At 64.4% G+C, this 53,428-nt stretch carries 65 protein-coding genes and 4 tRNA genes (1 of these 69 only partly in view); 8 read left to right on the top strand and 61 right to left on the bottom strand.

Annotation, left to right across the window (positions count from 1 at the left end; all coding sequences use genetic code 11):
• Positions 1-21 precede the first annotated feature (21 nt).
• The 34 genes from rplQ to rpsL all read right to left on the bottom strand — a co-directional run bounded on the left by rplQ (position 22) and on the right by rpsL (position 20,166).
• Positions 22-411, bottom strand: coding sequence for a 50S ribosomal protein L17 (gene rplQ / locus AC2EBS_RS12145; protein WP_484728673.1), 390 nt, complete (start codon positions 409-411; stop codon positions 22-24).
• A 97-nt stretch (positions 412-508) separates the two neighbouring features.
• Positions 509-1,498: a DNA-directed RNA polymerase subunit alpha gene (locus AC2EBS_RS12140; protein WP_285235121.1), complete on the bottom strand. Its 990-nt coding sequence runs from the start codon at positions 1,496-1,498 to the stop codon at positions 509-511.
• A gap of 149 nt (positions 1,499-1,647) precedes the next feature.
• On the bottom strand, positions 1,648-2,271 hold the full coding sequence (gene rpsD, locus AC2EBS_RS12135; RefSeq protein WP_484728672.1) for a 30S ribosomal protein S4: 624 nt from the start codon (positions 2,269-2,271) through the stop codon (positions 1,648-1,650).
• A gap of 188 nt (positions 2,272-2,459) precedes the next feature.
• The gene (gene rpsK, locus AC2EBS_RS12130) at positions 2,460-2,864 is read right to left on the bottom strand and encodes a 30S ribosomal protein S11 (RefSeq protein WP_195795824.1); all 405 of its coding nucleotides are present in this window, start codon (positions 2,862-2,864) and stop codon (positions 2,460-2,462) included.
• 29 nt (positions 2,865-2,893) lie between these two features.
• Entirely contained in the window at positions 2,894-3,259 is a 366-nt protein-coding gene (gene rpsM / locus AC2EBS_RS12125; RefSeq protein WP_484728671.1) for a 30S ribosomal protein S13, read from the bottom strand.
• Between the two features lie 39 nt (positions 3,260-3,298).
• Positions 3,299-3,412: a 50S ribosomal protein L36 gene (gene rpmJ, locus AC2EBS_RS12120; RefSeq protein WP_182665043.1), complete on the bottom strand. Its 114-nt coding sequence runs from the start codon at positions 3,410-3,412 to the stop codon at positions 3,299-3,301.
• A 60-nt stretch (positions 3,413-3,472) separates the two neighbouring features.
• On the bottom strand, positions 3,473-3,691 hold the full coding sequence (gene infA, locus AC2EBS_RS12115) for a translation initiation factor IF-1 (RefSeq protein WP_009855680.1): 219 nt from the start codon (positions 3,689-3,691) through the stop codon (positions 3,473-3,475).
• A gap of 48 nt (positions 3,692-3,739) precedes the next feature.
• Positions 3,740-5,050 carry a preprotein translocase subunit SecY gene (gene secY, locus AC2EBS_RS12110; RefSeq protein ID WP_484728670.1) on the bottom strand — a complete coding sequence of 437 codons (1,311 nt, stop codon included), beginning with the start codon at positions 5,048-5,050 and terminating at the stop codon, positions 3,740-3,742.
• A gap of 20 nt (positions 5,051-5,070) precedes the next feature.
• A complete protein-coding gene (rplO, locus tag AC2EBS_RS12105) occupies positions 5,071-5,502 on the bottom strand; it encodes a 50S ribosomal protein L15 (protein WP_484728669.1) in 432 nt (143 codons plus the stop codon).
• 27 nt (positions 5,503-5,529) lie between these two features.
• The gene (gene rpmD, locus AC2EBS_RS12100) at positions 5,530-5,712 is read right to left on the bottom strand and encodes a 50S ribosomal protein L30 (protein ID WP_484728668.1); all 183 of its coding nucleotides are present in this window, start codon (positions 5,710-5,712) and stop codon (positions 5,530-5,532) included.
• Between the two features lie 19 nt (positions 5,713-5,731).
• Entirely contained in the window at positions 5,732-6,250 is a 519-nt protein-coding gene (gene rpsE, locus AC2EBS_RS12095; protein WP_484728667.1) for a 30S ribosomal protein S5, read from the bottom strand.
• 18 nt (positions 6,251-6,268) lie between these two features.
• A complete protein-coding gene (rplR, locus tag AC2EBS_RS12090; protein ID WP_484728666.1) occupies positions 6,269-6,634 on the bottom strand; it encodes a 50S ribosomal protein L18 in 366 nt (121 codons plus the stop codon).
• 11 nt (positions 6,635-6,645) lie between these two features.
• Positions 6,646-7,179 carry a 50S ribosomal protein L6 gene (gene rplF / locus AC2EBS_RS12085; RefSeq protein ID WP_484728665.1) on the bottom strand — a complete coding sequence of 178 codons (534 nt, stop codon included), beginning with the start codon at positions 7,177-7,179 and terminating at the stop codon, positions 6,646-6,648.
• Positions 7,180-7,198: 19 nt separating this feature from the next.
• A complete protein-coding gene (gene rpsH, locus AC2EBS_RS12080) occupies positions 7,199-7,594 on the bottom strand; it encodes a 30S ribosomal protein S8 (protein WP_484728664.1) in 396 nt (131 codons plus the stop codon).
• Positions 7,595-7,617: 23 nt separating this feature from the next.
• Positions 7,618-7,923, bottom strand: a complete 306-nt coding sequence (gene rpsN, locus AC2EBS_RS12075; RefSeq protein WP_397534350.1) for a 30S ribosomal protein S14 — start codon at positions 7,921-7,923, stop codon at positions 7,618-7,620.
• 8 nt (positions 7,924-7,931) lie between these two features.
• Positions 7,932-8,471, bottom strand: coding sequence for a 50S ribosomal protein L5 (rplE, locus tag AC2EBS_RS12070; protein ID WP_484728663.1), 540 nt, complete (start codon positions 8,469-8,471; stop codon positions 7,932-7,934).
• A 10-nt stretch (positions 8,472-8,481) separates the two neighbouring features.
• Complete coding sequence (gene rplX, locus AC2EBS_RS12065; protein WP_484728662.1) at positions 8,482-8,799, bottom strand: 50S ribosomal protein L24; 318 nt, start codon at positions 8,797-8,799, stop codon at positions 8,482-8,484.
• Between the two features lie 26 nt (positions 8,800-8,825).
• On the bottom strand, positions 8,826-9,194 hold the full coding sequence (rplN, locus tag AC2EBS_RS12060) for a 50S ribosomal protein L14 (RefSeq protein WP_173805738.1): 369 nt from the start codon (positions 9,192-9,194) through the stop codon (positions 8,826-8,828).
• A 235-nt stretch (positions 9,195-9,429) separates the two neighbouring features.
• Positions 9,430-9,942 carry a redoxin family protein gene (locus AC2EBS_RS12055; protein WP_484728661.1) on the bottom strand — a complete coding sequence of 171 codons (513 nt, stop codon included), beginning with the start codon at positions 9,940-9,942 and terminating at the stop codon, positions 9,430-9,432.
• A 172-nt stretch (positions 9,943-10,114) separates the two neighbouring features.
• Positions 10,115-10,384: a 30S ribosomal protein S17 gene (rpsQ, locus tag AC2EBS_RS12050; RefSeq protein ID WP_397534346.1), complete on the bottom strand. Its 270-nt coding sequence runs from the start codon at positions 10,382-10,384 to the stop codon at positions 10,115-10,117.
• Positions 10,381-10,581: a 50S ribosomal protein L29 gene (gene rpmC, locus AC2EBS_RS12045; RefSeq protein WP_484728660.1), complete on the bottom strand. Its 201-nt coding sequence runs from the start codon at positions 10,579-10,581 to the stop codon at positions 10,381-10,383. Before rpmC ends, rpsQ begins: the two co-directional genes overlap by 4 nt.
• Before the next feature lie 12 nt (positions 10,582-10,593).
• Positions 10,594-11,013, bottom strand: coding sequence for a 50S ribosomal protein L16 (gene rplP / locus AC2EBS_RS12040; protein WP_484728659.1), 420 nt, complete (start codon positions 11,011-11,013; stop codon positions 10,594-10,596).
• A 2-nt stretch (positions 11,014-11,015) separates the two neighbouring features.
• Positions 11,016-11,873, bottom strand: a complete 858-nt coding sequence (gene rpsC, locus AC2EBS_RS12035) for a 30S ribosomal protein S3 (protein ID WP_484728658.1) — start codon at positions 11,871-11,873, stop codon at positions 11,016-11,018.
• A gap of 16 nt (positions 11,874-11,889) precedes the next feature.
• Entirely contained in the window at positions 11,890-12,219 is a 330-nt protein-coding gene (gene rplV, locus AC2EBS_RS12030; RefSeq protein ID WP_484728657.1) for a 50S ribosomal protein L22, read from the bottom strand.
• An 11-nt stretch (positions 12,220-12,230) separates the two neighbouring features.
• Positions 12,231-12,509: a 30S ribosomal protein S19 gene (rpsS, locus tag AC2EBS_RS12025; protein ID WP_484728656.1), complete on the bottom strand. Its 279-nt coding sequence runs from the start codon at positions 12,507-12,509 to the stop codon at positions 12,231-12,233.
• Positions 12,510-12,521: 12 nt separating this feature from the next.
• On the bottom strand, positions 12,522-13,346 hold the full coding sequence (gene rplB / locus AC2EBS_RS12020) for a 50S ribosomal protein L2 (RefSeq protein WP_484728655.1): 825 nt from the start codon (positions 13,344-13,346) through the stop codon (positions 12,522-12,524).
• Positions 13,347-13,661: a 50S ribosomal protein L23 gene (gene rplW, locus AC2EBS_RS12015; protein ID WP_484728654.1), complete on the bottom strand. Its 315-nt coding sequence runs from the start codon at positions 13,659-13,661 to the stop codon at positions 13,347-13,349.
• Positions 13,658-14,278 carry a 50S ribosomal protein L4 gene (gene rplD / locus AC2EBS_RS12010; RefSeq protein WP_484728653.1) on the bottom strand — a complete coding sequence of 207 codons (621 nt, stop codon included), beginning with the start codon at positions 14,276-14,278 and terminating at the stop codon, positions 13,658-13,660. Before rplD ends, rplW begins: the two co-directional genes overlap by 4 nt.
• On the bottom strand, positions 14,278-14,949 hold the full coding sequence (rplC, locus tag AC2EBS_RS12005; RefSeq protein ID WP_484728652.1) for a 50S ribosomal protein L3: 672 nt from the start codon (positions 14,947-14,949) through the stop codon (positions 14,278-14,280). Before rplC ends, rplD begins: the two co-directional genes overlap by 1 nt.
• Positions 14,950-15,213: 264 nt before the next feature.
• Entirely contained in the window at positions 15,214-15,525 is a 312-nt protein-coding gene (rpsJ, locus tag AC2EBS_RS12000) for a 30S ribosomal protein S10 (RefSeq protein WP_056194266.1), read from the bottom strand.
• A gap of 88 nt (positions 15,526-15,613) precedes the next feature.
• On the bottom strand, positions 15,614-16,804 hold the full coding sequence (gene tuf, locus AC2EBS_RS11995; RefSeq protein WP_484728639.1) for an elongation factor Tu: 1,191 nt from the start codon (positions 16,802-16,804) through the stop codon (positions 15,614-15,616).
• A 175-nt stretch (positions 16,805-16,979) separates the two neighbouring features.
• Positions 16,980-19,082, bottom strand: a complete 2,103-nt coding sequence (gene fusA / locus AC2EBS_RS11990; RefSeq protein WP_484728651.1) for an elongation factor G — start codon at positions 19,080-19,082, stop codon at positions 16,980-16,982.
• A gap of 69 nt (positions 19,083-19,151) precedes the next feature.
• Complete coding sequence (gene rpsG, locus AC2EBS_RS11985) at positions 19,152-19,622, bottom strand: 30S ribosomal protein S7 (protein ID WP_484728650.1); 471 nt, start codon at positions 19,620-19,622, stop codon at positions 19,152-19,154.
• Positions 19,623-19,788: 166 nt separating this feature from the next.
• Entirely contained in the window at positions 19,789-20,166 is a 378-nt protein-coding gene (gene rpsL, locus AC2EBS_RS11980; protein WP_484728649.1) for a 30S ribosomal protein S12, read from the bottom strand.
• Between the two features lie 249 nt (positions 20,167-20,415).
• Between rpsL and AC2EBS_RS11975 the strand changes: the two genes are divergently transcribed.
• On the top strand, positions 20,416-20,850 hold the full coding sequence (locus AC2EBS_RS11975; protein WP_484728648.1) for a PIN domain-containing protein: 435 nt from the start codon (positions 20,416-20,418) through the stop codon (positions 20,848-20,850).
• Between the two features lie 98 nt (positions 20,851-20,948).
• On the opposite strand, the gene rpoC is transcribed toward AC2EBS_RS11975, so the two are convergent.
• From rpoC to trpE, 20 genes are all read right to left on the bottom strand, one after another.
• A complete protein-coding gene (gene rpoC / locus AC2EBS_RS11970) occupies positions 20,949-25,163 on the bottom strand; it encodes a DNA-directed RNA polymerase subunit beta' (RefSeq protein ID WP_484728647.1) in 4,215 nt (1,404 codons plus the stop codon).
• A gap of 21 nt (positions 25,164-25,184) precedes the next feature.
• Entirely contained in the window at positions 25,185-29,306 is a 4,122-nt protein-coding gene (gene rpoB / locus AC2EBS_RS11965; protein WP_484728646.1) for a DNA-directed RNA polymerase subunit beta, read from the bottom strand.
• Positions 29,307-29,642: 336 nt separating this feature from the next.
• Positions 29,643-30,023 (bottom strand): 50S ribosomal protein L7/L12, encoded by a 381-nt coding sequence (gene rplL, locus AC2EBS_RS11960; protein WP_484728645.1) that lies wholly within the window; start codon positions 30,021-30,023, stop codon positions 29,643-29,645.
• Between the two features lie 54 nt (positions 30,024-30,077).
• Entirely contained in the window at positions 30,078-30,584 is a 507-nt protein-coding gene (gene rplJ, locus AC2EBS_RS11955) for a 50S ribosomal protein L10 (RefSeq protein WP_484728644.1), read from the bottom strand.
• 282 nt (positions 30,585-30,866) lie between these two features.
• Entirely contained in the window at positions 30,867-31,574 is a 708-nt protein-coding gene (rplA, locus tag AC2EBS_RS11950; RefSeq protein ID WP_484728643.1) for a 50S ribosomal protein L1, read from the bottom strand.
• Between the two features lies 1 nt (position 31,575).
• A complete protein-coding gene (gene rplK, locus AC2EBS_RS11945) occupies positions 31,576-32,007 on the bottom strand; it encodes a 50S ribosomal protein L11 (RefSeq protein ID WP_484728642.1) in 432 nt (143 codons plus the stop codon).
• A gap of 154 nt (positions 32,008-32,161) precedes the next feature.
• Positions 32,162-32,746, bottom strand: a complete 585-nt coding sequence (gene nusG / locus AC2EBS_RS11940) for a transcription termination/antitermination protein NusG (RefSeq protein ID WP_484728641.1) — start codon at positions 32,744-32,746, stop codon at positions 32,162-32,164.
• Between the two features lie 25 nt (positions 32,747-32,771).
• Positions 32,772-33,155 carry a preprotein translocase subunit SecE gene (secE, locus tag AC2EBS_RS11935; RefSeq protein ID WP_484728640.1) on the bottom strand — a complete coding sequence of 128 codons (384 nt, stop codon included), beginning with the start codon at positions 33,153-33,155 and terminating at the stop codon, positions 32,772-32,774.
• Positions 33,156-33,293: 138 nt separating this feature from the next.
• A tRNA-Trp gene (locus AC2EBS_RS11930) sits at positions 33,294-33,369 on the bottom strand.
• Positions 33,370-33,387: 18 nt separating this feature from the next.
• Entirely contained in the window at positions 33,388-34,578 is a 1,191-nt protein-coding gene (gene tuf / locus AC2EBS_RS11925; protein WP_484728639.1) for an elongation factor Tu, read from the bottom strand.
• 45 nt (positions 34,579-34,623) lie between these two features.
• Positions 34,624-34,698 (bottom strand) — tRNA-Thr (locus AC2EBS_RS11920).
• A 75-nt stretch (positions 34,699-34,773) separates the two neighbouring features.
• Positions 34,774-34,847, bottom strand: a tRNA-Gly gene (locus AC2EBS_RS11915).
• A gap of 72 nt (positions 34,848-34,919) precedes the next feature.
• Positions 34,920-35,005 (bottom strand) — tRNA-Tyr (locus AC2EBS_RS11910).
• A 65-nt stretch (positions 35,006-35,070) separates the two neighbouring features.
• Positions 35,071-35,982, bottom strand: a complete 912-nt coding sequence (locus AC2EBS_RS11905; protein ID WP_484728638.1) for a glucosamine kinase nucleotide-binding domain-containing protein — start codon at positions 35,980-35,982, stop codon at positions 35,071-35,073.
• 18 nt (positions 35,983-36,000) lie between these two features.
• Positions 36,001-36,762 (bottom strand): uracil-DNA glycosylase, encoded by a 762-nt coding sequence (locus AC2EBS_RS11900; protein WP_484728637.1) that lies wholly within the window; start codon positions 36,760-36,762, stop codon positions 36,001-36,003.
• Positions 36,762-37,550 carry an indole-3-glycerol phosphate synthase TrpC gene (trpC, locus tag AC2EBS_RS11895; protein ID WP_484728636.1) on the bottom strand — a complete coding sequence of 263 codons (789 nt, stop codon included), beginning with the start codon at positions 37,548-37,550 and terminating at the stop codon, positions 36,762-36,764. Before trpC ends, AC2EBS_RS11900 begins: the two co-directional genes overlap by 1 nt.
• Before the next feature lie 14 nt (positions 37,551-37,564).
• Positions 37,565-38,602, bottom strand: a complete 1,038-nt coding sequence (gene trpD / locus AC2EBS_RS11890; RefSeq protein WP_484728635.1) for an anthranilate phosphoribosyltransferase — start codon at positions 38,600-38,602, stop codon at positions 37,565-37,567.
• A gap of 4 nt (positions 38,603-38,606) precedes the next feature.
• On the bottom strand, positions 38,607-39,647 hold the full coding sequence (gene ltaE, locus AC2EBS_RS11885) for a low-specificity L-threonine aldolase (RefSeq protein WP_484728634.1): 1,041 nt from the start codon (positions 39,645-39,647) through the stop codon (positions 38,607-38,609).
• A gap of 37 nt (positions 39,648-39,684) precedes the next feature.
• Positions 39,685-40,269, bottom strand: a complete 585-nt coding sequence (locus AC2EBS_RS11880; protein WP_484728633.1) for an anthranilate synthase component II — start codon at positions 40,267-40,269, stop codon at positions 39,685-39,687.
• Positions 40,270-41,766 carry an anthranilate synthase component I gene (gene trpE, locus AC2EBS_RS11875; RefSeq protein WP_484728632.1) on the bottom strand — a complete coding sequence of 499 codons (1,497 nt, stop codon included), beginning with the start codon at positions 41,764-41,766 and terminating at the stop codon, positions 40,270-40,272.
• 453 nt (positions 41,767-42,219) lie between these two features.
• Here trpE and AC2EBS_RS11870 point away from each other — a divergent pair, with 453 nt between their 5' ends.
• On the top strand, positions 42,220-42,876 hold the full coding sequence (locus tag AC2EBS_RS11870) for a chalcone isomerase family protein (RefSeq protein ID WP_484728631.1): 657 nt from the start codon (positions 42,220-42,222) through the stop codon (positions 42,874-42,876).
• Positions 42,877-42,886: 10 nt separating this feature from the next.
• On the opposite strand, the gene gph is transcribed toward AC2EBS_RS11870, so the two are convergent.
• A complete protein-coding gene (gene gph, locus AC2EBS_RS11865) occupies positions 42,887-43,591 on the bottom strand; it encodes a phosphoglycolate phosphatase (protein ID WP_484728630.1) in 705 nt (234 codons plus the stop codon).
• A 74-nt stretch (positions 43,592-43,665) separates the two neighbouring features.
• Positions 43,666-43,800 (bottom strand): hypothetical protein, encoded by a 135-nt coding sequence (locus tag AC2EBS_RS11860; RefSeq protein WP_484728629.1) that lies wholly within the window; start codon positions 43,798-43,800, stop codon positions 43,666-43,668.
• 77 nt (positions 43,801-43,877) lie between these two features.
• Here AC2EBS_RS11860 and AC2EBS_RS11855 point away from each other — a divergent pair, with 77 nt between their 5' ends.
• The 4 genes from AC2EBS_RS11855 to AC2EBS_RS11840 are packed head-to-tail and all read left to right on the top strand — an operon-like array spanning position 43,878 to position 47,807.
• Positions 43,878-44,939, top strand: coding sequence for a M14 family zinc carboxypeptidase (locus AC2EBS_RS11855; RefSeq protein WP_484728628.1), 1,062 nt, complete (start codon positions 43,878-43,880; stop codon positions 44,937-44,939).
• A complete protein-coding gene (locus AC2EBS_RS11850; protein ID WP_484728627.1) occupies positions 44,939-45,745 on the top strand; it encodes an alpha/beta fold hydrolase in 807 nt (268 codons plus the stop codon). Before AC2EBS_RS11855 ends, AC2EBS_RS11850 begins: the two co-directional genes overlap by 1 nt.
• An 11-nt stretch (positions 45,746-45,756) precedes the next feature.
• Entirely contained in the window at positions 45,757-46,872 is a 1,116-nt protein-coding gene (locus AC2EBS_RS11845; RefSeq protein ID WP_484728626.1) for a carbohydrate kinase, read from the top strand.
• Positions 46,869-47,807, top strand: a complete 939-nt coding sequence (locus AC2EBS_RS11840) for a pseudouridine-5'-phosphate glycosidase (protein ID WP_484728625.1) — start codon at positions 46,869-46,871, stop codon at positions 47,805-47,807. Before AC2EBS_RS11845 ends, AC2EBS_RS11840 begins: the two co-directional genes overlap by 4 nt.
• Here AC2EBS_RS11840 and AC2EBS_RS11835 read toward each other — a convergent pair.
• The 5 genes from AC2EBS_RS11835 to AC2EBS_RS11815 form a co-directional block, all read right to left on the bottom strand.
• Positions 47,787-49,241 carry a diguanylate cyclase gene (locus AC2EBS_RS11835; protein ID WP_484728624.1) on the bottom strand — a complete coding sequence of 485 codons (1,455 nt, stop codon included), beginning with the start codon at positions 49,239-49,241 and terminating at the stop codon, positions 47,787-47,789. The genes AC2EBS_RS11840 and AC2EBS_RS11835 overlap by 21 nt on opposite strands.
• A 38-nt stretch (positions 49,242-49,279) precedes the next feature.
• Positions 49,280-49,891: a LysE family translocator gene (locus AC2EBS_RS11830; RefSeq protein ID WP_484728623.1), complete on the bottom strand. Its 612-nt coding sequence runs from the start codon at positions 49,889-49,891 to the stop codon at positions 49,280-49,282.
• Positions 49,892-49,906: 15 nt separating this feature from the next.
• Positions 49,907-50,395 carry a low molecular weight protein-tyrosine-phosphatase gene (locus AC2EBS_RS11825; protein WP_484728622.1) on the bottom strand — a complete coding sequence of 163 codons (489 nt, stop codon included), beginning with the start codon at positions 50,393-50,395 and terminating at the stop codon, positions 49,907-49,909.
• A gap of 15 nt (positions 50,396-50,410) precedes the next feature.
• Complete coding sequence (gene rpe, locus AC2EBS_RS11820) at positions 50,411-51,094, bottom strand: ribulose-phosphate 3-epimerase (RefSeq protein ID WP_484728621.1); 684 nt, start codon at positions 51,092-51,094, stop codon at positions 50,411-50,413.
• 89 nt (positions 51,095-51,183) lie between these two features.
• The gene (locus tag AC2EBS_RS11815; RefSeq protein ID WP_484728620.1) at positions 51,184-51,801 is read right to left on the bottom strand and encodes a TetR/AcrR family transcriptional regulator; all 618 of its coding nucleotides are present in this window, start codon (positions 51,799-51,801) and stop codon (positions 51,184-51,186) included.
• 157 nt (positions 51,802-51,958) lie between these two features.
• Here AC2EBS_RS11815 and AC2EBS_RS11810 point away from each other — a divergent pair, with 157 nt between their 5' ends.
• Both AC2EBS_RS11810 and AC2EBS_RS11805 read left to right on the top strand, forming a co-directional pair.
• Entirely contained in the window at positions 51,959-52,876 is a 918-nt protein-coding gene (locus AC2EBS_RS11810; RefSeq protein WP_484728619.1) for a fasciclin domain-containing protein, read from the top strand.
• A 67-nt stretch (positions 52,877-52,943) separates the two neighbouring features.
• Positions 52,944-53,428: the 5' portion of a fasciclin domain-containing protein gene (locus tag AC2EBS_RS11805; protein ID WP_484728618.1), read on the top strand. 436 nt of this gene lie beyond the right edge of the window; only the first 485 of its 921 coding nucleotides appear in the window; the start codon lies at positions 52,944-52,946; its stop codon lies beyond the right edge, outside the window.

The following is a 53,428-nucleotide window of genomic DNA, read 5'->3' as shown; positions in this document are numbered from 1 at the left end:
CACTGCCAAGCACAGAAGTGCTTACTCAGCTGCGGCCTCTGCGGGAGCCGCTTCAGCGCGATCGACCAACTCGACGTAGGCCATGGGTGCGTTGTCGCCGACTCGGAAACCCATCTTCAGGATACGCGTGTAACCACCCGGACGAGCCTTGAAGCGCGGGCCCAGCTCGTTGAAGAGCTTGCTCACGATATCGCGGTCGCGCAGACGATCGAACGCCAGACGACGGTTTGCCAGGGTCGGCTCCTTGGCCAGCGTGATCAGCGGCTCGACAACGCGGCGCAGTTCCTTGGCCTTGGGCAGGGTGGTCTTGATGGCTTCGTGCTGAAGCAGCGAGACGCACATATTGCGCAGCATCGCTTGACGATGTTCGCTGGTGCGATTCAGCTTGCGGAGGCCGTTACGGTGACGCATGGTGCTTTTCCTTTCCTTCTCTGTAATACCAGCAGCCGTGTCAGGTACTGCCGGGGCACCGGGCGGGGACTCTCAGTGCCCGCCCACTCTCTTGAAATTAACGCTTGTCCAGACCTTGCGGCGGCCAGTTCTCCAGGCGCGCGCCCAGAGTCAGACCACGCGAAGCCAGCACTTCCTTGATTTCGTTGAGCGACTTGCGACCCAGGTTCGGGGTCTTCAGCAGCTCAGTCTCGGTACGCTGGATCAGGTCGCCGATGTAATAGATGTTCTCGGCCTTCAGGCAGTTGGCCGAACGCACAGTCAGCTCGAGCTCGTCGACCGGACGCAGCAGGATCGGATCGAAGCTGCTGGAGCGCTGGGCCGGCTGATCGAAGGCATCGACCAGATCGGTACCCTGCAGCTGTGCGAACACAGCCAGTTGCTCGACCAGGATCTTGGCCGATGCACGGATCGCTTCCTCGGGCGAGATGGCGCCGTTGGTCTCGATCTCCATCACCAGCTTGTCCAGGTCGGTACGCTGCTCGACGCGCGCGTTCTCGACCGCGTAGCTGACGCGACGCACCGGGGAGAACGAGGCATCCAGAACGATGCGGCCGATGCTCTTGGTCGGCTCGTCGCCGTAGCGACGCATCGTGCCGGGCACATAGCCGCGGCCCTTCTCAACCTTGATCTGCATGTCCAGCTTGCCGCCTTGCGACAGATGGGCGATCACATGGTCAGGGTTGATGATTTCGACATCGTGCGGCGTCTGGATGTCGGCGGCGGTCACGGGGCCTTCGCCTTCCTTGCGCAGTACGAGGGTCACTTCCTCGCGGTTGTGCAGACGGAACACCACGCCCTTGAGGTTGAGCATGATGTGCACGACGTCTTCCTGCACGCCGTCGATGGCGGAGTACTCGTGGAGCACGCCCGCGATAGTCACTTCAGTCGGCGCATAACCCACCATCGAGGACAGCAGCACACGGCGCAGGGCGTTGCCCAGGGTGTGGCCATAGCCGCGTTCGAACGGCTCCAGAGTGACCTTGGCGCGGTGACCGCCCAGAGGTTCCACATTGATGGACTTGGGTTTGAGCAGATTGGTTTGCATGAGGTCTTTCTTTCAATACCCTCGGTTCGTTACACCGATAAGGCTGAGGGACCAACCGGACGCGGCCCAGCGACCGAACGTCCGGACGAGGCACCGGCCGGCCCGGTTCGAGCAATGCTCGTCCCCGTGGCCGGTCCGACGATCTTCTATTAGCGCGAGTACAGCTCGACGATCAGCGACTCGTTAATCTCGGCGCCGAACTCGTCGCGATCGGGCGTCTTCTTGAACACGCCTTCCAGCTTGCTACCGTCGACCTGAACCCAGGCGGGCATGCCGACGGACTCGGCCAGCTTGAACGCGTCGATGACGCGCAGCTGCTTCTTGGCCTTCTCGCGGACGGCAACGACGTCACCGGCCTTGACCAGGTACGACGCGATGTTCACCACTTCGCCATTGACGGTGATGCCCTTATGCGACACGAGCTGACGAGCTTCCGCGCGGGTCGAACCGAAGCCCATGCGGTACACCACGTTGTCCAAGCGCGATTCGAGCAGCTGCAGCAGGTTCACGCCGGTCGAGCCCTTGCGACGCTCGGCCTCGGCAAAGTAGCGGCGGAACTGGCGCTCGAGCACGCCGTACATGCGCTTGACCTTCTGCTTCTCACGCAGCTGCAGACCGAAGTCGGAAGTGCGCTGACCCGAGGTGCGACCATGCTGACCGGGCTTCGAGTCGAACTTTGCCTTGTCGCTGATGGCGCGGCGAGCGCTCTTCAGGAACAGGTCGGTGCCTTCACGGCGGGAAAGTTTGGCCTTCGGGCCGAGGTAACGTGCCACTTTGCGTGTCCTTCTTCAATCTGACGCACGGCGAGTAGCTCATGCGCGAGTCAGTCCTTGCTTTTTCTGGGATCAGACGGTGGTCTTAATAAGCCTTGCGGCTTTAACGAAACGGCCGGCGAGGCACTTGCGTGCCTCGCCGGCGTTGAAACTTCAGCGCGAGATTATCGCAGCAAAGCCAGCAGGCCTTAGATGCGACGACGCTTCTGCGGGCGGCAGCCGTTGTGCGGGACCGGCGTCACGTCGGAGATGGACGTGATGCGGATGCCCAGGGCAGCCAGCGCGCGGACCGACGACTCGCGACCAGGGCCAGGGCCCTTGATCTTCACGTCCAGGTTCTTGATGCCCTGCTCTTGAGCAGCACGGCCGGCCACTTCAGCTGCCACCTGGGCTGCGAAAGGCGTCGACTTGCGCGAGCCCTTGAAACCCTGGCCACCCGACGAAGCCCACGAAAGAGCGCCGCCCTGGCGGTCGGTGATGGTGATGATCGTGTTGTTGAACGAAGCGTGAACGTGCGCGACGCCGTCAGCAACGTTCTTGCGAACCTTCTTGCGAACGCGTTGTGCGGCCGAATTGTTGGGTGCTTTTGCCATGGTGACCTTCTTTCAATACCTGCCGCAAATCACTTCTTGCCGGTCGCCGCCGACTTGCGCGGACCCTTGCGAGTGCGGGCATTCGTGCGAGTACGCTGGCCGCGCAGCGGCAGACCACGACGATGACGGAAGCCACGATAGCAGCCCAGGTCCATCAAGCGCTTGATGTTGATGGACATCTCGCGGCGCAGATCGCCTTCGATGGTCAGGCGGCCGACTTCTTCCCGGAGCTTCTCCAGGTCACCGTCGGTCAGATCCTTCACCTTCTTGTCGAAAGGAATGCCGCAAGCGGTACAGATCTTCTGGGCGGTCGTACGACCAATACCGTAGATCGAAGTCAGACCGATCTCGGTGTGCTTTTGCGGCGGAATATTGATACCAGCAATACGTGCCATGTGCGTCCTCTAATTCGCTCGGTGTCGTGTGCGCGGCTATCAGCCCTGGCGCTGCTTGTGGCGCGGATCGGTGCAGATCACACGCACCACGCCATGACGACGGATGATCTTGCAATTGCGGCACATCTTCTTCACGGATGCCGAAACTTTCATGGTCTGCTCCTTGACCTACTCACTAAATGCTCTGATTGCGCGTCCGGGGAAACACTCAGCTCACTTCGCCCGGAACACGATGCGAGCACGACTCAAATCGTAGGGCGTCAGTTCCACCGTCACCTTATCTCCCGGGAGGATGCGGATGTAGTGCATGCGCATCTTTCCAGAGATATGGCCGAGAACCACGTGCCCGTTCTCCAACTTCACACGAAACGTCGCATTGGGTAGGTTCTCCAGAATCTCACCCTGCATCTGAATGACATCGTCTTTCGCCATGCCTGCTGCGTGCTGTGTGTTGGTTGAATCTCTTGATTACTCTCTTCTTCAGCCTGCCTTGAAGTTGGCCTTCTTGAGCAGCGACTCGTACTGCTGGCTCATCACATAGGACTGCACCTGTGCCCAGAAGTCCATCGTCACAACGACGATGATGAGCAGCGAGGTTCCGCCAAAGTAGAACGGAACGTTGTACTTCAGAACCAGGAACTCCGGCAGCAAACAGACCGCAGTGATGTACACAGCGCCGACCAAGGTCAGTCGACCAAGGATCCTGTCAATGTGCTTGGCAGTCTGGTCACCCGGACGAATACCCGGGATGAAAGCGCCGCTCTTCTTCAGGTTGTCTGCGGTCTCTCGGCTGTTGAACACCAGGGCCGTATAGAAGAAACAGAAGAAGACAATTGCCGCCGCATAAAGCAGCACGTAGATGGGCTGCCCGGGCCGCAATGCATCGGCAATATCCTTCAGCCAGCGCAAGCCATCTCCAGTCGCAAACCAGCTGACGATCGTAGTCGGCAGCAAGATGATCGACGAAGCAAAGATCGGCGGGATCACCCCGGACATGTTCAGCTTCAACGGCAGGTGAGACGACTGACCGCCGTACACCTTGTTGCCGACCTGACGCTTCGCATAGTTCACCAGGATCTTGCGCTGGCCACGCTCGACAAACACGACAGCGTAGGTCACCAGCACCACCAAGGCAACGATGAACAGCGAGGCAATGATGCTCATCGCTCCCGTCCGGACCAACTCCATCAGCCCACCGATCGCACCGGGCAAACCGGCAGCGATACCTGCAAAGATCAGGATCGAGATGCCATTGCCAAGGCCTCGCTCTGTGATCTGTTCGCCGAGCCACATCAGGAACATCGTTCCGGCAACCAGGCTAGAAACCGCGGTCAGGCGGAATCCGAATCCCGGGCTGATCACCAGTCCAGGCGAACTCTCAAGCGCAAGCGCAATGCTCAGCGACTGAAAGAGCGCCAAGCCCAAGGTGCCATATCGCGTGTACTGGGTGATCTTGCGTCGGCCAGCCTCGCCCTCTTTCTTCAGCGCCTCCAGGCTCGGCACCACATACGTCATCAACTGCATGACGATCGAGGCCGAGATGTAGGGCATGATGCCCAGCGCAAAGATGGTGAAGCGCGACAAGGCCCCACCCGAGAACATGTTGAACAGGCTCAGGATGCCACCCTGCTGACCCTTGAAGAGCTGTTCGAGCTGGGCCGGATCAATGCCCGGCACGGGAATGTGAGCCCCGATGCGGTACACGACCAGAGCCAGCAGGAGAAACACAAGACGGCGACGCAAGTCGCCGAACTTGCCGCTCTTGGCCAGCTGGTTTGCAGTAGTTGCCACGCGTGCGTTCCCGAAAGCGATCAGGCGACAGTGCCGCCGGCAGCTTCGATCGCGGCCTTGGCACCAGCCGTCACGCCCATTCCCTTGAGCGTAACCTTGCGGCTGATTTCACCCGACTTGATGACCTTCACCGATTTGGTCAGCTCAGGCACCAGGCCAACAGCCTTCAGGGTCAGCAGATCGATCTCGTCACCGACCAACGCCTGAAGATCGCTCAGTGTGACTTCGGCATTGAAAGGACGGGCCAGCGACTTGAAGCCACGCTTGGGCAGACGGCGCTGCAGCGGCATCTGACCGCCCTCGAAGCCGACCTTGTGGTAACCGCCGGCACGGGACTTCTGGCCCTTGTGGCCGCGACCGGCCGTCTTGCCCAGACCCGAGCCAATGCCACGGCCAACGCGGCGCTTGGCATGCTTGGCGCCAGCTGCGGGCTTGATGGTATTGAGTTGCATGTTCTCTTCCTCTGTTCGTGCGACGCTTTACAGCACCTGCACGAGGTAGGCGATCTTGTTGATCATGCCGCGGACTGCCGGCGTGTCTTCCAGGGTGCGGGTGCTATTGAGCTTGCGCAGGCCCAGACCGACCACCGTCGCGCGGTGCGAAGCGCGGCAGCCGATGGGGCTGCGAACCAGCTTGACCGTCAGAGTTTTCTTGTCAGACATTTGTCTCTCCGTTGCGCGGTCAGTTGAAGAGGTCTTCAACCGTCTTGCCGCGCTTGGCAGCGACTTCCGCAGCGGTGGTGGAGCGCTTGAGCGCGTCCAGCGTGGCGCGGACCATGTTGTACGGGTTGGTCGAACCGTGGCTCTTGCTCACGATGTCGGTCACGCCCATCACCTCGAAGACGGCACGCATCGGGCCGCCAGCGATCACGCCGGTACCGGTCGGTGCCGGTGCCAGCATGACACGCGAAGCGCCGTGCTCACCGACCACGTTGTGGTGGACGGTACCGTTCTTCAGATTGACCTTGAACATGTTGCGGCGGGCCGATTCCATGGCCTTCTGCACCGCAACCGGCACTTCCTTGGCCTTGCCCTTGCCCATGCCGATGCGGCCATCGCCGTCACCAACCACGGTCAGCGCAGCGAAGCTCAGCGTACGGCCGCCCTTCACCACCTTGGTCACGCGGTTCACCGCGATCATCTTCTCGCGCAGGCCGTCGTCGTTGCCTTCAGCCTGAGCGCGGGGTTGAAACTTTGCCATTTCGAGATCCTTAATGCGTCAGAACTGCAGACCAGCTTCGCGCGCGGCTTCCGCCAGCGCCTTGACACGGCCGTGGTACGCAAAACCAGCGCGATCGAAAGCGACCTTCTCGACGCCAGCGGCCTTCGCCTTCTCGGCGATGCGCTTGCCGATCAGCGTGGCAGCAGCGACGTTGCCACCCTTGCCAGAGGCGCCCAGCTGAGCACGGACTTCCTTCTCGGCGGTCGAAGCGCTGGCCAGTACACGGCCACCGTCCTCGGAGATCACGCTGGCGTAAATGTGCAGGTTGGAGCGAAACACCGTCAGGCGCGCGACGCGCTGCACGGCGATGCGTGCACGAGTCTGACGCGAGCGGCGCAGGCGCTGTTCTTTCTTCGTCATCATGGCGCAGCTCCTTACTTCTTCTTGGTCTCTTTGAGGGAGACCTTTTCTTCGGCGTAGCGGATGCCCTTGCCCTTGTACGGCTCAGGCGGACGGATCGCGCGAACCTCAGCAGCGATCTGGCCGACCACTTGGCGATCCGCACCCTTGATCACGATCTCGGTTTGGGTCGGGCACTCGACCTTGATGCCGGCGGGCATGTCCTTCACCACGGGGTGAGAGAAACCGATCTGCAGGTTCAGCTTCTGACCCTGGGCCTGGGCACGGAAGCCCACACCAACCAAGTTCAGCTTCTTCTCGAAGCCCTTGCTGACGCCGTTGACCATATTGGCCACCAGAGCGCGCATCGTGCCGCTCATCGCATCTGCATCGGCCGAATCGTTTACCGGAACGAAGGTCAGCTTGCCGCCTTCGTTCTTGACGGTAACCAGAGGATTGGCCGCACGGACCAGCGCACCCTGGGCACCCTTGACGCTGATTTGCTCAGCGGAGATCGTCACGTCCACACCTTGCGGGACGGCGACCGGCATTTTTCCAACGCGGGACATTGTCTGCCTCTCCTTGCGATTAGGCGACGTAGCAAAGCACTTCGCCGCCGATACCGGCTTGACGCGCCTTGCGGTCGGTCATCACACCTTTCGGCGTCGTGACGATCGCCACACCCAGGCCGTTCATAACCTGCGGGATGTCGTGGCGGCCCTTGTAGATACGCAGACCAGGACGGCTGACGCGCTCGATGCGCTCAATGACCGGACGACCAGCGTAGTACTTCAATGCGATCTCCAGCTCCGGACGCGCAGCGTCGCCGCGAATCGCGAAACCGTCGATATAGCCCTCATCCTTGAGGACCTTGGCGATCGCAACCTTCAGCTTGGACGAAGGCATCACGACGCTGGCCTTCTCAACGCTCTGGGCGTTGCGAATGCGAGTCAGCATATCGGCGATAGGATCACTCATGCTCATACGAAATCTCCTAAACCTGCCGATTACCAGCTGGCCTTGACGACACCAGGGATGTCGCCCTTGAAGGCCAGTTCACGGATCTTGTTACGGGCCAGGCCGAACTTGCGGAACGTGCCGCGCGGGCGACCGGTCAACTCGCAACGGTTGCGCAGACGGGTCGGGTAGGCGTTGCGAGGCAGCTTCTGCAGCTCCAGACGAGCCAGATAACGCTCTTCGTCCGACTTCTTCGAGTCGTCGATGATGGCCTTCAGCTCGGCGTACTTCTTCGCGTACTTGGCGACCAGTTGTTCGCGCTTCAGCTCACGCTGCTTGATCGAGAGTTTTGCCACGAGTCACCTCAGTTCTTGAAGGGGAACTTGAATGCAGCCAACAGGGCCTTGCACTCGTCGTCCGACTTGGCGGTGGTCGTGATGCTGATGTTCAGACCACGCAGCGCATCGACCTTGTCGTACTCGATTTCCGGGAAGATGATCTGCTCTTTGACGCCAATGTTGTAGTTGCCACGGCCATCGAACGAGCGACCCGAGATCCCGCGGAAGTCGCGCACGCGCGGCAGCGCGATGGTCACGAAGCGATCGAGGAATTCGTACATCTGCACGCCGCGCAGGGTGACCATGCAGCCGATAGGCACGCCGTCACGAATCTTGAAGCCGGCAATGGCCTTCTTCGACTTGGTCACCACAGGCTTCTGGCCAGCAATCTTGGTCAGATCGCCCACTGCATGCTCCATGACCTTCTTGTCGGCGACCGCCTCGCTCACGCCCATATTCAGCGTGATCTTCGTGATGCGCGGCACTTCCATGACGGACTTGTAGCCGAACTTCTCGACGAGGCCAGGCACAACCTTCTCGCGATAAAACGCTTGCAAACGAGCCATGTCGTACCTCTTAAGCCTTGATCTCTTCGCCGGTCGACTTGAACACGCGCACCTTCTTGCCGTCCGCGAGCACCTTGACGCCCACACGATCAGCCTTGCCGGCAGCGGCGTTGAAGATCGCCACGTTAGATTGATGAATCGGCATCGTCTTGTCGACCACGCCACCAGTCGTGCCCTTCAGAGGGTTCGGCTTCACGTGCTTCTTCACCACGTTCACGCCTTCGACGACGATGTGATCGGCGTCGACGCGCTGCGTCACCGTGCCGCGCTTGCCCTTGTCGCGACCGGTCAGCACGATGACCTCGTCGCCTTTGCGAATCTTGTTCATGGCAGTACCTTTGACTGTGACGAGGCTCAAAGCACCTCAGGCGCCAGCGACACGATCTTCATGAAGCGCTCGGTACGCAGTTCGCGCGTCACCGGACCGAAGATGCGGGTGCCGATAGGCTCCAGCTTGGCATTGAGCAGCACGGCGGCATTGCCGTCGAACTTAACCAGGGAACCGTCCTGGCGACGCACACCCTTGGCGGTGCGGACGACCACAGCGTTATAGACCTCGCCCTTCTTGACGCGGCCACGCGGAGCAGCTTCCTTGATGCTGACCTTGATGACATCACCAATGCCGGCATAGCGACGCTTGGAACCACCAAGCACCTTGATGCACATGACGGACTTGGCGCCAGTGTTGTCCGCGACATCGAGTCGCGATTGCATTTGAATCATGTCTGTCCCCAACTTTTCCCGCACAAGCTCTCGCGACCATCGCGACAACCTCTGCGGTCAGTCTTGGGCCCGTAGACCGAATCTTGACCCGAAGGCCTCAACCCGGCATTTGAGGGCGAATCCGAACCCGCAACCTGCTGATAAGCAGGCACAGCTTTCGGCGAAGCTTGCAATTATGCTTGCGCAGGCAGCCGCTGTCAAGCGGCCGCTTACGCAAACCAACGAGATAGATTAATCAGCCAGCAGCCTTGACCTGCGCCAGCATGGTGTCGGCGTCGCTGAGCTCGAACTTGCCGGGCCCCTCGACATTAAGCTGCTTAACGACGCCATCCTTGACCAGCATCGAGTAGCGCTGGGAGCGCAAGCCCATACCTCGGGAGCTCAGGTCCAGCGTCAATCCCGTCGCCTTGGCAAAGTCCGCACTGCCATCCGCCATCATGCGGACCTTGCCGGCAGTCTTCAGCTCTCGGCCCCACGCCCCCATCACGAAGGCATCGTTGACGGAGACGCACCAGATCTCATCGACCCCAGCAGCACGCAGCGCTTCGGCCTTCTCAACATAGCCCGGCACATGCTTGGCAGAGCATGTGGGCGTGTAAGCACCTGGCAAACCGAAGATCACAACGGTCTTCCCGGCGGTCGCACCAAGCACATCAAAGGTATTCGGACCAATGCTGCAACCATTGCCCTCGACCTCGACGAATTCCTGCAGCGAACCTGCAGGCAAGCGATCTCCCACTTTCAACATGATGAGCTCCTCGTTTAGCGATTGATGACGACCACTGCCTCAGGCGCATCAGTGCAGCACCGATCGTGGCGACTAAAGAAAAACGGTCGGCCGCCAGTATCCCAGCGATCCGACCGTCAGTACGCTAGCGAGGCAATGCCCTGCTTGCGCGGCGGTTACTTGCCCCGATGGATCAGACGACTTGCGCCTTCTCGACCAGACGCGTCACCACCCAATTCTTCGTCTTCGACAGAGGACGGCCTTCGGCGATCTCGACCACGTCACCCATCTTGTACTCGCCCTTCTCGTCATGGGCATGGTACTTACGGGAACGGGCGACGATCTTGCCGTACAGCTCATGCTTGGCGCGACGCTCGACCAGAACGGTCACGGTCTTGGCGCGCTTGTCGCTGACGACACGACCGACCAGGGTGCGCGTGTTCTTCTCTTGAGCTTGCGTCATTTCGCGGCTCCCTTCTTCTTCTCGGCCAAGACCGTCTTCACGCGAGCGATGTCGCGACGGGTCTTGCCCAGGACCGAGTGATTGGTCAGCTGCTGGGTAGCTTTTTGCATGCGCAGGCCAAAGTGGGCCTTGAGCAGGTCCGTCACTTCCTTCTCGAGGGCAGCGACGTCCTTGCCACGCAGTTCGGATGCTTTCATGGTGTTCTCCAATCAGGCGGCGGTACCCATGCGCGCCACGAAGGTGCAACGCAGCGGCAGCTTTGCAGCAGCCAGCGTGAACGCTTCGCGAGCCAGGGCTTCCGGCACACCGTTGATCTCGTAGAGCACCTTGCCAGGCTGGATTTCAGCCACGTAGTACTCCGGGTTGCCCTTGCCGTTACCCATACGGACTTCGGCAGGCTTCTGGGAGATCGGCTTGTCCGGGAAGATGCGGATGAAGATACGACCGCCGCGCTTGATATGGCGCGAGATCGCACGACGGGCAGCTTCGATTTGGCGAGCCGTCAGGCGGCCGCGCTCGGTGGCCTTCAGGCCAAAGTCGCCGAACGAAACGGCAGCACCGCGGGTCGCTACACCGGTGTTACGACCCTTTTGCTCCTTGCGGTACTTGCGACGAGCAGGTTGCAGCATGCTTATTCTCCTTTGGCCTCACCGGCAGCGGGGGCCTTGCGGACCACGCGCTTAGCGGAGGGCTTGGCTGCGTCGCCAGCAGCGACGTCAGCGGGCTTATCTGCACCATCACGCGGGCCACGGTCGCTACCGGGGCGGCCACGGCCACCCGGAGCGCCCGGACGGGCGTTGCGGCGAGGACGGCGGTCGTCTTCGGCACCAGCCGGCGTGTTGATCACCGGAGCCTCGCCATTGGCCAGGCGGTCACCACGGTAGACCCACACCTTCACGCCGATGACGCCGTAGGTCGTCTTGGCTTCGGAGAAGCCATAGTCGATGTCGGCCTTCAGCGTGTGCAGCGGCACACGGCCTTCGCGGTACCACTCGGTACGGGCGATTTCGATACCGTTCAGACGGCCTGCGGACATGATCTTGATGCCCTGGGCGCCCAGACGCATCGCGTTCTGCATGGCGCGCTTCATGGCGCGGCGGAACATGATGCGCTTCTCGAGCTGCTGGGTGATCGAGTCGGCGATCAACTGAGCATCGATTTCGGGCTTACGCACTTCCTCGATGTTCACGGCCACCGGCACACCCAGACGCTTGGTCAGTTCGGCCTTCAGGTTCTCGATGTCCTCGCCCTTCTTGCCGATCACGACGCCCGGACGAGCCGAGAAGATCGTGATGCGGGCGTTCTTGGCAGGACGCTCGATCAGGATGCGCGAGACTGCAGCGTTCTTCAGCTTGGCCTTCAGGTAGTCGCGAACCTTCAGATCCTCGGCCAGCATCGTGGCGAAGTTCTGGTTGTTCGCGTACCAGCGCGAAGCCCAGTTACGGGTGACAGGCAGACGGAAGCCGGTCGGATGAATTTTCTGTCCCATAGTCTTCCTTCAGCCTTCAGTTGCCGACCGACACGAAGATGTGGCACGTGGGCTTGCTAATGCGGTTGCCGCGGCCCTTGGCGCGCGCAGAGAAACGCTTCAGCGTGGCGCCTTGCTCCACATAGATCGAGGTGACTTTCAGCTCATCGATATCAGCGCCGTCGTTGTGTTCGGCGTTGGCGATGGCGCTTTCCAGCGCCTTCTTGATGATGAGGGCCGCCTTCTTCTGGGTGAACTCCAGGATGTTGAGCGCCTGGTCCACCTTCTTGCCGCGGATCAGGTCAGCCACCAGCCGACCCTTGTCGGCCGACAGGCGGACACCGCGAACGATTGCACGGGTTTCCATCGTCTCAGTCCTTATTTCTTCCCAGCCTTCTTGTCAGCCGGGTGGCCTTTGAAGGTACGGGTCAGCGCGAATTCGCCCAGCTTGTGACCGACCATTTGGTCAGACACATAGACCGGCACGTGTTGCTTGCCGTTATGGACAGCGATCGTCAGACCGATGAACTCGGGCAGGATCGTCGAACGGCGCGACCAGGTCTTGATGGGCTTCTTGTCCTTGTTGGCAACGGCCTTGTCGACCTTCGCCATCAGGTGGTGATCCACGAAGGGACCCTTTTTGAGGGAACGAGCCATTTGGTCTACCCCTTACTTCTTGCGACGCGAGACGATGAACGTCTGCGTGCGCTTATTGTTGCGAGTGCGGTAGCCCTTCGTGAGGGTGTTCCACGGCGACACAGGCGCCTGGCCCTCACCGGTGCGACCTTCACCACCACCGTGCGGGTGATCCACCGGGTTCATCGCCGTACCGCGAACGGTCGGACGGATACCCTTCCAACGGATCGCACCGGCCTTGCCGTACTGGCGCAGGCTGTGCTCTTCGTTGCTGACCTCGCCGATCGTGGCGCGGCAGTCGATGTGGATCTTGCGGACTTCACCCGAGCGCAGGCGAACCTGAGCGTAGGTACCTTCGCGGGCCATCAGTACGACCGAGGTACCAGCCGAGCGAGCGATCTGCGCACCCTTGCCGGGCAGCATCTCGACGCAGTGGATGGTCGAACCCACCGGGATATTGCGGATCGGCAGCGCGTTACCGGCCTTGATCGGCGCCTCGGCGCCGCTCACGATGGTGGAACCCACTTCCAGGCCGCGCGGAGCGATGATGTAACGACGCTCGCCGTCGGCATAGCACACCAGAGCGATGTGGGCCGTACGGTTGGGGTCGTACTCGATGCGCTCGACCTTGGCCGGAATGCCATCCTTGTTGCGACGGAAGTCGACCACGCGGTAGTGGTGCTTGTGACCACCGCCCTTGTGGCGCATCGTGATGTGACCGTTGTTGTTACGGCCCGACTTCTGCTTTTGCGGCTCCAGCAGGGAGGCCTCGGGGGCGCCCTTGTGCAGGTGCTTGTGCACCACCTTCACCACGGCACGGCGGCCAGGCGAGGTCGGCTTTACTTTGACGATGGCCATTTACGCAGCCTCCCCGGAGAAGTTGAGCTCTTGGCCCGGCTTCAGCGACACATACGCCTTCTTGACGTGGTCGCGGCGGCCGATGGAACGGCCGAAGCGCTTGACCTTGCCCTTGACGTTCACGACGGACACCGACTCGACCTCGACCTTGAACATCGCCTCGACGGCGGCCTTGATCTCGGGCTTGGTGGCGTCGCGCAACACCTTGAACAGCACTTGGTTGTGCTTCTCGGCGACCAGCGTAGCCTTCTCGGACACGATGGGAGCCAGCAGCACCTGGGCCAGACGGCCTTCTGCAAACTTCGGGGCGCTCATGCCAGCATCTCCTTGAGTTGCTCCATCGCCGCCTTGGTCACCAGCACCTTCTTGTAGAAGACGAGGGACAGCGGATCGGCGTAGCGGGGCTCGACCACCAGCACGTTGGCCAGGTTGCGCGAGGCCAGGGCGAGGTTGTCGCTGACTTCGTCGGCGATCAGCATCACGCTGTCCAGGCCCATGGCCTTGAACTTGGCAGCCAGCAGCTTGGTCTTGGGCGCTTCCAGGTTGATCGAGTCAACCACCGCCAGACGACCTTCGCGAGCCAGCTGCGAGAGGATCGCGGCCATGCCGGCGCGATACATCTTCTTGTTCAGCTTGTGCGAGAAGTTCTCGTCAGGCATGTTCGGGAAGATCCGACCGCCCCCGCGCCACAGCGGCGACGAGGTCATACCGGCACGTGCGCGGCCGGTACCCTTCTGACGGAAAGGCTTCTTGGTCGAGTGCTTGACCTGTTCGCGGTCCTTCTGAGCGCGCGTGCCTTGACGGGCGTTGGCCTGATAGGCCACGACGACCTGGTGCACCAGCGCTTCGTTGTAGTCGCGAGCGAAGACGGTATCAGGCGCGTCCACCTTGGCGGTGGCCTGACCCTGTTCATTCAGGAGCTCGAGCTGCATCAGTTGGCTCCTTTCTTGATCTTGACCTTGACGGCAGGCCGCACGACCACATGGCCGTTCTTGGCGCCCGGCACAGCGCCGCGGACCAGCAGCAGTTGACGAGCTTCGTCAACGCGCACGATGTCCAGGTTCTGCACGCTCACGGTCACGTCGCCCAGGTGGCCCGACATCTTCTTGCCAGGGAAAACACGACCCGGGTCCTGCGCCATCGAGATCGAGCCGGGCACATTGTGCGAGCGGCTGTTACCGTGGGAGGCGCGCTGCGAACCGAAGTTGTGACGCTTGATGGTGCCGGTGAAGCCCTTGCCGATCGAAGTACCCTGCACATCGACCAGCTGGCCAGCCGCGAACAAGGTCACCGGCAGCTGTGCGCCAGCCTTGTACTCGGCAGCGATTTCAGCGCTGACACGGAATTCCTTGAGGATTTCGCCAGCTTCGACGCCCGCCTTGGCGAGGTGGCCAGCTTCCGGCTTGGTGACGCGCGAAGCCTTGCGCGCACCGAACGCCACTTGGATGGCGCTGTAGCCGTCGGTCTCTTCGGTCTTGACCTGGGTCACGCGGTTGTTGGACACGTCCAGCACGGTCACGGGAATGGCGTCGCCATCGTCCGTGAAGATGCGCATCATGCCCACCTTGCGGCCCAGCAATCCGAGACGATTGCTAAGACTCATGGTTCTTCTCCAGCCCTCTTGGGAGGGCCATTTACACACACCCGACATCGATTGGCCGGGCTGACTCTGCACCACGTGCCGAGCTTTTCAGCCCTGCTCGCGATGCGCGAAACCCGCGCACGGCGGATGCCTTGCGCGGAAAAGCAGCGAGTATAGCTTGGCAGCGGGACTTGCCGCAAGCCCTGGGCCGTTGCGCCCAATGAATAAGGGCAATCCGGAGATTGCCCTTATCGACACTGCCCTCAACACGGGCTGCGGGTCGCTTTACTGCAGCTTGATTTCCACGTCGACGCCGGCGGGCAGGTCGAGCTTCATCAGCGCGTCGACCGTCTTGTCGGTCGGATCGACGATGTCCATCAGGCGCTGGTGGGTGCGGATCTCGAACTGGTCGCGCGAAGTCTTGTTGACGTGCGGCGAACGCAGGATGTCAAAGCGCTCCATGCGGGTCGGCAGAGGCACGGGGCCCTTGACGATCGCGCCGGTACGCTTGGCGGTCTCGACGATCTCCAGTGCGGACTGGTCGATCAGCTTGTAGTCGAACGCCTTCAGACGAATGCGGATCTTTTGCTTTTGCATGACTGTTCCTTCAAAGAGCGAGCGGCATCGGGGCCGCGAGATGAGTGAGACCCGGACCGGATGGGCCCGGGTCGGTCACGCAAAAGAATTACTCGAGGATGGTTGCGACCACGCCCGAGCCGACGGTACGACCGCCTTCGCGGATGGCGAAGCGCAGACCTTGCTCCATAGCGATCGGGGCGATCAGCTTCACGGTGATGCTGACGTTGTCGCCAGGCATGACCATTTCCTTGTCCTTCGGCAGCTCAACCGCGCCCGTCACGTCCGTGGTACGGAAGTAGAACTGCGGACGGTAGTTGTTGAAGAACGGGGTGTGGCGGCCGCCCTCTTCCTTGCTCAGCACATACACCTCAGCGGTGAAATGCGTGTGCGGCTTGATCGAACCAGGCTTGCACAGCACTTGGCCGCGCTCGACTTCTTCGCGCTTCGTGCCGCGCAGCAGGATACCGACGTTGTCGCCAGCCTGCCCCTGGTCCAGCAGCTTGCGGAACATTTCCACGCCCGTGCAGGTGGTCTTGGCGGTCGCACGGATGCCGACGATTTCGATTTCGTCGCCAACCTTCACGATGCCGCGCTCGACACGGCCGGTCACCACGGTGCCGCGACCCGAGATCGAGAACACGTCTTCCACCGGCATCAGGAACGCGCCATCGATGGCACGCTCAGGCGTCGGGATGTAGGTGTCCAGCGCATCAGCCAGGCGCATGATGGCAGCCTCACCCAGGTCGCCCTTGTCGCCTTCCAGCGCCAGCTTGGCCGAGCCCTTGATGATCGGGGTGTCGTCACCAGGGAAGTCGTACTTGCTCAGCAGCTCGCGGACTTCCATTTCCACCAGCTCCAGCAGCTCGGCATCATCCACCATGTCGCACTTGTTCAGGAACACGATGATGTACTTCACACCGACCTGACGTGCCAGCAGGATGTGCTCGCGGGTCTGGGGCATCGGGCCGTCAGCGGCCGAGCAAACCAGGATTGCGCCGTCCATCTGGGCGGCACCCGTGATCATGTTCTTCACGTAGTCGGCGTGGCCCGGGCAGTCCACGTGAGCGTAGTGGCGGTTGGCCGTCTCGTACTCAACGTGTGCGGTGTTGATCGTGATGCCACGCGCCTTCTCTTCGGGAGCCGCGTCGATTTCGTCGTACTTCTTCGCCTCGCCGCCGAACTTGGCAGCCAGCACCGTCGCGATCGCAGCGGTCAGCGTGGTCTTGCCATGGTCAACGTGACCAATCGTGCCCACGTTCACGTGCGGCTTGGTACGTTCAAACTTGCCTTTTGCCATTTCAAATCTCCAGGAAAGAGCGGTTGCCAGCCTGTTGGTTTAGCGTTTCCATCGCGCCTGCTGTTCCCGACGACTGGCGGCCGGGCAGAGCGTCGATGAAGACGTTTCCAGATTCATTTTGAAGCAGTGTCGACGACCTCGGCCGCCGACACTGCAACTCACACGACTCGCTTGATTACTTGGCGCGCGCGGTGATGATCGCGTCGGCCACGTTCTTCGGAGCTTCAGCGTAGTGCTTGAACTCCATCGTGTAGGTGGCGCGGCCTTGCGTCGCAGAACGCAGCGACGTCGAGTAGCCGAACATTTCCGACAGCGGCACCTCGGCCTTGATGACCTTGCCGCCGCCAGGCATGTCGTCCATGCCTTGCACCATGCCGCGACGACTCGAGAGGTCGCCCATCACAGTACCAGCATAGTCTTCCGGCGTCTCGACCTCGACGGCCATCATGGGCTCGAGAATCACCGGGCTCGCACGGCGGCATGCCTCCTTGAAACCCATCGATGCCGCCATCTTGAACGCGTTTTCGTTCGAGTCCACATCGTGGTAGGAACCGAAGGTCAGCGTGACCTTCACGTCCACCACCGGATAGCCGGCCAGCACGCCATTCGGCAGGGTGTCGATAACGCCCTTCTCGACCGCCGGGATGTACTCGCGCGGCACCACGCCGCCCTTGATTGCGTCGACGAACTCGAAGCCCTTGCCCGGCTCCTGCGGCTCGACCGTCAGCACGACGTGACCGTACTGGCCCTTACCGCCCGACTGGCGCACGAACTTGCCTTCGACATCGGTGGCGGTCTTGCGGATGGTTTCGCGATAGGCCACCTGCGGCTTGCCGACGTTGGCTTCCACGCCGAACTCGCGCTTCATGCGGTCGACAATGATTTCCAGGTGCAGCTCGCCCATGCCCGAGATGATGGTCTGACCCGACTCTTCGTCGGTGCGCAGACGGAAGGACGGGTCTTCCTTGGCCAGACGGCCCAGGGCGATACCCATCTTCTCCTGGTCAGCCTTGGTCTTGGGCTCGACAGCCTGCGAGATCACCGGCTCGGGGAAGACCATCTTTTCCAGCGTCACGATCGCGTCCGGATCGCACAGCGTCTCACCGGTGGTGACTTCCTTCAAGCCCACGCAAGCAGCGATGTCGCCGGCCAGAATCTCGGAGATTTCCTCGCGCTGGTTGGCGTGCATCTGGAGGATACGGCCGATACGCTCCTTCTTGCCCTTGATCGGGTTGAAGACGGAGTCGCCGGACTTCAGCACGCCGGAGTAGACGCGCACGAAGGTCAACTGGCCGACATACGGGTCGGTCATCAGCTTGAACGCCAGGGCGGCGAACTTCTCGCTGTCATCGGCCTTGCGAGACACGACGGCGCCGGACTCGTCGGTACCCTCAACCGGAGGGATGTCCACCGGCGAAGGCAGGAAGTCGATCACCGCGTCGAGCATGCGCTGCACGCCCTTGTTCTTGAAGGCGGTGCCGCACAGCATCGGCTGGATCTCGGTGGCGATTGTGCGGGTGCGCAGCGCCAGCTTGATCTCTTCCTCGGTCAGCTCACCCGACTCGAGGTACTTGTTCATCAGCTCTTCGCTGGCCTCGGCAGCCGCCTCGACCATCTTCTCGCGCCACTCGTTGGCCGTGTCGACCAGGTCAGCCGGGATGTCGTGATACTCGAACTTCATGCCCTGGGAAGCCTCGTCCCACAGGATGGCCTTCATCTTGAGCAGGTCCACCACGCCCTTGAAGTTCTCTTCGGCGCCGATGGGGATCACGATAGGCACGGGGTTGGCCTTCAGGCGAGTCTTCATCTGGTCAACGACCTTGAAGAAGTTCGCGCCGGTGCGGTCCATCTTGTTGACGAACGCAAGGCGAGGCACCTTGTACTTGTTGGCCTGGCGCCAGACGGTTTCCGACTGGGGCTGCACGCCGCCCACAGCGCAATAGACCATGCAAGCACCGTCCAGCACGCGCATGGAACGCTCCACCTCAATGGTGAAGTCCACGTGGCCAGGGGTGTCGATGATGTTGAAGCGGTGCTCAGGGTAGGACAGGTCCATACCCTTCCAGAAGCAGGTCGTCGCGGCCGACGTGATGGTGATGCCGCGCTCTTGCTCCTGCTCCATCCAGTCCATGGTGGCCGCGCCGTCGTGCACTTCACCGATCTTGTGGTTCACACCGGTGTAGTAAAGGATGCGCTCAGTCGTCGTGGTCTTGCCGGCATCGATGTGCGCCGAGATACCGATATTGCGGTAGCGCTCGATGGGGGTCTTGCGGGACATGGTGTCACTCCAAATGCATTGAGCCGCCAGCGGGCTGGTACAAACCCGCGGCGGCTGGAACGAGGTGGTTTAGAAGCGGAAGTGCGAGAACGCCTTGTTGGCTTCAGCCATGCGGTGCACTTCGTCGCGCTTCTTCATTGCGCCACCGCGGCCTTCTGCAGCCTCCAGCAGCTCGTTCGCGAGACGCTGCGCCATCGACTTCTCACCGCGCTTGCGGGCCGATTCCTTCAGCCAGCGCATGGCCAGAGCCATCCGGCGGACGGGACGAACTTCCACGGGAACTTGGTAGTTCGCACCGCCCACGCGGCGGGACTTCACTTCGACCATGGGCTTCACGTTGTTCAGCGCGGTCAGGAACACTTCCAGCGGATCCTTACCGGCCTTCTTCTCGACCTGGTCGAGGGCACCGTAGATGATGCGCTCGGCGACGGCCTTCTTGCCCGATTCCATGATGACGTTCATGAACTTGGACAGGTCCACCGAACCGAACTTCGGATCAGGCAGGATCTCGCGCTTGGGTACTTCGCGACGACGTGGCATGGGAATCTTCCTTTATTGCTTCAGTTGGCGGCGACTCACGTCCGACCACCCTGGAGGACCACCGACATCAGGGGCCATCCACTTACTCGGCTGTTACGCCATGAATGGCGCACACAGACCGCAAACGTCCGGCACAGCCCTGGGCTGAACCGCGACAACTCTTTGATTAGGCCTTCTTCGGGCGCTTCGCACCGTACTTGGAACGCGCCTGCTTGCGATCCTTCACGCCCTGCAGGTCCAACGAACCGCGGACGATGTGGTAACGCACACCCGGCAGATCCTTCACACGGCCGCCGCGCACGAGCACGACGCTGTGCTCTTGCAGGTTGTGGCCTTCACCACCGATGTACGAGATCACCTCGAAACCGTTGGTCAGACGCACCTTGGCGACCTTACGCAGAGCGGAGTTCGGCTTCTTCGGCGTCGTGGTGTAAACGCGCGTGCAGACACCGCGGCGCTGCGGACATTCCTGCATCGCCGGCGACTTGGATTTCGTGACCTCGGCCTGACGGCCTTGGCGCACGAGCTGATTGATAGTTGGCATAAGTAACTTGTTCCCGTTTGAAGTCACAGATTTCCCGGCCAGTCAGCCCCACCACAAACGCGCAAACGCACCACGCAAGGCGCGGTGCGTCGGGTTTCACAGCGGGCCGCACGTCGATGCGCGCGACTGAAAAGCCGAAGAGCCGGTGATTGTAGCCGAGGAGCGGCTGCAGCAGCAAGCGGGCGGATTAGACTGTCCGCTGCAGCAGCCCAAGCCGGACCACCCTTGCCTCCCATTGCACCCGCCGTCGTGATCGATACCCAAGTCGTCATGGACTGGCTCGTCTTCAATGATCCCTCGGTGGCGCCCCTGGTCGGCCAGATCCTTGGCGGCCAACTCCGCTGGATCAGCCACCCATCCATGCTCGACGAGTTGCAGCACGTACTGGGTCGCGGCGTGGCCGCCCGTTATCTGCCGGATCAGCCCGGCATAGAGTGCCGCTTCAGGCAGCACTGCCGCTTCGTCGACTTCGATCCAATGCCGACGGTACGGCTGATTTGCCGCGACCGTGACGACCAAATCTTCATCGACTTGGCGCTCGCCATCGGCGCTCGCTGGCTGCTGTCCCGCGACAGGGCCGTGCTGGCCCTGGCCAAGCGGGCGCGCGCCCATGGACTCGAGATACTGACGCCGGCCTCGTGGGCACGGCAGTTGAACCTGAGCACCTTGACGAATACCCCCTGAACCAGCCTCCGCCAAAGCGTCGCAAGTGGCGCAAGTCGGCAATGAAAAAAGGGCTGCCCGAAGGCAGCCCTTGACGGCTTGAGGATCGCTGCGGCCGACTACTCGGCGCCGCCCTCGCCCTCCACGCTGCTCATCTGCGCGGCGGCCAGTTCCTCGGCTTCCTGCATGGCGATGGCGCGACGCTCTGCATCGTCCATCGCTTCCTTGGCACGGCGCGCCTCGTGGAAGGCCATGCCGGTACCGGCGGGGATCAGGCGGCCGACGATGACGTTCTCCTTCAGGCCACGCAGCTCGTCGCGCTTGCCCATGATGGCAGCCTCGGTGAGCACGCGGGTGGTTTCCTGGAAGGAAGCCGCAGAGATGAAGGAGTCCGTCGACAGAGAGGCCTTGGTGATGCCCAGCAGCACGTCGGCATGCGTGGCGATCAGCTTGCCCTCGGCGCGCAGTTTGTCGTTGGTGTCCAGCAACTCGGAGCGCTCGACCTGCTCGCCGGCGATGTAGCTGGAATCGCCCGGGTTGACGATCTGCACGCGGCGCAGCATCTGGCGAACGATCACCTCGATGTGCTTGTCGTTGATCTTCACACCCTGCAGACGGTAGACGTCCTGCACCTCGTCGACGATGTAGCGCGCCAGTTCCTCGATGCCCAGCAGACGCAGGATGTCCTGCGGATCGGCCGGACCGTCGACGATCAGCTCGCCGCGGTTCACCACCTGGCCTTCGTGCACCAGGATGTTCTTCTCCTTTGGCACCAGCACTTCGTGCTTGTGGCCTTCCGGATCGGTGATCTCCAGACGCACCTTGCCCTTGGTCTCCTTGCCGAACGACACGGTGCCGGTCTGCTCGGCCAGCACGCCGGCATCCTTAGGCGAACGGGCTTCGAAGAGCTCGGCCACACGCGGCAGACCGCCGGTAATGTCGCGGGTCTTCTGGCCTTCCACCGGGATACGTGCCAGCACCTCACCAGGCGCCAGGTCCTGGCCGTCGCGGATCTGGATCAGCGCACCGACCTGGAATCCAATGGTCACCGAGTGATCGGTGCCAGGGATCTTCACCTCGTTGCCATTGGCATCCAGCAGCTTGACCTGCGGGCGCACGACCTTGGCAGCGCCGCGGCGCTTCGGGTCGATCACCACCAGCGTGGACAGGCCGGTGACCTCGTCCACCTGCTTGGCCACAGTGACGCCTTCCTCGACGTTCTCGAACTTCGCCTTGCCGGCGAACTCGGTAATGATCGGGCGGGTCAGCGGGTCCCAGTTCGCCAGCACCGTGCCAGCCTTGATGCTCTGGTCGGCCTTCACATTCAACAACGCACCGTACGGCACCTTGTGGCGCTCGCGCTCACGACCGTGCGGGTCGGTAATGATGATCTCGCCCGAGCGCGAGATCACCACCAGTTCGCCCTTGCCGTTCGTGACGTAGCGCATCGTGGCATTGAATCCGACGATACCGTCCGACTTGGCCTCGACGCTCGAGGCCACGGCAGCGCGCGAAGCCGCACCACCGATGTGGAAGGTACGCATCGTCAGCTGCGTGCCCGGCTCACCGATCGACTGCGCGGCAATCACACCGACGGCCTCGCCCTTGTTCACCAGACCGCCACGGCCCAGATCGCGGCCATAGCACTTGGCGCACAGGCCGAAGCGCGTACCGCAGGTCAGCGGCGTGCGCACCTTGACCTCGTCGACGCCTGCCTGCTCCAGCGCATCCAGCGTGTCCTCGTCCAGCATCTGGCCGGCAGGCACCAGCACGGCCTGGGTTTCCGGATGCAGCACGTCGATCGCGGTGACGCGGCCCAGGATGCGGTCGCGCAGCGACTCGATCACCTCACCGCCTTCGACCAGGGCGCGCATCGCAATGCCGTTGTCGGTGCCGCAATCGTCCTCTGTCACGACCAGGTCCTGCGTCACGTCGACCAGACGACGGGTCAGGTAGCCCGAGTTCGCGGTCTTCAGCGCCGTATCCGCCAGGCCCTTACGAGCACCGTGGGTGGAGATGAAGTACTGCAGAACGTTCAGGCCTTCGCGGAAGTTCGCCGTGATCGGCGTCTCGATGATCGAGCCATCCGGCTTGGCCATCAGACCCCGCATGCCGGCCAGCTGACGGATCTGCGCTGCGCTACCGCGGGCACCGGAGTCGGCCATCATGTAGATGGAGTTGAAGGACTCCTGATCCACTTCCTTGCCGTTGCGGTCGAGGGTCTTTTGCTTGGAGAGCTGGGTCATCATGACCTTGCCCACCTCGTCACCGGTCTTGCCCCAGATGTCGACGACCTTGTTGTAGCGCTCGCCGGCCGTCACCAGACCCGAGACATACTGCTGCTCGATCTCCTTGACTTCCTTCTCGGCACGCTCGATCAGCTCGTACTTCTGCTTGGGCACCAGCATGTCGTCCACCGCGATGGAGATGCCGGCGCGCGTGGCCAGGCGGAAGCCCGACTGCAGCAGCTTGTCGGCCAGGACCACGGTTTCCTTCAGGCCGCACTTGCGGAAGGACGTGTTGATCAGGCGAGAGATTTCCTTCTTCTTCAGCGCCTTATTGATGTTCGAGAACGGCAGGCCCTTGGGCAGGATCTCGGACAACAGGGCGCGGCCGACCGTGGTGTCCACTAGCTTGGTCTCCGGGATCCACTCGCCGGTTTCCTTGTTCTTGGCGTACTCGGTCAGGCGCACGCTGATCTTGGCAGTGATCTCGACCACGCCATTGTCCAGCGCGCGCTGCAGCTCGGGCAGGTCGGAGAAGACCATGCCTTCGCCCTTGCCGTTGATGCGCTCGCGGGTCGCGTAGTACAGGCCCAGCACCACGTCCTGCGAAGGCACGATCGAGGGCTCGCCCGACGCCGGGAACAGCACGTTGTTGGAGGCCAGCATCAGCGTGCGGGCTTCCATCTGCGCTTCGATCGACAGCGGCACGTGGACGGCCATCTGGTCACCGTCGAAGTCGGCGTTGAAGGCCGCGCACACCAGCGGGTGCAGCTGAATCGCCTTGCCTTCGATCAGCACCGGCTCGAAGGCCTGGATGCCCAGACGGTGCAGCGTCGGCGCGCGGTTCAGCAGAACCGGGTGCTCCTTGATGACCTCTTCCAGGATGTCCCAGACCACCGGCGTGCCGGCTTCCACTTCCTTCTTCGCCGCCTTGATCGTGGTGGCGATGCCCATCGCCTCCAGGCGCGAGAAGATGAAGGGCTTGAACAGCTCCAGAGCCATCAGCTTGGGCAGGCCGCACTGGTGCAGCTTGAGCGTCGGGCCCACCACGATAACCGAACGGCCCGAGTAGTCGACGCGCTTGCCCAGCAGGTTCTGACGGAAGCGACCGCTCTTGCCCTTAATCATGTCGGCCAGCGACTTGAGGGCACGCTTGTTCGCACCGGTCATGGCCTTGCCACGGCGGCCGTTGTCCAGCAGCGAATCGACGGCTTCCTGCAGCATGCGCTTTTCGTTGCGCACGATGATCTCGGGAGCCTTCAGCTCCAGCAGGCGGGCCAGGCGGTTGTTGCGGTTGATGACGCGGCGATACAGATCGTTCAGATCCGAGGTCGCGAAGCGGCCACCATCCAGCGGCACCAGCGGACGCAGGTCCGGCGGCAGCACCGGCAGGACCTCCATGATCATCCAGTGCGGCTTGATGCCCGACTTCTTGAAGGCCTCCATGACCTTCAGACGCTTGGAGTTCTTCTTGACCTTGAGCTCCGAGCCGGTCATGTCGTTGCGCAGGCGATCGATCTCGACGTCGAGATCCATGTCCTCCAGCAGCTTCTTGATGCCCTCGGCGCCCATCAGCGCGATGAACTCATCACCGTACTCGACGCGCTTGGCGTCGTAGTCGTCCTCGCTCATGATCGAGAACTTCTTCAGCGGCGTCATGCCGGGATCGACGACGACGTACGCTTCGAAGTACAGCACGCGCTCGATGTCGCGCAGCGTCATGTCGAGCACCAGGCCCAGACGCGACGGCAACGACTTGAGGAACCAGATGTGGGCGCAGGGCGCAGCCAGGTCGATGTGACCCATGCGCTCGCGACGCACCTTGGTCTGGGTGACTTCAACGCCGCACTTCTCGCAGATCACACCGCGGTGCTTCAAGCGCTTGTACTTGCCGCACAGGCACTCGTAGTCCTTGATCGGGCCGAAGATCTTGGCGCAGAACAGGCCATCACGCTCGGGCTTGAAAGTCCTGTAGTTGATGGTCTCGGGCTTCTTCACCTCGCCGAAGGACCACGAACGGATCTTCTCGGGCGAGGCCAGCCCGATCTTGATCGCGTCGAAGTGCTCGTCAGGCGTGAACTGCTTGAACAGGTCCAGCAAACCTTTCATGTGTTTCTCCTGTTCCGTCTCTTAGTTGCGCTCGAGCTCGATGTCGATACCGAGCGAACGGATTTCCTTCACCAGCACGTTGAACGACTCCGGCATGCCGGCCTCGATCGAGTGCTCGCCCTTGACGATGTTCTCGTAGACCTTGGTACGGCCGTTCACGTCGTCGGACTTCACCGTCAGCATTTCCTGCAGGATGTAGGCGGCGCCGTAGGCTTCCAGCGCCCAGACTTCCATCTCGCCGAAACGCTGGCCGCCGAACTGCGCCTTGCCGCCCAGCGGCTGCTGGGTGACGAGCGAGTACGGGCCAGTCGAGCGGGCGTGCATCTTGTCGTCCACCAGGTGGTGCAGCTTGAGCACGTGCATGTAGCCGACGGTGACCGGACGCTCGAAGGCGTCGCCGGTGCGGCCGTCATAGAGCGTGGCCTGGGTACGCGTTGCGGTCAGGCCCTTCTTGGCGGCGATATCGTCCGGATAGGCCAGCTTGAGCATGCCGCGGATCTCTTCTTCCTTGGCACCGTCGAACACCGGCGTCGCAAAGGTCGCGCCCAGCGAGAGGTTCTTGGCCATCTCGACGATCTCGGCATCGCTGAGCTCGTCCAGGTTCTCGCTCTTGCCACCCGACTTGTTGAAGAACTCGTCGAGGAACTTGCGCAGTTCGCTCACCGCCGCATGCTGCTGCAGCATGTCGCCGATGCGCTGACCGATGCCCTTGCCGGCCCAGCCCAGGTGCACTTCCAGCACCTGACCCACGTTCATCCGGGACGGAACGCCCAGCGGGTTCAGCACGATGTCGGCAGGCGTGCCGTCGGCCATATAAGGCATGTCTTCGATCGGAACGATCTTGGAAACCACACCCTTGTTGCCGTGACGGCCGGCCATCTTGTCGCCAGGCTGCAGGCGGCGCTTGACGGCCAGGTAGACCTTGACCATCTTCAGCACGCCGGCCGGCAGCTCGTCGCCTTGCGTCAGCTTCTTGCGCTTCTCTTCGAAGGCGAGGTCGAAGCTGTGACGGGTCTGCTCCAGCGAGTTCTTGATCGACTCCAGTTGGTTGGCCACATCGTCCTCGGCGGGACGGATGTCGAACCAGTGGAACTTCTCGACCTCGGCCAGATAGTCCTTGCTGATGACCGTGCCCTTGGCGATCTTCTTCGGGCCACCGTTGGCGACCTTGCCGACGAGCAGCTTCTCGATACGGTCGAAAGCGTCGGCCTCAACGATGCGCAGCTGGTCGTTCAGGTCCAGGCGGAAGCGCTTCAGTTCATCGTCGATGATCTGCTGGGCGCGCTTGTCGCGCTGAATGCCTTCGCGGGTGAAGACCTGCACGTCGATCACGGTGCCGGAGGTACCCTGATCCACGCGCAGCGAGGTGTCCTTCACGTCGGACGCCTTCTCGCCGAAGATGGCGCGCAGCAGCTTCTCTTCCGGGGTCAGGGTAGTTTCACCCTTCGGGGTCACCTTGCCGACCAGCACGTCGCCCGGGCCGACCTCGGCGCCGATGTAGACGATGCCCGACTCGTCCAGGCGAGCCAGTTGCTGCTCGCTCAGGTTCGGGATGTCGCGGGTGATTTCTTCGCTGCCCAGCTTGGTGTCGCGGGCGTTGACGACCAGTTCCTCGATATGGATCGAGGTGTAGCGGTCCTCGGCCACGACGCGCTCCGAGATCAGGATCGAGTCCTCGAAGTTGTAGCCGTTCCAGGGCATGAAGGCGACCAGCATGTTCTGACCCAGGGCCAGTTCGCCGATATCGGTGGAGGCGCCGTCGGCAATGATGTCCTCGGCCGCCACCTTGTCGCCACGCTTGACGATGGGACGCTGGTGGATGTTGGTGTTCTGGTTCGAACGCTGATACTTGATCAGGTTGTAGATGTCCACACCGACTTCACCAGCGACTGTCTCGTCATCGTTCACGCGGATCACGATACGGTTCGTGTCCACGTAGTCGACAACACCGCCACGACGCGCAGCGACCACCGTACCGGAGTCCTTGGCCGCGACACGCTCAATGCCGGTACCCACCAGTGCCTTTTCGGGACGGAGGGTCGGGACGGCCTGACGCTGCATGTTCGCGCCCATCAGCGCGCGGTTCGCGTCGTCGTGCTCCAGGAAGGGCACCAGCGAAGCCGCGACGGAGACGATCTGCGTCGGCGCCACGTCCATGTACTGCACGCGCTCCGGCGAGACGAACATCGACTCGCCCTTCTCACGGGCCGACACCAGCTCGTCGGTCAGGCGGCCATCCTTGTCCAGCGAGGCGTTCGCCTGGGCAATGATGTACTTGCCTTCCTCGATGGCCGACAGGTAGTCGATCTGGTTTGTGACCTTGCCGTCGACGACACGACGGTAGGGCGTCTCCAGGAAGCCGTATTCGTTGATCTGCGCGTACAGAGCCAGCGAGTTGATCAGACCGATGTTCGGACCTTCCGGCGTTTCGATCGGGCACACACGGCCGTAGTGCGTGACGTGCACGTCACGCACTTCGAAGCCGGCGCGCTCGCGGGTCAGACCGCCTGGGCCCAGGGCCGAGACGCGACGCTTGTGCGTGATCTCGGACAGCGGGTTGGTCTGGTCCATGAACTGCGACAGCTGCGAGGCGCCGAAGAACTCCTTGAGCGCCGCGGAGATCGGCTTGGAGTTGATCAGGTCGTGCGGCATCAGGGCTTCGGTCTCGGCCTGGCCCAGACGCTCCTTCACGGCCTTCTCGATACGAGCCAGGCCAGAGCGGTACTGGTTCTCGGCCAGTTCGCCGACGCAGCGCACGCGGCGATTGCCCAGGTGGTCGATGTCATCGACTTCGCCACGGCCATTGCGCAGCTCGACGAGGATCTTCACCACGTCGAGGATGTCCTCGTTGGACAGCGTCATCGCGCCTTCCGGCGTGTCGCGGCCGACGCGGGCATTGAACTTCATGCGACCGACGCGCGAGAGATCGTAGGTGTCGGCGCTGTAGAACAGGCGATTGAACAGGGCCTCGACCGCGTCTTCCGTCGGCGGCTCGCCGGGGCGCATCATGCGATAGATGGCCACACGGGCAGCCAGCTGTTCGGTGGTCTCGTCAGACGCCAGGGTCTGGCTGATGTAGGCGCCCTCGTCCAGCTCGTTGGTGTACAGGCACTGGATGTCCTTGATGCCGGCCTGGCGCAGCTTCTTCAACAGACTGTCGGTCAGCTCATCGTTGGCCTTAGCAATGATCTCGCCGGTGTCGCCGTCCACCATGTTCTTGGCCAGCACGCGACCGACCAGGAAGTCCTCGGGCACGGTGATGTGCTGGGTGCCGCTCTGCTCAAGCTGGCGAACATGGCGCGCAGTGATGCGCTTGTCCTTCTCGACGATGACGTTGCCGCTCTTGTCGGTGATGTCGAAGCGCGCGACCTCGCCCTTCAGGCGGTCGGCAACGAATTCCATCTGGGCACCCGAGTCCATCAGACGGAAATTGTCGAAGACGAAGAAGTGCGCCAGGATCTGCTCGGGGTTCAGGCCGATAGCCTTGAGCAGGATCGTGACCGGCATCTTGCGACGACGGTCGACGCGGAAGTACAGAATGTCCTTCGGGTCGAACTCGAAGTCCAGCCAGGAGCCGCGGTAAGGAATGATGCGGGCGCTGAACAGCAGCTTGCCGGACGAGTGGGTCTTGCCCTTGTCGTGCTCGAAGAACACGCCGGGCGAACGGTGCAACTGGCTAACGATGACGCGCTCGGTGCCGTTGATGATGAAGGAGCCATAGTCCGTCATCAGGGGCACTTCGCCCATGTAGACCTCTTGCTCCTTGATCTCCTTGACCGTCTTGGCCTGCGGGCTCTCGCGGTCGTAGATGATCATCTGCAGCTTGGCACGCACGGCCGCTGCATAGGTCAGGCCACGCTGCTGGCACTCACGGGTGTCAAAAGGCGGTTTGGCGATGTTGTATTCGAGGAACTTCATCTCCACGAACCCGTTGTGCGACACGATAGGGAACGCGGACAGGAAGGCCGCCTGCAGGCCCTCGGGCTTGCGTTTGGTGGGCGGTACGTCCTTCTGCAGGAAGGCGACGTACGAGTCCTTCTGCATCGTCAGAAGGTAGGGGACGTTGAGAACGCTCTCACGCTTGCCGAAGCTCTTGCGAATGCGCTTGCGCTCGGTATAGCTGAAGGGGGTTGTTTGCGCCATAAACACTCCGTGTCGAGAGTCCATGCCTGGCCGTGGCACGGGCTTCGTCGGCGACTGGCTATTCGGTCATTGCGACCGAAGCTTGGTGGTTGGCCACTACCAACCGCTGGCGGACAACCCCGGCATTGCACCAGGGCCCGACCAAACCGGTTCTCTGCAGTCGGATCAGAGAACACTTGAAAGAACCGGGCATCATACCGCGCCGGGGTCTTTCAGCTGTTCTCAAGAGGCCAAACCCTGAGGCCGCCCCTTGAAACGACTAAAGGGGAGGCCCTCAGGACCACCCCTCTAGCGTCGTGGAGCGCAGCTGGCAAGCCATCCGCGCTCCCCAAGGTCTTACTTGAGTTCGACCTTGGCGCCGGCTTCTTCCAGCTTCTTCTTGGCTGCTTCGGCGTCGGCCTTGGCAATGCCTTCCTTGACAGGCTTCGGGGCGCCGTCGACCAAGTCCTTGGCTTCCTTCAGGCCCAGGCCGGTGATTTCGCGCACGGCCTTGATGACCGACACCTTGTTGGCGCCAGCGTCAGCCAGCACCACGGTGAACTCGGTCTTCTCTTCAGCAGCGGCAGCGCCGCCGCCAGCAGCGCCGCCAGCGGCGGGAGCTGCCATCGAAGCGGCGGACACGCCGAACTTCTCTTCGATCGCCTTGACCAGGTCGTTCAGTTCCAGAACGGTCATGCTGTCCAGGGCAGCCAGGAAAGCGTCTTTGTCGAATGCCATGATAGTTTCCTAAAAACAGTTGATTGCGTGATACGCAGAGTTCGTCGTCGGGGCTCAGGCTGCGGCTTCGGCGCCGCCGCCCTTCTTCTCGGCCAGAGCAGCCAGCACGGCCGCGGTGCGCTGCACCGGCGACTTGAGCAGGCCGGCGATTTGCGACAGCAGGACTTCCTTGCTCGGGACCGCTGCCAGCGCCTTCACGGCGTTGACGTCCAGAGCCTTGCCGCCGTAGGCACCACCCTTGATGACGAGCTTGTCGTTGGTCTTGGCAAAGTCGGCGAGGACTTTGGCAGCCGCGACAGCGTCTTCCGAAAAGCCGTAGATCAGCGGGCCGACCATGCTCTCCGAGGCAGCTTCGAACGAAGTGCCGGCAACAGCACGACGCGCCAGGGTGTTCTTCAGCACGTGAAGATACACACCTTGGGCACGCGCGGTGACGCGCAGCTTGTTCAAGGCTTCCACGGTGAGGCCACGGTACTCAGCCAGCGCCAGCGTCTGGGACTTGGCGGCTTGCGCTGCCACTTCCGACACAACGGCTGCTTTCTCGTTGCGATTGAGACTCAAGGTCTACTCCTCACATTACGCCTTCGGCCTTGCGGCCTCGGGCACCGGAATCAGCGACCTTCTGTCAGGAAACCGCCCCGGCAAACCAGGGCAACCATCCTTTCAGCGGGACCGCCATCTGCGCTGGCAGCGGGCTTAGCACCCCCGATTAAGCGTTGCCTCCCGTACTGCGGAAGCTTCGCACCAGCGGTCTTGGATGACGCGCCGCGGACCAAAATCCGCGACGCCCCACCAATTCATCAGCGCGACGCCAGACTCGCGTCGCACCTCATCTGATTACGCTCAGGCCGCGGCCGTGGCGTTGATCGAGCCCACGTCGACACGGGCGCCGACGCCCATCGTCGAGGAGACAGCGACCTTGCGCAGGTACACGCCCTTGCTCGATGCCGGCTTGGCCTTGTTCAGCGCGTCGATCAGGGCGCGCAGATTGCCTTCCAGCTTGTCGGTGTCGAAGGAACGACGGCCGATGGTGCCGTGGACGATACCGGCCTTGTCGACGCGGAACTGGACCTGGCCAGCCTTGGCGTTCTTGACGGCGGTGGCGACGTCCGGAGTCACGGTGCCGACCTTGGGGTTCGGCATCAGGCCGCGGGGACCCAGGATCTGACCCAGGGTACCAACGACGCGCATCGTGTCAGGCGAGGCGATCACCACGTCGAAGGGCATGTCGCCAGCCTTGACGCGCTCGGCCAGGTCTTCCATACCGACCACGTCGGCGCCGGCAGCCTTGGCTTCCTCAGCCTTGGCGCCCTGGGCGAACACGGCCACGCGCTTGGTCTTGCCGGTGCCGTGCGGCAGCACGACGGCGCCGCGAACAACCTGATCCGACTTCTTGGCGTCGATGCCGAGCTGGACAGCGACGTCGATCGACTCGTCGAACTTGGCCGTAGCCAGTTCCTTGACGAGGTTCAGCGCGTCGGACAGCGGGTACAGCTTGGTCGACTCGACCTTGCCCTGCAGGGCCTTTTGCTTCTTGGTCAGCTTAGCCATGTCACACGCCCTCCACGATGATGCCCATCGAGCGGGCCGAGCCAGCGATGGTGCGCACAGCGGCGTCCAGATCGGCGGCGGTAAGGTCCTTCTCCTTGGTCTTCGCGATCTCTTCCAGCTGGGCGCGGGTCAGCTTGCCGACCTTGTCCAGATGGGGACGCTGCGAGCCCTTCTCGATCTTGGCTGCCTTCTTGAGCAGCACCGTCGCCGGCGGCGACTTGATCACGAAAGTGAAGCTCTTGTCCGCGAAGGCGGTGATCACGACGGGAAGCTTCAGGCCCGGCTCATAGCTCTGCGTCTGGGCGTTGAACGCCTTGCAGAATTCCATGATGTTCAGACCACGCTGACCCAGCGCGGGACCGACGGGAGGCGAAGGGTTCGCCTTGCCAGCCGGGATTTGCAGCTTGATGAAGCCGACAATCTTCTTGGCCATGTTTTCTCCTGACAGCGCCGCGGCGGCCTCGCCGCTGCGCCTGAGTGCTAACGCAAAGGACTTGAAGCGTGCTTCTTACCTTTGCTCCTCTTGTCCGCCTCTCGTTGCAGACTGAACACGAGCGGTCTCAGGGCGACCGCCAAACCCGAATCCGTCAGACCTTCTCGACCTGCGAGAAGTCCAGCTCCACCGGCGTCGAGCGACCGAAGATGGTGACCGAGACGCGGACCTTGGACTTGTCATAGTTGACTTCCTCGATCGCACCGTTGAAGTCCGTGAACGGGCCCTCTTTGACACGCACGACTTCGCCAACCGTCCACTCGACCTTGGGGCGCGGCTTCTCCACACCCTCTTGCATCTGGTTGACGATCTTCATCACCTCGGCTTCCGAGATCGGCGCCGGGCGGTTCTTCGCACCACCGACGAAACCGGTGACCTTGGAGGTGTGCTTGACCAGGTGCCAGGTGTCATCGTCCATCACCATCTCGACGAGCACATAGCCAGGGAAGAAGCGACGCTCGGTCACAGCCTTCTTGCCGTTCTTCAGCTCGACCACTTCCTCGGTCGGCACGAGGATGCGGCCGAACTTGTCTTGCATGCCAGCGCGATCGATGCGCTCACGCAGGTTGCGCTCGACAGCCTTCTCCATGCCGGAATAGGCGTGCACCACATACCAGCGCTTGGGCAGACCAGCGGGGGCAGCAGCTTCGCTCACGGCGATGTTTTGGTCTTCGCTCATTGCTCTTGCATTCCTTCCGCTCGTCTCAGCGCTTCCAGCCCAGGATCAGGTCGTACAGCACCCACTCCAGCGTCTTGTCGGTCAACCAGAGGAACAAAGCCATCACCACGACGAATGCAAAGACATAGCCCGTCATTTGCATGGCTTCTTTGCGTGTCGGCCAAACGACCTTGCGAGCCTCGCGAACCGAGTCCCGGCCATAGGCAATCAGCGACTTACCCGGCTCGGACGTGAAGAAAGTGCCCGCGGCGGCCAGGAGCAACACGACGAGCGCCGCCCATTGAGCGAGCGCACCTTGCTTGCCCAGCGCATAGAAAGCAACCAGGGCCGCCAACAGCAGCAGCACTGCGCCGGCGAGCTTGGCCTTGTCGGCACCCGAGGTAACCGTTTCGACTTGGGGAGTGGACATTGAACTCTCTTTGGCGCTCGATTCCATCGATCGAGCAAGGAACCTGGCGCAGCACCCAACAGCAGCAAAGCCCGCCGGGATCTACTCCCGCGGGCTATTGTCTGACCACAAGATCCGGCTGTCGCAATCAACGGCAGCTGGCAGGGGCAGAGGGTCTCGAACCCCCAACCTTCGGTTTTGGAGACCGACGCTCTGCCAATTGAGCTATGCCCCTGTGGCCAAAACTTGAAGTTTACTCGAGGATGGTTGCGACCACGCCCGAGCCGACGGTACGACCGCCTTCGCGGATGGCGAAGCGCAGACCTTGCTCCATAGCGATCGGGGCGATCAGCTTCACGGTGATGCTGACGTTGTCGCCAGGCATGACCATTTCCTTGTCCTTCGGCAGCTCAACCGCGCCCGTCACGTCCGTGGTACGGAAGTAGAACTGCGGACGGTAGTTGTTGAAGAACGGGGTGTGGCGGCCGCCCTCTTCCTTGCTCAGCACATACACCTCAGCGGTGAAATGCGTGTGCGGCTTGATCGAACCAGGCTTGCACAGCACTTGGCCGCGCTCGACTTCTTCGCGCTTCGTGCCGCGCAGCAGGATACCGACGTTGTCGCCAGCCTGCCCCTGGTCCAGCAGCTTGCGGAACATTTCCACGCCCGTGCAGGTGGTCTTGGCGGTCGCACGGATGCCGACGATTTCGATTTCGTCGCCAACCTTCACGATGCCGCGCTCGACACGGCCGGTCACCACGGTGCCGCGACCCGAGATCGAGAACACGTCTTCCACCGGCATCAGGAACGCGCCATCGATGGCACGCTCAGGCGTCGGGATGTAGGTGTCCAGCGCATCAGCCAGGCGCATGATGGCAGCCTCACCCAGGTCGCCCTTGTCGCCTTCCAGCGCCAGCTTGGCCGAGCCCTTGATGATCGGGGTGTCGTCACCAGGGAAGTCGTACTTGCTCAGCAGCTCGCGGACTTCCATTTCCACCAGCTCCAGCAGCTCGGCATCATCCACCATGTCGCACTTGTTCAGGAACACGATGATGTACTTCACACCGACCTGACGTGCCAGCAGGATGTGCTCGCGGGTCTGGGGCATCGGGCCGTCAGCGGCCGAGCAAACCAGGATTGCGCCGTCCATCTGGGCGGCACCCGTGATCATGTTCTTCACGTAGTCGGCGTGGCCCGGGCAGTCCACGTGAGCGTAGTGGCGGTTGGCCGTCTCGTACTCAACGTGTGCGGTGTTGATCGTGATGCCACGCGCCTTCTCTTCGGGAGCCGCGTCGATTTCGTCGTACTTCTTCGCCTCGCCGCCGAACTTGGCAGCCAGCACCGTCGCGATCGCAGCGGTCAGCGTGGTCTTGCCATGGTCAACGTGACCAATCGTGCCCACGTTCACGTGCGGCTTGGTACGTTCAAACTTGCCTTTTGCCATCTTGCGCTCCTGGAGGCGAACAGATCAGATAAAGGGAGGAATTGGTGGTGCCCATGACGCGGATCGAACGCGTGACCTCTCCCTTACCAAGGGAGTGCTCTACCACTGAGCCACATGGGCATCGACACAGGTTTGACGGCTCACTCTGGCGAGCAACCGGCAAACCGGTATCGACATCTGCAGAACCCGACTTACTGGAGCGGGAAACGGGAATCGAACCCGTGTCATTAGCTTGGAAGGCTAAGGTTCTACCATTGAACTACTCCCGCCCGGGAGCATCGACCTCTTGAAATCGAGATGCCGAATCGCTTCGACATCTCGACCCAATAAGACGTTCGCCTTGGTGGAGGAGGCTGGATTCGAACCAGCGTAGGCGTAAGCCAACAGATTTACAGTCTGCCCCCTTTAGCCACTCGGGCACCCCTCCGAGGCGAGCCCTCAACTATAACACAGCCAGTCTGCGCTGCAACCGCTTTTGTATGACAGGGGCATTCAGGCGCCCATGGTCCGCCTCAGCAACAACAGGGCTCCGACGGCCGAGTCGCCCGACGGCTCGACGCAGCGTTCGCGCAGCGCGGGTGCAAAGCGGGGCGCCAGCCTCTTGGCGACACTGCCAGTGATGGCCATTGGCAGACTCGCCTCCGGATCCAGGGCCGCCGCCAGGCGCTCAAGTTCGAGTCGCGCCTCGTCAATCAGTCCGGCCGCGACCGGGTCAGCCCGCTCGAGATCAAACACCAGGGGTGCCAGCTGTGCGTGGCCATGCTGACCCGCGGCCGCACACCAGGCCAACATGCTCGGCCGGTCGGCGCCCGCTGTGGCCCAGACGGCGCGGGCAAGCTGGCCGGCCGGCACCCGTCCGTCGAGTGCTTGCTGGGCGTGGCGTATTGCCTTCAGGCCCAGCCAGGCGCCGCTGCCCTCGTCACCATTGATCCACCCCCAACCACTGACCATCGCGCGCGAGCCGTCATGGCGCATCGCCTCGCCGACGGTGCCGGTACCGGCAGCCAGCACCGCGCCCGGTCGGCCTCCGTGGGCGCCGAGCACGCTGGTGAACCCATCGTTGTCGAGCACGACATGGGCGAAGCCCGGCTGGCTCGACAGAAAGGCCTGTGCCTGCTCGGGCATCGCGGCGCCGGACAAGCCCAGGCCAAGCGCACAGTCGGCCAAGGACGGCCGCGCGATGCCGGCGGCTGCGCAGGCTTGATCGAGCGCCTCCAGCACATGGCGCCAGGCCTGTGCGATGCCCTGACCCAGCGCCGACGGTCCGGCCTCGCCAAAGCCGATCTCGGCGCCGTTCGCCTCAGCCAGGCGCAAGCGCGTGCCCGTACCACCGCCATCGACTCCCAAGTGGAATCGCGGCGCATGTCCTGCCGCTTCGAGCTTCACATGCATAGGTAGTTCCATGGCTCCTCCACTCTCGATTCACTCAGGCAGTTGCCAGTCGACACCCTGCTCGGCCAGCCAGCGCTGCGCCTGGGAGAAATGCCCACACCCGATGAAAGGCGCCGGAGGACGCATCGCCGACAACGGCGATGGATGGTTGGCCTGCAACACCAGGTGCCGCCCGGCACCTGCGCCGTCGATCAGCGAAGCCTTTGCTTGCGCATGCGCCCCCCAGAGCATGAACACCTTGGGCGCAGCGTCATGCGCAGCCGCAACGATCAACGCATCGGTCAGCGCCTCCCAGCCTGAACCCTTGGCGATCTTCGCGTGGCTGGCCGGCGCCCCGTCTTCCACCGTCAGGCTGGTATTGAGCAGCAGCACGCCGGCCGCAGCCCAGGCACCCAGATGGCCGTCCGCCGAGGGCGCTCGACCGAGGTCGCGCTGCAGCTCCTTGAAGATATTGCGCAGGCTGGGCGGCAGCTTCTGGCCCGCGGGCACCGAGAAGGCCAGGCCCTCGGCCTGTCCCGGCCCGTGATACGGGTCCTGGCCCAGGATCACCACGCGCGTCGCCGCCAGCGGCGTGGCCTTCAGCGCGCGCAGCGGGTCGGCCGGATAGATGGTGGCGCCCTCGCGCTGACGCTGCTCGATCTGGGCAATCAGCGTCTGTGCGCCGGGCGTGGCCAGCCAGGCGTCGAGACAGGCCTGCCAGCCGGCATCCAGGCGAGCCGCGCGCAGCAGCGCACCCAGCGGCTCGCGCAACCGGTTATCGGCGCCGAGGTCCAACAGGCTCTGCTGATCCATCAGCCGAACAGCTCGGCCAGCGCCGCGCCCGGATCGTCCGCGCGCATGAAGGCTTCACCAACCAGGAAAGCGTTGACGTTCGCATCGCGCATGCGCTGCACGTCGGCGCGGCCGAGGATGCCCGATTCGGTGACCAGCAGCTTGTCGGCCGGCACGTCCTTCAGCAGGCCCAGCGTGGTGTTCAGTGTCACCTCGAAAGTCCGCAAATTGCGGTTATTGATGCCCAGCAGCGGCGTCTTCAGGCGCAGCGCGCGCTCGAGCTCTGCGCCGTCATGCACCTCGACCAGCACGTCCATGCCCAGCGCCAGCGCACAGGCTTCCAGATCGGCCATCTGCGCATCGTCCAGGCTGGCGGCAATCAGCAGGATGCAGTCGGCGCCCATCGCGCGGGCGTCGTAGACCTGATACTCGTCGACCATGAAGTCCTTGCGCAGCACCGGCAGCGAGACAGATGCGCGGGCCGCGCGCAGATAGTCGGCGCTGCCCTGGAAGAAGGGCTCGTCGGTCAGCACGCTCAGGCAGGCCGCGCCGTGTTGCTCATAGCTGCGCGCGATCTCGGCCGGGCGAAAGTCGGCGCGGATCACGCCCTTGCTAGGGCTGGCCTTCTTGATCTCGGCGATCACCGCACTCTTGCCCGCGGCGATCTTCGCGCGCAATGCACACTCGAAGCCGCGCGTGGGCGACTGCCCCTCGGCTTCGGCGCGCAGGCTGGCCAGCGAGCGCAGCGCCTTGGCTGCCGCCACTTCCTCGCGCTTGACCGCGTTGATCTTGTTCAGGATGTCCGACATGGTCTTGCGTTCCTTCAGCCCGTCTGACCCAGCCGCTGCGTCGCTGCAACGAACTGGTCCAGCTTCGCGCGCGCCGCGCCACTGGCAATGGCCTCGCGCGCCTTGGCGATGCCCTCGGCGATCGAGCCGGCCACATTGGCCGCGTAGAGCGTGGCACCGGCGTTCAGGATCACGATGTCGCGCGCCGCGCCCGGCTGGTTCTCCAGCGCACCGATCAGCATCGTGCGCGACTCTTCCGGCCCGCTGACCTTGAGGCTGCGATTGGAGACCATCGCCAGGCCGAAGTCCTCCGGATGAATCTCGTACTCGCGCAGCTCGCCGTTCTTCAATTCACCCACCAGCGTGGCCGCGCCCAGCGAAACCTCGTCCATGCCGTCCTTGCCGTAGACCACCAGCGCATGCTCGGCGCCCAGGCGCTGCAGCACGCGCACCTGGATACCGACCAGATCGGGGTGGAACACGCCCATCAGGATGTTGGGCGCGCTGGCCGGATTGGTCAGCGGGCCCAGGATGTTGAAGATGGTGCGCACGCCCAGCTCGCGCCGCACCGGCGCGATGTTCTTCATCGCCGGATGGTGGTTGGGCGCGAACATGAAGCCGATGCCGGTCTCCTGCACGCAGGCCGCCACCTGCTCGGGCTTGAGCATGATGTTCGCGCCCAGCGCCTCCAGCGCGTCGGCGCTGCCGGTCTTGCTGGACACGCTGCGGCCGCCATGCTTGGCCACCTGCGCGCCCGCCGCCGCAGCGACGAACATCGAGCAGGTGGAGATGTTGAAGGTGTGCGAGCCGTCGCCGCCGGTGCCCACCACGTCCACCAGATGCGGCAGCGGCGGCAGCAGCACCTTGGCCGAGAGCTCGCGCATCACCTGCGCGGCAGCGCTGATCTCGCCGATGGTTTCCTTCTTCACGCGCAGGCCGATCAACAGGCCGGCGGCCATCACCGGCGACATCTCGCCGGCCATGATGCGGCGCATCAGCGCCAGCATCTCGTCGTGGAAGATCTCGCGGTGCTCGATGACGCGGGTCAGGGCTTCTTGGTCGGTGATCGGCATGGCTTCAGGCTCCAGCGAAGAATTCGCGCATGACGGCAATGGCGTGATCCACGCCCTGCGCATCCACATCCAGGTGGGTCACGAAACGCAAGCGATACAGGCCGGTGGCCAGCACCCCGCGCGTTCTCAGATGGTCGAGCAGGCCGGCTGCACGTTCCGGCACGACGTCGACGAAGACGATATTGGTCTGCGGTGTCTCCACGCTGACGCCGGGCAGGTTCTGCAAGCCTTGGGCAAGGCGCCGCGCCAGCGCATGGTCCTGACCGAGGCGCAGCACATGATGCTCAAGCGCATGATGCGCCGCCGCCGCCAGCATGCCGGCCTGGCGCAAGCCGCCGCCGGCCATCTTGCGCCAACGGTGTGCGCGCTGGATGAACTCGCGCGAACCGCAGAGCACCGAACCCACCGGCGCGCCCAGGCCCTTGGAGAAGCAGACCGAGACGCTGTCGAAATGACTGCAGATCGCCTTGGCCGCCGCATAGGGGTCGCCGCCGAACTGGTCGGCGCAGGTCACCGCCGCATTGAAGAGCCGCGCGCCGTCCAGATGCCGCGCCAGCCCATGCGTCAGCGCCAGATGAGAAGCCTCAGCCAGATAGCCCATCGGCAGCACCTTGCCGCCGATGGTGTTCTCCAGCGTCAGCAGCCGGGTGCGCGCGAAGTGCGCGTCGTCAGGCTTGATGTTGGCGGCGATGTCGGCCAGCGGCAACGAGCCATCCGGCGCATGGGCGATCGGCTGCGGCTGGATAGACCCCAGCACCGCGGCGCCGCCGCCCTCCCAGCGATAGGTGTGGGCAAATTGACCGACGAGGTACTCATCGCCGCGCTGGCAATGGCTCATCAGCGCACAGAGATTGCTCTGCGTGCCGCTGGGCATGAACAGCGCCGCCTCGAAGCCCAGCATCGCCGCCAGCGCGTCCTGCAGCAGGTTCACGCTGGGGTCGTCACCGAAAACGTCGTCGCCCAGCGGCGCGGCCAGCATGGCCTCGCGCATCGCCGGCGTCGGCTGGGTGACGGTGTCGCTGCGCAGGTCAACAATGGTCGTCATCGATACACTCCTGTCGTTCCTGGCGCGTCTCGCTGCCTCAGTACGCCAAATCGAGGAAGTTCTTCAGCATCGCATGCCCATGCTCGCTGAGGATGGACTCGGGATGGAACTGCACGCCTTCCAGCGGCGTGCGCGTGCCGGCCAGCTCGCGGTGGCGCACGCCCATGATCTCGCCGTCCTCGCTACGTGCGCTGATCTCCAGCACCTCGGGCATCGTCGCCTCCTCGATCACCAGCGAGTGATAGCGAATCACGCTGAACTCCCTGGGCAGGCCCTTGAACACGCCCTTCTGGTCGGTGGTGATCGTGCTGGCCTTGCCGTGCATCTGCGTCTTCGCGCGCACGATGCGGCCGCCCAGCGCGGCACCAATGCTCTGGTGGCCCAGGCAGACGCCGAGGATGGGGAACTTGCCGACGAAGGCCTGGATCGCCGCCACGCACACGCCGGCCTCGGCCGGCGAACAGGGGCCGGGCGAGAACACCAGGTGGTCGGGCTTGAGCACGCCGATCTCGTCCACCGTGATCTGGTCGTTGCGCACCACCTTCACGTCGGCACCGAGCTCGCCGAAGTACTGCACCAGGTTGAAGGTGAAGCTGTCGTAGTTGTCGATCATCAACAGCATTTAGAAGCCCTCCTCAACCAGTTCAGCCGCACGGATCAAGGCCCGCGCCTTCGCTTCCGTTTCCTTCCATTCCAGCTCGGGCACCGAGTCGGCCACGATGCCGGCCGCGGCCTGCACATAGAGCATCTGGTCCTGCACGATGCCGGTGCGGATCGCGATCGCCAGGTCCATATCGCCGGCGAAGCTGATGTAGCCGCAGGCGCCGCCGTAGATGCCGCGCTTGACCGGCTCCAGCTCGTCGATGATCTCCATCGCGCGGATCTTGGGCGCGCCGGACAGCGTGCCGGCCGGGAAGGTCGCGCGCAGCACGTCCATGTTGCTCATGCCCTTTTTCAGCGTGCCCTCGACGTTGGAGACGATATGCATCACATGCGAGTAGCGCTCCACCGCGAAGGCATCGGTGACGCGCACCGAGCCGGTCTCGGCGATGCGGCCGATGTCGTTGCGCGCCAGGTCGATCAGCATCAGGTGCTCGGCGCGTTCCTTGGGGTCGGCCTTGAGCTCGGTCTCCAGCGCCTGGTCCAGCTCGGGCGTCGCGCCGCGCGGCCGCGTGCCGGCCAACGGGCGGATGGTGATGCGCTCCTCGTCGGCGATGCGCTCGTGGCGCACCAGGATCTCCGGCGACGCGCCGACGATCTGGAAGTCACCCATGTCGTAGAAGTACATGTAAGGGCTGGGATTCAGCGAACGCAGCGCGCGGTACAGCGACAGCGGCGACTCGGTGTAGCGCTTGGCCAGGCGCTGGCCGAAGACGATCTGCATGCAGTCGCCGGCGGCGATGTACTCCTTGGCCTTCAGCACCGCGGCCTCGAAATCGGCCTTGGCGAAGTCGCGCTGCACCGGGTGAGCCTGGCCGCGCCTGACTTGCGGCGCGCTGACCGAATAGGAGAGCTTGTCGCGCAGCTCGGTCAGACGCTTCTTGCCGCGGAAGTAGGCCTCGGGCTGCGAGGGATCGGCGTAGACGATCAGGTACAGGCGCCCGGAGAGGTTGTCGATGACCGCCAGTTCCTCGCACTGCAGCAGCATCACGTCCGGCGTCTCCAGGCCGCCGGGGCGATCGAAGCCGCCGCCGGAGCGCGCCAGCTTGGGCTCCATATAGCGCACCGCGTCGTAGCCGAAGTAGCCAGCCAGTCCGCCGCAGAAGCGCGGCATGCCGGGGCGCAGTGCCACCTTGAAGCGCTGCTGATAGGCCTCGATGAAGTCCAGCGGATTGCCGTCGAAGGTCTCGATGACCTCGCCGTCGCGCAGCACCTCGGTCCGGAAGGCATGGCTCCTGACCACCGTGCGCGCCGGCAGACCGATGAAGGAATAGCGGCCGAAGCGCTCGCCGCCCACCACCGATTCCAGCAGGAAGCTGTTGCGGCCCTGGCCGGCGCCGGCGCAGAGCTTCAGGTAGAGCGAAAGCGGGGTCTCGAGATCGGCGAAGGCCTCGCTGATCAGCGGGATGCGGTTGTAGCCCTGAGCAGCCAGGCTCTGGAATTCAAGTTCGGTGATCACGTCGTCAGTCCTCGGGGACGGGGCGCGGCACGATCGGTCTGCGGTTCGTTCCGTGTCAATGCGCGCGCCGGTTCACAGGTCGCTGGACTGCGGCCTTCCCACCAGGGTGGGGAGTGTCAGGCTGACGAATGAAGGCCCGGTGAAACGATGGGGTCCGGGCCAGCAAGCAGGCAGTCAAGCGGCTTCAGAAGGCGAAGTCGAGCGGGCGACGCCAGGGCCAGGCTCCCCGGTCGTTAGACCCCTTGATGTGCTTGCGCGTGATGAACATGATGCAATCGAGTGTAGCAGCAGCACCTGCAGGCTCAGGGTTTTCGTGTGCCCGCCGCGACATCCGCGGCCTGCTCGGGCAGGCCATACTCCTGCCCCTTACAGCACGCTTGCAGATCCCGCGCCATGGACCGGGACGCTGTCGCGGCGAGACCGAGAAGGACAAGAGCGAAGAGGATGCAAAACATGCCGATGGAAGAGACAAACCCGCTGAAGCACATTCACCACCACACGCTGCGCCGCGCGGCGCTGGCCGGCCTGCTGGCCTGTGCCGCCAGCCTACTGACCTTGCCGGCCCAGGCCAATGTCGTGGAGGTCTCGGGCGTCAAGTACGAACCGGTGCAGGAGGTGGCGGGCACCAAGCTTCAGCTCAATGGGGCGGGTACCCGCTTCAAGGCGGTGTTCAAGGTCTATGCGGCGGGCCTTTATCTGACCGCGCCGGCCAACAGTCCGGAGGCCGTGGCCGCCAACACCGGCCCCAAGCGCCTGCACATCGTGGCCCTGCGCGAGGTGGACGGCAACGACCTCGGCAAGCTCTTCACGCAGGGCATCCAGAACAATGCCTCGCGGGAGGAGTTCCTGAAGGCGATCAATGGCATCACCCGCATCGCCGGCATCTTCTCCACCAAGAACAAGCTCGCCACCGGCGAACACTTCACCGTGGATTACATCCCGGGCACCGGCACCCAGGTGCTGGTCAATGGCAAGCCGACCGGCGAGCCGATCAAGGAACCGGAGTTCTACAACGTGTTCCTGAAGATCTGGCTGGGCAAGTCGCCCGCCGACGATCAGCTGAAGGACGCGCTGCTGGGCATCAAACGCGAGTCGCGCCAGCGCGGCTGAAGCCAGCCGCTCAGACGCCGCGCATGCCGGCCAGCAGTGCCGGCAGCTCGGCCAGGCTGTCGATCAGCAGGTCGGCGCCAACCGCCTCGACCGGATGGCCGTGGTTGTAGCCATAGCGCACCAGCACCACCGGGCAGCCGGCCGCGCGCGCGGCCGTCGCATCGTTGACCGAATCACCGACCATCCACACCTGCTGCGGTGGCAGGCCCAGCGCCGCGCAGGTCTTCAGCAGCGGCTCGGGATCGGGCTTCTTGCGCGCGAAATCGTCGCCGCCGAAGGTCTTGGCAAAGAAGCCGTCCAGGCCCTTGAGCGCCAGCAACTGGCGCGCCGGTGCGGCCGGCTTGTTGGTCAGGCAGGCCAGCGTCAGGCCCTGCGCCTGCAGTCCTCGCAGACCGTCGATCACGCCGGGATAGACCGCCGAATGCTGGCCGTTCAGCGCCGCGTAGTGCAGCTGGTAGCGTGTCCAGGCCTGCTCGTAGAGCTCGGGGGCACCACCGACTTCGGCCAGCGTCGTGCGGATCAGGTGCTCGCTACCGCGGCCCACGGTGCGCTCGACGAAGTCCCGGCCCACGACAGGCAGGCCCAGTTCGGTCAGCACACGCTCCAGCACCGCGACGAAATCGCCCAGGGTATCGACCATGGTGCCGTCCAGATCGACGATCAGCGCATCGGGGCGACGGGAGACGAGGGTGGGCGGCAGGCGAGACGAGGACATGGAAAGCGGCAACAGCAAGGCTTGGGCGTGAGGAGCGGCGATTGTCGCCGCCCGTGCCCAGCCTCTACCACCGCTCAGGCGCCGCGGCGCTGCCGCCAGCGCGAACGCGCCAGCGCCAGGCATTCATGCAGGCCGGCGACCAGCGCCAGCGTGAGCCACAAGGCGGGGCGCAGCGTGCCGGCAGCGGAACGAACGACTGTTGTACTCATGCGCCCAGCCTAGGCGCGGCGCATGACATCTTTGTGGCACACAAGCCGGCTATCGTGGGAACAAACCCGCCGCCGCCATGCCGCCAGACTCCAGCACCGCATTGCAGGACAGCAGCCTGCCCGAAGGCCTGCAGCGCCTGCGCGCGCTGGCGCAGCGCGCCGCTGCGTCACCCCTGGTGCAGCGCCACGAGCTGGGCGAGATCGATGCCGCCGGCCGGCGCCTACCGCTGTGGGGCTTCACGCTCGGCAACGCCGCGCCCGAGGCGCCGGCGCTGGCCATCGTCGGCGGCGTGCATGGGCTGGAGCGCATCGGTTCCGACGTGGTGCTGAGCTTCTTCGCCAGCCTGCTGACGCGACTGGAATGGGACGAATCGCTGCACCGCCTGCTCGAAGGGCTGCGCCTGATCCTGCTGCCCATCGTCAACCCGGGCGGCCTGTTGCTGGGCACGCGCGCCAATCCGCAGGGCGTCGACCTGATGCGCAATGCGCCGGTCGAGGCCGATGATCGCGCGCCCGCGCTGGTCGGCGGCCAGCGCCTCAGCGCCGCGCTGCCCTGGTACCGCGGCCGCGCCGGCGAAGCGATGCAGATCGAGAGCGAAGCGCTGAGCAGCTTCATGCGCGAGCAACTGCTGCCGCACCGCTTCGCGATCTCGGTGGACTGCCACTCGGGCTTCGGCCTGGTCGACCGCATCTGGTTTCCCTTCGCCCACACCGCGCGGCCGATCGCGCACCTGGCCGAACTGCAGGCGCTGGCCCAGATCCAGGACCGCACGCTGCTGCACCACCGCTATGTGATGGAGCCGCAAAGCCGCCACTACCTGACGCACGGCGACCTCTGGGACCAGCTCTACCTCGACGCGCAGGCACAGCACGCAGAGCGCGTCTTCCTGCCGCTGACGCTGGAGATGGGCTCCTGGCTGTGGGTCAAGAAGAACCCGCGTCAGCTGTTCAGCCGCCACGGGCTCTTCAACCCGCTGATCGAGCACCGCCAGCAGCGCGTGCTGCGCCGCCATCTGGGCTGGCTGGACTTCATCGCCCGCGCCGCGCACAGCCATGCGCGCTGGCTGCCGCAGGGCGAGGCCCGCGCGCAGGCGCATGAAGCCGCGCTGGAGCGCTGGTACCGCCGGAGGCCGCATTGATGAGCGAGCAGGTCGGCAAACCACGCAGCTGGCTGCTGCTGCGCGGCCTGGGCCGCGAGACCGGCCACTGGGGCGACTTCCCGGACGCGCTGCGCGCCGCGCTGCCGCCGCAGGACCGCGTGCTGCTGCTGGACCTGCCGGGCAATGGCGCCCTGTGGCGCGAGCGCAGCCCGCTGGCGATCGCCGCAATGACCGAGCAGGTCCGCGGCGCGCTGCGTGCGCGGGGCCAGGGCGGGGACGAGGTCGGACCGCTGCACCTGCTGTGCCTGTCGATGGGCGGCATGGTCGCGGTGGACTGGGCCACGCGCCATCCGCAGGAGATCGCCGCGGTCGCGCTGTGCAGCTCCAGCCTGCGCGGCATCAGCCCCTGGTGGCAACGCATGCGACCCGGCGCGCTGCTGCGCCTGGTCGGCGTGCTGCTGGCCAGCGATGTACAGCGTCGCGAGCAGGCGGTGCTCGAACTGACCAGCCACCGCCGACCGCCCGCGGCCCTGCCGCACTGGCTGGCGCTGCACGCGGCGCATCCGGTGCAGCGGCGCAATCTGCTGCGCCAGATCCTCGCCGCCGCGCGATTCCGCGCCCCGGCGGCGCGGCCACCGGTGCCACTGCTGGTGCTGGTCGGTGCCGGCGACCGGCTGGTGCATCCGGACTGCTCGCGGCGCATCGCCGCGGCGTGGGGCTGCGAGCTTGCCGAACACCCGAGCGCCGGGCACGACCTGCCACTGGACGATGCGCAGTGGCTGGCCACACAGCTGGCCCGCTGGGCCGCGACCCTGCCCCAACCAAGTCAAAGACACTTGTCTTAGACTACGGACAAATGTTCGACACCTCGAACTCCAGGAAGGAGCAGCTGCTCGCGCTGATCCGCGCCAATCCTTTCGTCAGCCAGCAGGAGCTGGCCGAGCGCGCCGGCCTGTCGCGCTCGGCGGTGGCCGGCCATGTGGCCAGCCTGGTGCGCAAAGGCCGGCTGCTGGGGCGCGCCTACGTGCTGCCGCAGGCGGCGCCGCTGCTGTGCATAGGCGGCGCCAACATCGACCGCAAGCTGCAGACGCTCGCGCGCGCCTATCTGCGCAGCTCCAACCCGGCACGGCAGAGCGAGACGCCCGGCGGCGTGGCGCGCAACGTCGCCGAGAACCTCGCACGCCTGGGCCTGCCGGTGCGGCTGCACACCGCGCTGGGTGACGACGCAGCTGGCCGCACGCTGCAGCAGCAGGCCGAGGCGCTGGGCATCAGCCTGCAGGGCGGCTTGCTGCACCAGCAGCACCCCACCGGCAGCTACACCGCGGTGCTGGACGCAGACGGCGAGCTGATCGTCGCGCTGGCGCAGATGGAGCTGCTCGAGTCGCTGGACTCCGACTGGCTGGCGCGCAGCGCCGCGCAGCGCGCCGACAGCACGCTGTGGATGGCCGACCTCAATCTGCGCGCCGACACGCTGGCCGCGCTGTGCGCCGAGGCGCTGCATCGCGAACGCCCGCTGCTGCTCGTCGCCGTCTCGGTGCCCAAGATGGACCGCCTGCCCGCCGAGCTGCGCGGCGTGCGCTGCCTGATCGCCAATGAGGACGAGCTGGCCGCTGCCGCCGGGCTTGCGTCGGCGCGCAATGTGCAGACGCGGCGCGAGGCCTGGCAGCGGCTGCGCGCGCGCGGCCTGCAGCAACTCGTCGTCACCGCCGGTGCGCGTGGCGCCTACTTCAGCAAGGGCGCCACGCTGCAGCATCTGCCGGCCCTGCCGGTGCAGGTACGCGAGGTCAGCGGCGCCGGCGATGCCTTTGCCGCCGGCGTCTGCGCAGGGCTGCACCGCGATGCCGATGACCTGCGCAGCGCCTGCCAGCTGGGCCTGCAGCTGGCCGCACTGACGCTGCAGACCGAGGCCAGTGTCAGCCCGGCACTGAGCCCGGCGCTGCTGGCCACCGACAAGGAAGAGAACCCGACATGAACAACAGCACGCCCACCGCCACCCTGAGCCCCTATCTGCAGATCGCCCCCGAGGTGGCGGCCGCGCTGGCCGATGGCCGGCCGGTGGTGGCGCTGGAGTCGACCATCATCTCGCACGGCATGCCCTGGCCGCAGAACGTGCAGACCGCGCGCGAGGTCGAGCAGATCGTGCGCGCCAATGGCGCGGTGCCGGCCACCATCGCGGTGCTGGACGGCAGGATCCGCGTCGGCCTGGACGACGCGCAGCTGGAGCTGCTGGGTCGCTCGCCCGAGGCGATGAAGCTCAGCCGTCGCGACCTCGCCTACGCGGTGTCCGCCGGTCGCATCGGCGCCACCACGGTGGCCGCGACGATGATCTGCGCGCAGCTTGCCGGCATCCGCGTTTTCGTCACCGGCGGCATCGGTGGCGTACACCGCGGCGCCGAGACCTCCTTCGACATCTCGGCTGACCTGCAGGAACTGGCGCAGACCTCGGTGGCGGTGGTCTGCGCCGGTGCGAAGAGCATCCTCGACATCGGTCTGACGCTGGAATACCTGGAGACCCACGGCGTGCCGGTGGTCGCGATCGGGCAGGACAACTTCGCCGCCTTCTACACGCCGGATTCGGGCTTCAAGGCCGATTTCCGCCTCGACACGCCCGCAGAGCAGGCGCGCTTCCTGCGCACCAAATGGGCGCTGGGGCTGACCGGCGGCGTGGTGTTCGCCAACCCGGTGCCCGCCGAAGCCGCTATGCCCAAGGCAGAGATCGATGCAATCACGCAGCAGGCCTTGGCCGAGGCCGCGGCGCAGGGCATTGGCGGCAAGGCGGTGACGCCTTTCCTGCTCGCACGCATCAAGGATCTGACCGGCGGCCGCAGCCTGGCCACCAATATCGCGCTGGTCAAGCACAACGCGGCGGTCGGGGCACAGCTGGCTTCAGCGCTGGCCGCGGCTTGACGCGGCGGGCCCCTTCTGCTGCGCCTTGACGCGGTACATGTCCTCGTCGGCCAGGCGCATCAGCTCTGCGGCATTGCCGGCCATGCCGGGATAGAGCGCGACGCCTATCGCCGCCGACAGACTGACCAGCGACTTCTGCGTCGGCAGATAGATCGGCTCGCGCAGCACCGCGTCGAGCTTGTCGCGCACCTGGCGCGCATCCGCCTCGGTCGCGACATCGGGCAGGATGACGAGGAACTCGTCGCCACCGATGCGGCCCACCGTATCGGCCTCGCGCACGCCGCCAGCGAGCCGCTGCGCCACCGCTTTCAGCACGGCGTCGCCGGCCTCGTGACCAAAGGCATCGTTGATGGGCTTGAAGTCGTTGAGGTCGACGAACAGCACCGCCACGCCCTTGCCTTCCCGCTGCGCACGCGCCAGCGCGCGGTCCAGCCGGTCCTGCACCAGGCGCAGCGAGGGCAGACCGGTCAGCGCATCGTGATTGGCCAGATGCTGGATCACCTCCTCCGCGCGCGTGCGGCGCTGCACTTCCTCGCGCAGCTCGGCAAGATTGCGTTCCACCGCGTCAGCCATCTGGTCCACAACCGCGGAGAGCTCGCCGAACTCGCTCTTCGCAGCAATGCGGGTGCGGCGGTCCAGCCGTCCGCCGCGCACCGACAGCGCCCAGTCGCGGAACTGCGCCATCGGCTGGCGCACCGAGCGATCCAGGTTGTAGGCAGAGAGCAGCGCGTACAGGCCCAGCACCGCCAGCGCCGTGCCCGCCAGCCAAGCGGCGATGCGCGCCCGTTCGCTGGCGCGCTCGCGCTCCGCGTCCAGCCTGGCCTGCGCCTGCTGCATGAAGCGCCGCAGGGGCTCCATCACCGCGGCCGTCGCCTCCAGATGGCGCTTGCCGTGCAAGCGCTCCACCGCCTGTCGCCAGGCCTGCTCATTGACAGGGCGCGCGCCACTGTCGGCCGGCTCGATGCTCGCCAGCACCTCGGCTTCGAAGTGCTGCAGGTCTTCGGCACGGCGCCACGACTCGGTCAGCAGCGCGAGCTCCTGCGCGTCGAAACCCGCCGCTGCAATGCGGCCGATCAGCGACTGCGGCACACCGCTGGCCGGCAGGGGCGGCGACACCCCGCCCAGCACCAGATCCCAGTACACGGAGTCGTAGAGAGCGGGCCGCCCGGCACGGCCGTTGCGCGCAAGCACGATCTCCTCGAAGTAGCGCAGTTGCTCGGGGCGGCGACCGACCGCATAGAGCCGCGCCATCTGTGTCGACTCCTCGACGCTCTGGCGCAGCTCGCTGGCCAGACGATGGCCATCGAAGCGGCGCTGCTGCGCTTGCTCCAGCGCCCGGTAGGCAAGCGCCAGCTGCAGCAACGCGCCCACGGCAACGCACAGCAGCACGACCTGCACCACCAGATTGAGCGTCAGCTTGGCCCGGATGCGCATGATCCGACCAGCTTAAACCCGCACCCGTGCAAAGGCCGTCAAAGTCCGAGCATCTGCCAGGCGCTGGCGAGCAGAAGCAGAGCCATCGTCGCGTTGAAGCCACGCCGGCGCATCGGCGCTGCCAGCCAGCCGCGCAAGGCGCTGCCGAACAGGGTCCACAGGCTGAGGCTGCCGCTATTGACTGCCGCCATCACGGCACCGAGCAACAGCGGCGCTGCAAGCCCCGCGTCCGCCACGGCCCCTTCGGATCTGGGCAGAAATAGGCTGGCGGTGGTCAGCGCCATCATCCAGGCCTTGGCATTGACCGCCTGCAGGGCCAGCGCCTGGTGCCAGCGCAAGGGCGGTCCGGCGGGCCGGTCATGCAGCGCCGCTGCGCCGACCAGGCGCCAGCCCAGCCACAGCAGGTAGGCACAGCCTACCCAGGCCAAGGCGCGATGCAGCAGCGGATGGCGCGCGAACAGCTCGGCCAGGCCCAGCGCCACGAGCAGCGTCTGCAGCCCCGTGCCTGCCGCAGCACCGAGCAGATGCGGCAGGCTGGCCCGATAGCCATGGGCCGCACCCGATGCGGTAAGCATCAGCACATTGGGGCCAGGGGTGATGCACAGCGCGAAGGCATAGCTTGCCAGAGCGAGCAGATCGACGCCGGCCATCGTCGCGAAACCGCGCTAACGCAGCGCAGCGCTGTGCATCAGTTGCAGCCGCCGCTGCAGCGCCTGCGCCCCCTGCTCTAGCAGGTCCAGCACGCGCTCGAAGCCCTGTGGCGGGCCGTAGTAAGGATCCGGCACCTCGCTGCCGGCCAGGCCCGGCACCAGGTCCAGGTAGAGCCGCAGCCGCTCATGCACGGGTGCCGGCGCCAGCTCGCGCAGATGGCGCAGGTTGTCCTCGTCCATCGCGAGGACCAGGTCGAAGCCGTCCAGCAGCTCGGGCTTGACGCGGCGCGAACGCCAGCGCCGCGGCAGCGGCGCGATCTCGCGGCGTGCCAGCACCGCGGCGGCGCGCGCATCGACCGGCTCGCCGCGCGAGGCCGCATGCGTGCCCATCGACGCCACGTGCACCAGCGGCCCCAGCCGGGCGCGCAGCAGCGCCTCGCCCATCGGCGAACGGCAGATATTGCCAGTGCAGACCAGCAGGATGGCGTGCTGCGGGGTCGGCATGCGGCGGCGTGGCGTTCAGCGCGCCAGCTCGGCGCGCATCGCGTCGATCACGGCCTTGTAATCGGGCTTGCCGAAGATCGCCGAGCCGGCGACGAAGGTATCGGCGCCCGCGTCGGCGATCTGGCGGATGTTGTCCACCTTGACACCGCCGTCGATCTCCAGGCGGATGTCACGGCCGCTCTTGTCGATGATCTTGCGCGCGGCTTCCAACTTCTTCAGCGCGCTGGGGATGAAGCTCTGCCCGCCGAAGCCGGGGTTGACGCTCATGATCAACACCAGGTCAACCTTGTCGATCACCCACTCCAGCACATCCAGCGGCGTGGCCGGGTTGAAGACCAGGCCGGCCTGCTTGCCCTCGCCCTTGATCAGCTGCAGCGTGCGGTCCACATGCGCGCTGGCCTCGGGGTGGAAGCTCACCAGGTCGGCGCCGGCCTTGCAGAAGGCCTGGGCCAGCGCATCGACAGGCTGCACCATCAGGTGTACGTCGATGGGCGCGGGCGTGCCGTCGGGCTTGACCGCGTGCTTCTTCAGCGCCTCGCAGACCATAGGCCCGAAGGTCAGATTGGGCACGTAATGGTTGTCCATCACGTCGAAGTGAATCCAGTCGGCGCCGGCGGCGAGCACATTGCGCACCTCCTCGCCCAGGCGGGCGAAGTCGGCCGAGAGGATGCTGGGGGCGATGCGGAAAGTCGTGCTCATAGGACGCGGCGGCCGGGGCGGCTGAAGCTGGGAAGGGAGCCGCGATTCTAGTTAAATAAGCAATCGCTGATGTTTTGGCGCCCTGCAGCTCAGGCCGACGCCGCTCCGCACAGCCCATCGAAACAGCTGCTCAGCAGCAGCTCGACGATGCGCTCGTCGCTGTACTCGCCACCCGCCTTCAGCAGACCCAGCACCGGGTCACAGGCGCGGGCAAACAGCGTGTAGAGCACCACCTCCGGCGGCAGCTTGGCGCTGATCTGGCCCTGCTGCTGGGCCTGGCCGATCCACTCGCCCAGGCTGTCGCTCAGCGCCATCAGGCGGTCCATGTAGTCCTTGTGGGCGATCAAGGCGGCTCGCAGGCTGGAGTTCTGTGCAGGCAGGGCGGGCATCTCACCGGCCAGCTGCACCTGCATCGTCCAGCGTGCGATGCCCTTCAGGCGCGCCAGCGCGTCCAGACCGGCATCGGCGTTCAGGCGCTCGACCTCACGCTGCGCACGCTCGAGCACGCGGACCATGGCGGCCGCCGCCAGCTCTTCCTTGGACGTGAAGTGCTTGTAGAGGCTGGCCTTGGCGATGCCCACATCGGCCACCACCTCGTCGACCGTCATCAGGTCGAAGCCTTTCTCCGCCAGCAGCCGATTGACCGAAGCCACGATCGCGTCCTCGCGCGCCTGCAGCACCTGTTCCCGAAAAGACGGTTTCGCCATGCCCGGATTCTAGGGCAGGCGGCGACGAATTTGAACGCATCCGGGCACGATCATCCTAAAACGTTCACATATGAACGTGTAAGTTGACTTTGTGAACTACTCAGTTCACATTTCAACCATCGCGCAAGCCCTGCTTACTGCCCAGGCGAGGACTCACATGCTCCAGACCTTGAATCCACTGCCGAAATCCCTGCCGCCACCCAGGGGTAGCGTCACGCGCCACGGCGCCACGGCGTCGACCGGCCTGCCGCGCTGGTTGCTTCCGGCGCTGCACCGTGCCGGCATGGCCACGCTGGCCGAACAGGCCGAAGGCCTGCTGCTGCTGGCACCCAGCGACGCGGCTCTTCAGGAGCATCTGCGCGCCCAGGCGCTCAGCCTGGACGACTGGTTGCTCGACGCAGCCCGGCCGCGCCAACTGCTGCTGGATCACCTGCTGCAGGACTCGGCGGCAGCAGAGCTGTGCGGCGCGGAGCAGCCCCAGTCCACGCTGGGCGGCCGTACCGTCTGGCTGTCGGCAGCGGGCCGCTCCGGGGCGCTGCGCGTCAGCGCCGGCAACGGCATCGACGCGATGGCGACCGGACTGCCGCAGCGCTGCGGCAGCCTGCAGCTGCTCTGCATCGATCGCGTGCTGGCCAGTCCGCAAGGCAGCCTGCTGGACCTGCTCGCCACCGAGCCCGGGCACGAGCTGCTGCTGCAGGCCTTGCGGACCAGCGGCCTCGAGGTGCTGCTGCGCGCGCCCGGCCCGTTCACGCTGCTGGCGCCGCAGGACGGCGGCTGGCACGCCCTGGCGAGCCGACTCGGACTGCCGCTGCCGCAGCTGCTGTCGGACCCGGCGCTGCTGCGCCGTGTGCTCGAGTTGCAGCTGATCCCGGGACGCTGGCTCAGCCACGAGCTGCCCTGGGGCAGCCAGCTGCACAGCGCCGGCGGCCTGTCTCTGCACTGCAGCGCGTTGGGCCTGATCGGCTGCCACTGCCAGGCCCAGCCACTGCTGGTCGGCAGCGACCGCCAGGCCAGCAACGGTGTGCTGCACCGGCTGGCCGAGCCGCTGGCGCCCTGCTCGCTTCGTGTGGCGTGACGAGGCCAGCCCCGCTCGCGCCCTTCTTCCCCCGTCCGTCCTAGCTCTCACAACAAGGAGTCATGTCATGTTCGTCTGGATCAAACGTCTGGCTGCCGTCGCCAGCCTGAGCTTCCTGGCCGCCTGCGGTGGCGGCGATTCCGACCCCACGGTGGTCGAGGTCGCCAAGGGCGATCCGCGCTTCTCCATCCTGGCCGAAGCGGTCGTCGCTACCGACCTGGCCGGCACGCTGTCGGGCACCGGCCCCTTCACCGTGTTCGCGCCGACCAACGATGCCTTCGCAGCCCTGCTCACCGAACTGGGCGTCAGCAAGGAGCAGCTGCTGGCCAACAAGCCGCTGCTGACCGCCGTGCTGAGCTACCACGTGCTGCCGGCACGCGTCGAGCGCAGCGCCGTGCCGCTGGGCCGTGCCATCACCCCGCTGCAAGGCGGCATCTTCAAGATCGACAGCGTCGGCGGCCAGCTCAAGGTCACTGACGGCCGCAACCGCAGCAGCACCATCACCGCGACCGACATCCACGCCTCCAACGGCATCGTGCATGTGCTCGACCG

The organism is Roseateles sp. T103, from assembly GCF_057219915.1.
This window is presented reverse-complemented; position numbering and strand designations above follow the sequence as displayed.

What these genes read in the sequence shown, in the direction of transcription:
- gph (WP_484728630.1), bottom strand. Translation starts at nt 43,591, where the DNA reads ATGTCCTCGTCTCGCCTGCCGCCCACCCTCGTCTCCCGTCGCCCCGAT.
- AC2EBS_RS11825 (WP_484728622.1), bottom strand. Translation starts at nt 50,395, where the DNA reads ATGCCGACCCCGCAGCACGCCATCCTGCTGGTCTGCACTGGCAATATC.
- rplB (WP_484728655.1), bottom strand. Translation starts at nt 13,346, where the DNA reads ATGGCCATCGTCAAAGTAAAGCCGACCTCGCCTGGCCGCCGTGCCGTG.
- rplX (WP_484728662.1), bottom strand. Translation starts at nt 8,799, where the DNA reads ATGAACAAGATTCGCAAAGGCGACGAGGTCATCGTGCTGACCGGTCGC.
- AC2EBS_RS11880 (WP_484728633.1), bottom strand. Translation starts at nt 40,269, where the DNA reads ATGCTGTTGATGATCGACAACTACGACAGCTTCACCTTCAACCTGGTG.
- trpC (WP_484728636.1), bottom strand. Translation starts at nt 37,550, where the DNA reads ATGTCGGACATCCTGAACAAGATCAACGCGGTCAAGCGCGAGGAAGTG.
- AC2EBS_RS11845 (WP_484728626.1), top strand. Translation starts at nt 45,757, where the DNA reads ATGTTCGACACCTCGAACTCCAGGAAGGAGCAGCTGCTCGCGCTGATC.
- AC2EBS_RS11870 (WP_484728631.1), top strand. Translation starts at nt 42,220, where the DNA reads ATGCCGATGGAAGAGACAAACCCGCTGAAGCACATTCACCACCACACG.
- rplK (WP_484728642.1), bottom strand. Translation starts at nt 32,007, where the DNA reads ATGGCCAAGAAGATTGTCGGCTTCATCAAGCTGCAAATCCCGGCTGGC.
- AC2EBS_RS12055 (WP_484728661.1), bottom strand. Translation starts at nt 9,942, where the DNA reads ATGTTGAAAGTGGGAGATCGCTTGCCTGCAGGTTCGCTGCAGGAATTC.
- AC2EBS_RS11905 (WP_484728638.1), bottom strand. Translation starts at nt 35,982, where the DNA reads ATGGAACTACCTATGCATGTGAAGCTCGAAGCGGCAGGACATGCGCCG.
- rpsM (WP_484728671.1), bottom strand. Translation starts at nt 3,259, where the DNA reads ATGGCACGTATTGCTGGTATCAATATTCCGCCGCAAAAGCACACCGAG.
- rpsG (WP_484728650.1), bottom strand. Translation starts at nt 19,622, where the DNA reads ATGCCACGTCGTCGCGAAGTACCCAAGCGCGAGATCCTGCCTGATCCG.
- AC2EBS_RS11810 (WP_484728619.1), top strand. Translation starts at nt 51,959, where the DNA reads ATGCTCCAGACCTTGAATCCACTGCCGAAATCCCTGCCGCCACCCAGG.
- tuf (WP_484728639.1), bottom strand. Translation starts at nt 34,578, where the DNA reads ATGGCAAAAGGCAAGTTTGAACGTACCAAGCCGCACGTGAACGTGGGC.
- rplE (WP_484728663.1), bottom strand. Translation starts at nt 8,471, where the DNA reads ATGGCTCGTTTGCAAGCGTTTTATCGCGAGAAGGTTGTGCCTGGCCTC.
- rplL (WP_484728645.1), bottom strand. Translation starts at nt 30,023, where the DNA reads ATGGCATTCGACAAAGACGCTTTCCTGGCTGCCCTGGACAGCATGACC.
- rpmC (WP_484728660.1), bottom strand. Translation starts at nt 10,581, where the DNA reads ATGAAAGCATCCGAACTGCGTGGCAAGGACGTCGCTGCCCTCGAGAAG.
- AC2EBS_RS11850 (WP_484728627.1), top strand. Translation starts at nt 44,939, where the DNA reads ATGAGCGAGCAGGTCGGCAAACCACGCAGCTGGCTGCTGCTGCGCGGC.
- rplA (WP_484728643.1), bottom strand. Translation starts at nt 31,574, where the DNA reads ATGGCTAAGCTGACCAAGAAGCAAAAGGCCCTGCAGGGCAAGGTCGAG.
- AC2EBS_RS11815 (WP_484728620.1), bottom strand. Translation starts at nt 51,801, where the DNA reads ATGGCGAAACCGTCTTTTCGGGAACAGGTGCTGCAGGCGCGCGAGGAC.
- rpsQ (WP_397534346.1), bottom strand. Translation starts at nt 10,384, where the DNA reads ATGACGCAAGCTCAAGAGAAGAACACGCGCACCCTGGTCGGTCGTGTC.
- trpD (WP_484728635.1), bottom strand. Translation starts at nt 38,602, where the DNA reads ATGCCGATCACCGACCAAGAAGCCCTGACCCGCGTCATCGAGCACCGC.
- ltaE (WP_484728634.1), bottom strand. Translation starts at nt 39,647, where the DNA reads ATGACGACCATTGTTGACCTGCGCAGCGACACCGTCACCCAGCCGACG.
- rplN (WP_173805738.1), bottom strand. Translation starts at nt 9,194, where the DNA reads ATGATTCAAATGCAATCGCGACTCGATGTCGCGGACAACACTGGCGCC.
- tuf (WP_484728639.1), bottom strand. Translation starts at nt 16,804, where the DNA reads ATGGCAAAAGGCAAGTTTGAACGTACCAAGCCGCACGTGAACGTGGGC.
- rpsL (WP_484728649.1), bottom strand. Translation starts at nt 20,166, where the DNA reads ATGCCAACTATCAATCAGCTCGTGCGCCAAGGCCGTCAGGCCGAGGTC.
- AC2EBS_RS11830 (WP_484728623.1), bottom strand. Translation starts at nt 49,891, where the DNA reads ATGGCCGGCGTCGATCTGCTCGCTCTGGCAAGCTATGCCTTCGCGCTG.
- infA (WP_009855680.1), bottom strand. Translation starts at nt 3,691, where the DNA reads ATGGCGAAAGACGATGTCATTCAGATGCAGGGTGAGATTCTGGAGAAC.
- rpsK (WP_195795824.1), bottom strand. Translation starts at nt 2,864, where the DNA reads ATGGCAAAAGCACCCAACAATTCGGCCGCACAACGCGTTCGCAAGAAG.
- AC2EBS_RS11860 (WP_484728629.1), bottom strand. Translation starts at nt 43,800, where the DNA reads ATGAGTACAACAGTCGTTCGTTCCGCTGCCGGCACGCTGCGCCCCGCC.
- secE (WP_484728640.1), bottom strand. Translation starts at nt 33,155, where the DNA reads ATGTCCACTCCCCAAGTCGAAACGGTTACCTCGGGTGCCGACAAGGCC.
- rplP (WP_484728659.1), bottom strand. Translation starts at nt 11,013, where the DNA reads ATGCTGCAACCTGCTCGTCGCAAGTACCGCAAGGAGCAAAAGGGTCGT.
- nusG (WP_484728641.1), bottom strand. Translation starts at nt 32,746, where the DNA reads ATGAGCGAAGACCAAAACATCGCCGTGAGCGAAGCTGCTGCCCCCGCT.
- rplW (WP_484728654.1), bottom strand. Translation starts at nt 13,661, where the DNA reads ATGAGCGCCCCGAAGTTTGCAGAAGGCCGTCTGGCCCAGGTGCTGCTG.
- rplQ (WP_484728673.1), bottom strand. Translation starts at nt 411, where the DNA reads ATGCGTCACCGTAACGGCCTCCGCAAGCTGAATCGCACCAGCGAACAT.
- fusA (WP_484728651.1), bottom strand. Translation starts at nt 19,082, where the DNA reads ATGTCCCGCAAGACCCCCATCGAGCGCTACCGCAATATCGGTATCTCG.
- AC2EBS_RS11840 (WP_484728625.1), top strand. Translation starts at nt 46,869, where the DNA reads ATGAACAACAGCACGCCCACCGCCACCCTGAGCCCCTATCTGCAGATC.
- rpsH (WP_484728664.1), bottom strand. Translation starts at nt 7,594, where the DNA reads ATGAGCATGAGTGATCCTATCGCCGATATGCTGACTCGCATTCGCAAC.
- rpmD (WP_484728668.1), bottom strand. Translation starts at nt 5,712, where the DNA reads ATGTCTGACAAGAAAACTCTGACGGTCAAGCTGGTTCGCAGCCCCATC.
- rpsS (WP_484728656.1), bottom strand. Translation starts at nt 12,509, where the DNA reads ATGGCTCGTTCCCTCAAAAAGGGTCCCTTCGTGGATCACCACCTGATG.
- rplR (WP_484728666.1), bottom strand. Translation starts at nt 6,634, where the DNA reads ATGATGACGAAGAAAGAACAGCGCCTGCGCCGCTCGCGTCAGACTCGT.
- rplF (WP_484728665.1), bottom strand. Translation starts at nt 7,179, where the DNA reads ATGTCCCGCGTTGGAAAAATGCCGGTCGCCGTCCCGCAAGGTGTGGAC.
- rpe (WP_484728621.1), bottom strand. Translation starts at nt 51,094, where the DNA reads ATGAGCACGACTTTCCGCATCGCCCCCAGCATCCTCTCGGCCGACTTC.
- rplC (WP_484728652.1), bottom strand. Translation starts at nt 14,949, where the DNA reads ATGAGTCTTAGCAATCGTCTCGGATTGCTGGGCCGCAAGGTGGGCATG.
- rpoC (WP_484728647.1), bottom strand. Translation starts at nt 25,163, where the DNA reads ATGAAAGGTTTGCTGGACCTGTTCAAGCAGTTCACGCCTGACGAGCAC.
- rpsE (WP_484728667.1), bottom strand. Translation starts at nt 6,250, where the DNA reads ATGGCAAAGTTTCAACCCCGCGCTCAGGCTGAAGGCAACGACGACGGC.
- AC2EBS_RS11855 (WP_484728628.1), top strand. Translation starts at nt 43,878, where the DNA reads ATGCCGCCAGACTCCAGCACCGCATTGCAGGACAGCAGCCTGCCCGAA.
- rpsC (WP_484728658.1), bottom strand. Translation starts at nt 11,873, where the DNA reads ATGGGACAGAAAATTCATCCGACCGGCTTCCGTCTGCCTGTCACCCGT.
- rpmJ (WP_182665043.1), bottom strand. Translation starts at nt 3,412, where the DNA reads ATGAAAGTTTCGGCATCCGTGAAGAAGATGTGCCGCAATTGCAAGATC.
- AC2EBS_RS12140 (WP_285235121.1), bottom strand. Translation starts at nt 1,498, where the DNA reads ATGCAAACCAATCTGCTCAAACCCAAGTCCATCAATGTGGAACCTCTG.
- rpsJ (WP_056194266.1), bottom strand. Translation starts at nt 15,525, where the DNA reads ATGCAAAAGCAAAAGATCCGCATTCGTCTGAAGGCGTTCGACTACAAG.
- AC2EBS_RS11835 (WP_484728624.1), bottom strand. Translation starts at nt 49,241, where the DNA reads ATGCGCATCCGGGCCAAGCTGACGCTCAATCTGGTGGTGCAGGTCGTG.
- rpoB (WP_484728646.1), bottom strand. Translation starts at nt 29,306, where the DNA reads ATGGCGCAAACAACCCCCTTCAGCTATACCGAGCGCAAGCGCATTCGC.
- rplD (WP_484728653.1), bottom strand. Translation starts at nt 14,278, where the DNA reads ATGCAGCTCGAGCTCCTGAATGAACAGGGTCAGGCCACCGCCAAGGTG.
- rplV (WP_484728657.1), bottom strand. Translation starts at nt 12,219, where the DNA reads ATGGAAACCCGTGCAATCGTTCGCGGTGTCCGCCTGTCGGCCGACAAG.
- AC2EBS_RS11900 (WP_484728637.1), bottom strand. Translation starts at nt 36,762, where the DNA reads ATGGATCAGCAGAGCCTGTTGGACCTCGGCGCCGATAACCGGTTGCGC.
- rplO (WP_484728669.1), bottom strand. Translation starts at nt 5,502, where the DNA reads ATGCAACTCAATACCATCAAGCCCGCAGCTGGCGCCAAGCATGCCAAG.